The organism is Hydrogenophaga sp. (assembly GCF_036675665.1).
Lineage (GTDB): Bacteria > Pseudomonadota > Gammaproteobacteria > Burkholderiales > Burkholderiaceae_C > Hydrogenophaga.
On the sequence record NZ_JAKFEO010000044.1, the window covers coordinates 1 to 55695 of the forward strand.

The following is a 55695-nucleotide window of genomic DNA, read 5'->3' on the forward strand; positions in this document are numbered from 1 at the left end:
GATGGCCTGGGCCAGCACGGTCGCGGTGGTGGTGCCGTCACCGGCGTTGTCGGAGGTCTTGGAAGCGACTTCCTTGACCATCTGGGCGCCCATGTTCTGAAGCTTGTCCTTCAGTTCGATTTCCTTGGCCACGGACACACCGTCCTTGGTCACGGTGGGGGCACCGAACGAGCGCTCGAGCACCACGTTGCGGCCTTTGGGGCCCAGGGTGACTTTGACGGCGTTGGCCAGGATGTTCACACCCTCGACCATGCGTGCGCGGGCTTCGCCGCCGAAAATGACGTCTTTTGCTGCCATGTTGATTTCTCCAGAATTCAGTTAAAAGAAATGAAAAGAGAAGAATTACTTCTCAACAACCGCAAACAGGTCGTCTTCTTTCATCACCAGCAATTCGTTGCCATCGACCTTGACGGTCTGGCCGCTGTACTTGCCGAACAGAACGCGGTCACCGACCTTGACGTTCATGGCGGCGAGTTCGCCTTTGTCGTTTTTCTTGCCAGGACCGACCGCCAGGATCTCGCCTTGGTCAGGCTTCTCTGCGGCTGCGTCGGGGATGACGATGCCGGAAGCGGTTTTGGTTTCGCTGTCAATGCGCTTGACGATCACGCGATCGCCGAGAGGACGAAGGTTCATTGCATCTCCTGGATATGGAACGGATGGGAAGGGGGCTCAGGTCGGCGGTGCCGACTTGAAGCCGGGCGGATGCCGCCGATCACTTGGGGAAAGTTTGTTAGCACTCAACCCCAGCGAGTGCTAATGATAAGGGCGACGGCAACCCATTTCAAGGCCGGCGTGCTTTATTTCTGGTGCAGGCGGGGCACGTGGCCGCCCTTTCTCTGAACGGATCGCGCGAACATTTACGATTCCGGGATGGATCGATTCACCTCATCACCCGATCCGACCACTTGTTTTGCTTTCCTGTTCCGCCGCCTGGCGGGATTGGCCGTGCTGTCGTGCGGTCTCTGGTTGGCTCTGTGGCCGGACCTCGCTCGCGCTTCGACGGGCGAAACCGACATCACCTTGCAGGCGCGTCACTGGATCGACATTTCCGGCAACCAGACCATCGAGGAGGTGGTTCGTCGGCCAGCCGGAGATTTCGAGCCCATGGAGGGCCACCGCAGCTTCCAGCTCGACGGCGCCGCGCTGTGGCTGCGTATGGAGTTGCCGCAGCGCGACGCCGGGCGCCGGTGGTACCTGATGCTCAGCGCCGCGGCCTTCACGGATCGGGCCACGCTGTACACCGCGAGCCCGTCGGGCGCCTGGACGGCCCAGCAGGCCGGTGACCACCTGCCGGTCTCGCACTGGACTCACCCGGACCAGACGCCGGTGTTTGCACTCGACCCCCAGGCCACCGGCCCCGTCTGGCTGCGGCTGGAGAACCGGCCTGCACCGCTGAGTCCACGACTGAGCCTGCTGGATGAGCGGCAACTGCAGGAGAAGCGTCAATGGACCTTTCTCATGGTGGGCGGCTACCTGGGCTTCGGTCTGCTGGTGCTGTTCATCGGCTGGGTGCATGCACGCCTCTACGCCGATCGGGCGTTCATCGCCTACTGTTGCTACGTGGCCTGCATGCTGGGCTTTCAGGCCGCTTTCACCGGCATCGGCGGCTTGTTTTTCTGGCCAGACCATGCCGCATGGAACGATGCGGCACCGGCCGTGTTCATGCTGTGGTTGACGGCTTCCGGCATCTGGTTCGTGCGCGAGGTCTGTGTGGTCTCGCGCCACCACCGTGGGGTCGACCGCCTGGTGCTGGCCTGGTCGGTGTTCGGCCTGTTGTTCCCCGCGGCCTACCTGATCCTGCTGAACCAGCCCGCCTTCATCGTGCTCAACCTGTATGGCCTGCTGTCGGTCGTGCTGAGCTTCTGGCTGTGCATCTGGACCTGGCGCAGGGGCGAGACCTACGCAGGCTGGATGGCGTTGGGCTTTCTGCCGGTGCATCTGGGTTATCCCTTTCCCGCCCTGCGCAGCGCTGGCGTGCTGCCGGACAGCTGGGCAACGCAGTACGCCGTGCTGATCGGCTCCGCGATCGAGATTCCACTGTTGCTTTACATCCTGCATCGGCGCGCCAAGGATTTCAGCGAGAACCGCGCCCGCCTGCGTGCGATCGAAAGCACCGATCCCCTGACTGGCCTGACCATTGCGCCGGTGCTCCTGCTGCGCCTGCGCGATGCGCTGCGCCGTTCTCGTCGCTACGGCCACCGCTGCGGTCTGGTGCTGGTGGAGCTCTCCAACCACACCGCCATCATCGAGCGCGAAGGACGCGAGGCTGGCGACAGAGCATTGGTGGTGGCCGCCTCGCGCCTGTCGGCGGTGGTGCGCGATGTGGACACGGTCAGCCGCGTGGCCGAAACACGCTTCGCGATGCTGGTCGAGGGGCCCGAGGATCTCAAGCTGCTGGGTCAGCACATCGTGGCCAAGGGACTGGAGCGGGTGCCTTTGCTGCCAGCAGACCTGCCACTGCGTTTTCGTCTGGTCTCGGCAGCGCTGCCCGACGAAGACGACGAGTCTCTCGACGACACGCGACTGATGGCCCGCCTGCATCGCGCGCTGGATCAATTCGCCGAAGATCCGCGCAGGGTCGTGCTGCACCTGACGCAAACCGCGTAGGGCCGGTCGGCGCTGGAATCAGAAATGGGCCAGGTAACCGCCGTCGACCGCCAGCGTATGACCGGTCATGTAGCTGGCTGCGGGCGAAGCCAGAAACACGGCGGCGCCCGCGATCTCGTCCGGTTGGCCCCAACGGCCGAGTGAACTGCGCTGCTGCAGCCAGGCCAGTGCCTGGGCGTCTTCGACCATGTCTGTGTTGGCTTCGGTGGCAAAGAAGCCCGGGGCGATGGCGTTGACGTTGATGCCGTGCGGGCCGAGCTCGGCCGCCAGGGCGCGGGTCAGGGCTGCGAGCGCGCCTTTGCTGGTGGTGTAGGCCGCGTCGCCGGCGCGGGCGATCGGCCCGGCGATGGAGGTCACGTTGATGATGCGGCCGAATCCCTGGGCACGCATGGGACGCGCTGCTTCCCGGCACAGGTGCCAGGCCGACACGAGATTGGCCTCCAGTACCTCGCGCAAGGCCTGGGCGGGCAGCTTGTCCAGCGGCTGGCGGCGGCGCTGGCCCACGTTGTTGATCAGGATGTCCAGGCGACCGCTTTCAGCCAGCACACGGGTGATGGCGGCGGTGGCAGCGACTTCGTCAGTCACGTCGAACGGCAGTGCGTGGGCGAAACCACCACCCGCTTGTCCGGCGGCGCGGGCTTCCTCCACGGCCATGTTGAGGCTGTCAGCGTCGCGGCCATTGAGCCAGACCTCGGCCCCGTGAGCGGCGAGCGCACGGGCCATGGCCAGGCCCAGGCCACGGCTGGCACCGGTGACCAGGGCCACGCGGCCTTGCAAGGAGAAGAGGGAGGTTGAGATCACGCGCGAATTATCGATGGGCATCACGCCCACCGAGCGACGCGCCTCAAGCCGTGAGTTCGACCATCGACGATTCCGGGAAGGCCAACTCGGGCTCGATGTTCTCCAGCGGCAGCGTGAAGTAGAAGGTGCAGCCGGCGCCTGGAGCGGTTTCGGACCAGATGCGGCCGCCGTGCCGATCGATGATGCGTTGCGCCAGGGCCAGACCCGTGCCGGTGCCCTCGAAGTCCATCGAGTGGTGCTGGCGCTGGAACATCACGAACAGGTTGTGCGCTTTCTCCAGGTCGAAGCCGGCGCCGTTGTCGCTCACGTAGAAGGTGCGCCCGCCCATGGGGTTGACTTTCCAGCCCACCTTGATGACGGCATCCATGCGCTTGCCGGTGTACTTCACCGCGTTGTCGAGCAGGTTGCCCCAGGCCTGGGCCAGCAGCATGGCATCGCCACGAACCACCGGCAGATCCGGATCGATCGACCATTCAATGGAGCGATTGGGGTGCTCTTGTTTGAGGTGGGCGACGACGCCGTGCAACAGCGGCGTGAGCGGCACAGGCTGGCCATCGATCGTCACGCGGCCCAGGCGCGCGTACTCCAGCAGGCCTTCAATCATCGAGCTCATGCGTTTGGCCGCCTTGGCGATCGAAGTCTGGTACTGGCGGGCCAGGTTGTCGGCGGATTCACCGGTCTGCTCCTGCAGCAGGCTCACGAAGCTGGCGATGTGGCGCAGCGGTGCGCGCAGATCGTGAGAGACCATGTGCGAGAACACGTCCAGATCCTTGTTGGCCGCGACCAGTTGCTGCGTGCGTTCGGCCACGCGTTTTTCCAACTCGCGGTTGAGGTCGTTCATGACGTCCTCCAGGCTCTTGGCCGCGGTCATGTCGCGCGTGATGCTCGACAAAGCCTGCAGTTCGCCGGCCTCGTTGCGCAGCGCGGTGAGCACGGTGTGCGCCCAGAAGCGCGAACCGTCCTCGCGCAGGCGCCAGCCGCGCGACTCCCATTGGCCGTGGTCCTTGGCCAGGCGCAGCACCTGGCTGGGGTCCACTTCGTCTTCGCCCGCGTTGTCGGTGCACATCAGCGTCTCGTACGACTGGCCGACGATCTGCGAGCGCTGGTGGCCGTGCAGGCGCTGGGCGCTCTCGGTCCACTCGGTCACGGCGCCGGTTTCGTCCACGAAATAGATGCAGTAATCCTGGATGGCGTCGACCATCAGGCGGTAGCGTTGTTCGCTGGCAAACAGCTCTTCGGAGCGTTCGCGCACCCGCTCTTCCAGATCCTGGTTGGCGTGCAACACGAACTCTTCGGTGCGGCGACGCTCGGTGATGTCGTGCAGTTCGATGAACAGGCCCTCGACCGAACCATTCTGCAGGTCGGGGATGTAGTGGATATCGAAGTAGTTCAGCTCGCCGTCGGCGCCCTTGCGTGCGGCTTCGAAATTCTGCGCCTGGCCGCTGAGCGTGGCCAGCACGCGCGGCATGATTTCAGGCAGCACCTCGGGGCGCACCACCTCGCTCAGGTGCGAGCCCACCATGTCTTCGGGTTCCTTGGCGTAGCGCTGGGCGTGCGCGTTGTTGGCAAAGCGGCAGATCAGGTTCTTGTCGTAGTAGGCCAGCCGCGCCGGGATGCGGTTGGTGATGCTGCGCAAGATCGTGTCCTTCGGTGCATCGATGACGTGGTTGACCGATACATTGCCCTGGTCCGCCACCATGGTGCTGGTGTGCAGGAACCGGCCTTCGGCGTCGTAGATGGCAGTCGAGGTGAGCCGGGCCTGCAGGAAGTCGCCGTTGGCGCGGCGCAGCGTCAGCGAGAGGGGCTCGGTGCGGCCGCTGATCAACAGTTGCTCCACATGCGTGGACGCCAGGCTGCGGCACTCCGGAGCGGCCAGATCCGCGAGCGTCATGAACATGACCACGTCTTCCCGGTCCATGCCGAGCCAGTCCAGCAGCGTCTGGTTGACGTTCACGCAGCGCAGGTCGGCGTCCAGCGCCAACAGGCCGCAGGGCGCGTTGTCGTACAAGGCGCGCGCGGCGTTCAGGGCCGCCATCAGTTCGTCGGTGATGGGTGCCAGCTGCTCAGGGGTCGGTGCAGAGGTGTCCATGGGAAGGGCTCCAGGTCGGTTCGGATCGGGGCAAGGAATTGCTTCGTACTTCCTTATCGGATGCTGGCGGCAAAAATTCAGGGTGTTCGATCACTGGAATGCAGGGTGAATCCCGCCCATTTCTGGCGAAAAAAAGCCCCGGGGCTTGTGCGCCGGGGCTTTTTTTGGTTTGTAAGTGGCTGCTTACATTCCGGCGGCCTTGCGCAGGGCGGCAGCACGGTCGGTGCGCTCCCAGGTGAATTCGGGTTCTTCGCGGCCGAAGTGGCCGTAGGCGGCGGTCTTGGTATAGATCGGACGCAGCAGGTCCAGCATCTGGATGATGCCTTTGGGGCGCAGGTCAAAGTGTTCATTCACCAGGGCGGCGATCTGCTCGTCGGGAATCACACCGGTGCCTTCTGTGTAGACGGTCACGTTCATCGGGCGGGCCACGCCGATGGCATAAGCCACCTGGATCTGGCACTGTTTGGCCAGACCGGCGGCCACGATGTTCTTGGCCACGTAACGAGCGGCATAGGCGGCCGAGCGGTCGACCTTGGACGGGTCTTTGCCGGAAAACGCACCACCGCCGTGCGGGCAGGCGCCGCCGTAGGTGTCCACGATGATCTTGCGACCGGTCAGGCCGCAGTCGCCCTGTGGGCCGCCGATGACGAAACGGCCGGTGGGGTTGATCAGGTACTTGGTGTCCTTGAGCCACTCCTTGGGCAGCACCGGTTTGATGATCTCTTCGATGATGGACTCAACGAACGAGGCCTTCATCTTGTGCGGCGTCTCGCTCTGGTCCGGGCTGTGCTGGGTCGAGAGCACCACCGTGTCGATGCTGTGGGGTTTGCCGTCGACGTAGCGCATCGTCACCTGGCTTTTTGCGTCGGGGCGCAGGAATGGCAGGCGGCCGTCCTTGCGCAGCTGGGCCTGGCGTTCCACGAGGCGGTGCGCATAGTAGATCGGCGCGGGCATCAGCTCGGGCGTCTCGTCGCAGGCGTAGCCGAACATCAGGCCCTGGTCGCCAGCGCCGATGTTCAGGTGGTCGTCGCTGGCATGGTCCACACCTTGGGCGATGTCGTTGGACTGCTTGTCGTAGGCGACCAGCACCGCACAACCCTTGTAGTCGATACCGTATTCGGTGTTGTCGTAGCCGATGCGTTTCAAGGTGTCGCGCGCGGTCTGGATGTAGTCGACGTGCGCGTTGGTCGTGATCTCGCCGGCCAGCACCACCAGACCGGTGTTGCAGAGCGTCTCGGCCGCCACGCGGCTGCGTGGGTCCTGCTCGAAGATTGCGTCAAGGATCGCGTCGGAAATCTGGTCGGCGACCTTGTCGGGGTGGCCTTCAGAGACGGATTCGGAGGTGAAAAGGAAATCGTTCGCCATGTATAAACTCCAAGTTGGTAGATCGGCGTTGCCGGTCTGTCAGAGTTCGGCGAACGCTTTAGCGGAATTTGTGAATCGCCCCGCAATTAGTTCAGTAACTCGGCGATGGGCGAATTCTAGACCAAGGTCCGTGCCCCGTCCCGTTCACCCACCACCGCCTTGGCCCCGCTGATCCAGTTCCTTTTTCGCACCTTGAGTCTGCTGCCGTTGCCGGCGCTGCACGCGCTGGGCTGGGTGCTGGGCTGGGCGAGCTTTCTGCTTTCGGGCCGCTACCGCCGCCGCCTGCTGGCCCATGCGAAGCAGGCGGGGTTTTCCTCAGGCGTTGTGCTGGCTTCCGTTGGGGAGGCGGGCAAGCTGGTGGCCGAGTTGCCACGCCTGTGGCTGGGCCGGCCGGTGCGCGTGGATTGGGACGGTGCCGAGCTCATCGAGCAGGCACAGGCGCGGGGCTCGGGTGTGCTGTTCCTGACGCCGCACCTGGGCTGCTTCGAGATCACCGCCCAAGCCTATGCGCAGCGCTTTGGCGCCCGGCATCCCATGACGGTGCTGTTCCGCCCGGCGCGCCAACCCTGGCTGCGCGATCTGGTGGCGGGCGCGCGCCAGCGCCCGGGTTTGCTGGCTGCACCCACCAACCTGGCCGGTGTGAAACAGCTCATCAAGGCGCTCAAGGGCGGCGATGTGGTGGGCCTGCTGCCCGATCAGGTGCCGCCCGATGGACAGGGCGTCTGGGCACCCTTTTTCGGGCGCGACGCCTACACCATGACGCTCTCGGCGCGCTTGGCGCAAAGTGGTGACACGCAGATGCTGGTCAGCTGGGGCGAGCGGCTGAGCTGGGGCCGGGGCTTTAGGGTGCACGTGCGGCCGTTTGGTCCCCTGGACCGCGACGCCACGGCCGCGGCGCGGCAGATCAACCAGGCCATGGAAGCGCTGGTGCGAGAATGCCCGGCCCAATACCTCTGGTCTTACGACCGTTACAAGAGCCCACCGCCCTTGCGCTGATGTCCGATCCCATTCCCGTCTCCGCCCACCAGTTGCCGCCCGGCGGCATCGCCAATCGGCTGGGGCTGGTTTTCATGCGCGTGTTGGCTGCTGTGCCCTTGTCGTGGGTGCGCGCGCTGGGTTGGGTGCTCGGTCAGGTACTGCATGCGGTCGCAGTGCGCCGCCGCCGCATTGCCCGCACCAACTGGGGTCTGTGTTTTCCGGAGCAAAGCGCCGCTGAGCGCAATCGCGCGGTGCGCCGACATTTCGTGTTTTTTGCCCAGGCCTGGATGGACCGCAGCTGGCTGTGGGAAGCCAGCGATGCGACCATCCGCCAGCGCCTGAAGCTCACGGGTGACCTGCAGGCGCTGGCGGGCAACGAACCCACGGTCCTGTTTGCACCGCACTTCGTGGGCATGGACGCTGGCTGGACTGCCCTGACCGCCCACGTGGAGCGCCGCTTTTGCGGCATCTACGCCGAACAGCTCAACGCCGACGTGGACCGCTGGATGTCCAAGGGCCGTCAGCGCTTTGGCGAGCCCCACATCGTGGCCATGCGCCAGGGGCTCAAGCCGCTCGTGGCAGCGCTGCGCCAAGGCCTGCCGCTGTACCTGCTGCCCGACATGGACTACGGCACGCGCGATTCTGTCTTCGTGCCCTTCTTCGGCGTGCAGACCGCCACCATCACCTCACTCTCGCGGTTTGCACGCATGGCCAGGGCACGGGTGGTGCCGGTGGTCAGCCGCCTGACCAAGGAGGGGTACGAGGTGACGGTGCATGCCCCCTGGCCGAACTACCCCACAGGCGACGTGGAGGCCGACACGGCCATGATGAATACCCACCTTGAGAGCTTCATCCGCGCCACGCCCGAGCAGTACTACTGGGTGCACAAACGCTTCAAGACGCGGCCTGACGGCGAACCTTCGTTCTACGCCAACCTCTGAGCATGCTCGCTCAGGCCCTCAGGAAAGCCCCGATCAGCGCCGTCACCTGCTGCGGCTGCTCGTGCACGATCCAGTGCGTGGCGCGCGGCACGCGCTCGATGCGCAGATCGCCCACATAGCCGTCGAGCCCGTCCAGCAAAGCCTCCGGCAAGGCGGTGTCACCCAGTCCCCAGATCACCAGCGTGGGCACGTTGACAGCGACGCGCTCGCGCGGCAATTGCACGGCCGTCGCGCCGGGATCGCTGGTGGTCGGTGGGCGCAGCGGCGAGGCCGCGTAGTAGCTGCAGGGACCATGCAGGCCCAGGCTCCAGACTTCGCGGTAGCGCTCGCGCGTGGCGCCGTCGAGCCAGGCCATCGGGCCGCTGTCGGCGGCCATGTTGGTGAAGAAGGGCCACAGCCGCGCGAAATCGTTCTCTGCCAGCAGCGCGGGTGCGTCGGGACGCGCAAGGAAGTTCATGTACGCACTCGATGCCTGCTGTGCCGGTGAGTTCGCCAGTTCGCGCTGGAAGGTGGCGGGGTGGGGCGCATTCACGATGGCGAGCTGACGCATGGCCGCCGGCATCTGCGCGGCCACGCTCCAGGCCAGCGCTCCACCCCAGTCGTGCGCCACCAGACACGCGAGTTGTCCTGGCGTGGGGCTGTCCTGTGTGATGACCTCGATCAGCGCGGCAAGGTCCTGCACCAGCGGCTTGGCGCGGTAGGCCGCCACCTCCTTGGGCGCGCTGGAGTGTTCGTAGCCCCGCAGGTTGGGCGCCACGCAGCGATAACCGCCGTGTCGGGGCTGGGCGAAATGTGCCAGCAGCTCGTCCCAAACGAATGCGGCTTCGGGAAAACCGTGGAGAAACAGGAGGACCGGTCGACCCGCCTCGCCCGCAGCCCGGCAGCTCAGCGTGATGCCGTGCGGCAGGGCCTGTAGAAATGTTTCGATCATCGCGGGCGGTCTCCTGGGGCCCGCGCAAGGTCAATCGAGGGCGGGCGGTTCGTCTTCGGGCGTGTGTTGAGGCTGGGCGGCAGGTGCGGCCACGGCCGGACCGTCTTCATGCGTCCAGCGCCAGAGCATCTGCGCCACCTCGTCCAGGCCCTTTTTCTTCAGAGCGGAGAAGAGTCTGGCTTCGCCGCCGCCAGATTGCAGTCGCGCAATCGACAGCGCTTTTTGCGCTTCGGCGTGGTTGAGCTTGTCGGACTTGGTGAGCAGCACCAGGAACTTCAGGCCTTCCTCGACCCGCGGGCGGATCACTTCGAGCAGGATCTCGTCGAGCTCGGTCAGGCCCAGACGTGGGTCGATCAGCAGCACCACGCCTTTGAGGTTCTCGCGCGTGAGCAGGTAGTTGCCCATGACGCGTTGCCACCGAAGCTTGGCTTCACGCGGCACGGCTGCGTAGCCGTAGCCGGGCAAGTCGGCCAGCACGGCATCGGTGACGCCCTGTTTGCCCAGCGAGAACAGGTTGATGCTTTGCGTGCGCCCCGGTGTCTTGGAGGCGAACGCCAGACGCTTCTGCTGCGTCAGGGTGTTGATGCAGGTGGACTTGCCGGCGTTGGAGCGGCCCACGAAGGCCACTTCGGGCACGTCCAGCGCGGGCAGGTGCTCAAGCTGGGGGGCGGTGGTGAGGAAACGGGCGGTGTGCAACCAGCCGTGGGCGATCTTGAGATCGGGGTTCAGCGAATCGGGCGATTTTCCAGCGTTGGGTTTGCGGGCTTGGGGGTTCTTGGCGTCCGCAGACGGAGAAGCAGGGGTGTTGGCTGGAGTGTGGTTCTGGGTCATTGGGGGTGTTTCCCGAGAGGGCATTGTAAAATCGATTGGCTGTAACCAGACATCCCGCGAAATTCTTCAACCTGAACACGTCGCACGCGACGCCCGTCCCGTCATGAAATTGCCTGTTTCCCTTCTTTGCGCCGCCGCTGCCGCGGCTTTGTCGTTCAGTGTCCAGGCGCAGTCGGTCAAACCCGATCTGGCCAAGGGCGCGGCGGTGTTCGGTCAGGTTTGTGTGGCCTGCCACGCGGCAGACGGCAACTCCACCACGCCGGCCAATCCCAAACTCGCTCAGCAGCACCCGGAATACCTGGTGAAGCAACTGCAGGAATACAAGTCGGGCAAGCGTGACAACGCCATCATGAAGGGTATGGCCGCTGGCTTGTCTGAGGTCGACATGCGCAACATCGGCTTCTGGCTGGCGGCTCAGAAGGCCACGCCAGGCGCTGCCACCGACAAAGATCTGGTGACCCTGGGCGAGCGCATCTACCGCGGCGGCATCCCGGACCGCCAGATCGCCGCGTGCGCTGGCTGCCACAGCCCCAACGGTGCCGGCATTCCCTCCCAGTACCCCCGCCTGTCCGGCCAGCACGCCGACTACACCGAAACCCAGCTCAAGCATTTCCGCGACGGCACCCGTGCCAACAACCTCCAGATGACGGGTGTGGCCGCGAAGATGAACGACCGCGAAATCAAGGCGGTGTCCGACTACATCGCGGGTCTGCGCTGAGATTCATCCGGGCTCTTGCCCTTGGTCGGCTGCTGGGATATAAGCAAACGTTAATATTTGCCGGCACAATGCGATAAAGCCTCCCGGCGGTGAACCGCCAGCGAAAAACAACATCACAACAGGGCGCGTTCCGGGATCACTGGAAGCGCCCTTTTTGTTGAACCGTTTTCCCCACTTCTCCATGACCGTTTCCACCCAAGGCCTGCACATCCGCACCGGCTCGCGCATCGTCAGCGAGACGGTGGAGTTGTTGTCGTCGATGCGGTTCTCGATCTCGCTGCTCACGGTCATCTGCATCGCGTCGGTGATCGGCACCGTGGTCAAGCAACACGAGCCGGTCAACAACTACGTCAACCAGTTCGGCCCGTTCTGGGCCGATGTGTTTGCCAGCGCCAACCTCTTTTCGGTGTACAGCGCGTGGTGGTTCCTGCTGATCCTGGCGTTTCTGGTGACCAGCACGAGCTTGTGCATCGCCCGCAACACGCCCAAGATCTTTGCCGACTTCAAGGCCTACAAGGAAAACATCCGTGAGCAAAGCCTGAAAGCGTTCCCGCACCGCGCCGAGAGCACGCTGGGAGAAACGCCGCTGGCCGCGGCCAATCGCATCGGCCAGACACTGCTGGGCTCCGGGTGGAAGGTCAAGCTGCAGTCGCGCGACACCCCGGCGGGACAAGGCTGGATGGTGGCGGCCAAGACCGGTGCGACCAACAAGATCGGCTACCTGGCGGCCCACAGCGCCATCGTGCTGGTGTGCATTGGTGGCTTGCTCGACGGCGACCTGATGGTGCGTGCCCAGACCTGGTTCAACGGCAAGTCGGCGTTCACCGGTGGTGGTCTCATCGCCGATGTGCCAGCCCAGCATCGTCTCTCGTCCAGCAACCCGACCTTTCGCGCCAACCTCCTGGTGACCGAGGGCACAACCGCCAGCACGGCCATCCTGGCCCAGCCCGACGGCGTGTTGCTGCAAGACCTGCCGTTCTCGGTCGAGCTGAAAAAGTTCATCGTCGAGTACTACGACACCGGCATGCCCAAGCTGTTCGCCAGCGACATCGTGATCACCGACTTCGAGACCGGTGAGAAGAAGGAAGCGCGCGTGGAGGTGAACCATCCGGCCAGCCACCGCGGCATCAACATCTACCAGTCGAGTTTTGACGACGGTGGTTCGCGCGTGAAGTTGCAGGCCGTGCCGTTGAACCGACCCACTCGGCCGTTCGAGATCGAAGGCACCATCGGCAGTTCGAGTGCCTTGAGCAACGGCGACGACAAGCTGGTGCTGGAATACACCGGCCTGCGCACGATCAATGTCGAGAACTTCGCCGACGTGAACCCGGCCGCCGGCGTGGACGTGCGCAAGGTCGACCTGCGCAGCTCGATCGAGAGCCGCCTGGGCAGCGGCCACAAGACCACCACCGAGAAGACCCTGCGCAATGTGGGTCCGAGCATCACCTACAAGCTGCGCGATGCGGCGGGCCAGGCGGTGGAGTACCACAACTACATGCTGCCCATGGACATTGAAGGCGCGCGCATGTACCTGCTGGGTCTGCGTGAAACGCCCTCCGAGCCGTTCCGCTACCTGCGCATTCCGGTGGACGAGAACGACAGCATGGAGGGCTTCGTGCGGTTGCGTGCCGCGCTCGATGATCCGCAGATGCGCGAACTCGCGGTGCGTCGCTACGCTGTCTCGGCGGTCGAAGACGGGCGCCCGGAGCTGGCCGAAGCCCTGGTGGCCTCGGCCACGCGCGCACTGGCCTTGTTTGCCGGCGCGGAACCCGCGGCCCAGATCACGCCGGTGGCTGAGGTGAACGGTGTGGCGACCACCAAGCCACGGGGGCAAGGCGGTTTGCAGGCCGTGTCGAATTTTCTGGAAACCAATGTGCCGCAAGCCGAGCGCGAGCGTGCCAGCGAAGTGCTGGTGCGCATCCTGAACGGCACCTTGTTCGAGCTGTTGCAGGTCAGCCGCGAACGTGCCGGATTGCCGCCGCTGGAGCGCAACGACGCCACACAGCAGTTCATGACGCAGGCGGTGATCAGCCTGAGCGACACCTTTTTCTACCCTGCGCCCATGACGTTCCAGCTCAAGGACTTCACGCACGTGCAGGCCAGTGTGTTTCAGGTCGCGCGTGCGCCGGGCCAGAACATCGTTTACCTTGGCTGCCTGTTGCTGATCGTGGGTGTGTTTGCCATGCTCTATGTGCGCGAACGGCGCCTCTGGGTGTGGCTCTCGCCCTCGGGCGAGCAGGCTTCCCAGGCCAGCATGGCGCTGTCGTCGAACCGCAAGACGATGGAAGCCGACCGCGAATTCGAACTTTTGAAGACCCAGTTGTTGAAGGTGCCAGCATGAATACCGCCACTGCGAACCAGACCATCGAACTGAAGAAGGACCGCGGCGGTCAAGGCCTGGAGCCGAGCTACTTTGCTCGCCGCAATGTGTGGGACTGGCTCTTCGCCGCGCTGGTCGTGGCGGGCACCGCCATCGCGTTTGCGCTCTATGGCGCGGCCATGGATGGCTATGAGAAGGCCATCCTCGTGGGTGTGGCGCCCTCCTTGATCTGGCTCGGCTGGTTCTGGCGGCCGCTGCGTGCGCTGGTCGTGGCCGTGGCGGCATTTGCACTGTTGGCGATCTGGCTCTACCAGACGCCTGCGGGCACCGCCGATCTGGCGCGTGCCGATCAGATGTTCATGCTGAAGTACTTCATCTCCAGCCAGTCGGCCATCCTGTGGATGAGCATGCTGTTCTTCATGAGCACCGCGTTCTACTGGACGGGCATGTTCACCCGCGCTGGCGATACTTTCGAGTTGCTCGGCTCGCGCCTGGCCTGGGTGGCCGTGACCCTGGCGCTCATCGGCACCATGGTGCGCTGGTACGAAAGCCACCAGATCGGCCCCGACATCGGCCATATCCCTGTGAGCAACCTGTACGAGGTATTCGTGTTGTTCTGCTGGATGACGGCGGCCTTCTACCTGTACTACGAAGACCAGTACAAGACCCGCCGCATGGGTGCGTTCGTGATGCTGGTGGTGAGTGCCGCAGTGGGCTTTTTGCTCTGGTACACGGTGATCCGCGAAGCGCATGCGATCCAGCCGCTGGTGCCTGCATTGCAGAGCTGGTGGATGAAGCTGCATGTGCCGGCCAACTTCATCGGCTACGGCACCTTTGCCATCGCGGCCATGCTGGCCTTTGCCTACCTGATCAAACAAAGCGCGAGCGAAACCCGCTGGTACAAGCTTGCCCCGCTGTGGGTCCTGGGACTGGTGCTGTGCCTGGAGCCGATCGTGTTCCGTCAGTCGGCGACCGAGAAGGGTGGCAGCTACTGGTTCGTCTACTTCGGTGTGTCCGCCCTGATCGTGGCCACCATCATGTTCGGACGCAAGCGCATTGCCGAGCGCCTGCCCAGCTTCGAGGTGCTGGATGACGTGATGTACAAGGCCATTGCGGTGGGTTTCGCCTTCTTCACCATTGCCACCGTGCTCGGTGCTCTGTGGGCGGCCGAGGCCTGGGGTGGTTACTGGAGTTGGGACCCGAAGGAAACCTGGGCGCTGATCGTCTGGCTGAACTACGCGGCCTGGCTGCACATGCGCCTCATGAAGGGCCTGCGTGGCACCGTGGCCGCTTGGTGGGCGCTGGTGGGTCTGGCCGTCACGACCTTCGCCTTCCTGGGGGTCAACATGTTCCTGTCGGGCCTGCACAGCTACGGCGAACTCTGATCGCTGCGGTGGGTCAAGCGGGCAGGCCGGGCGGTCTGCCTTGGAACTTTGTAAGAATCGCAGCTGTCCGACGACTCACGGCAAGTCCTGCGCGGCATCCTCTGCGCGGGGCGTTGCATCAGTCAGGACCGCCCCATGATCATCCGCACCACCCAAGACGGCTTCAACCATCCCTTCCCGAGCGAAATCACCTCCAAGGCGGCCTATCAGAACCGTCGGCAGTGGCTGCAGCGAGGCGCGCTCACGGCCGCTGCCCTGGGCGGCGTGGCCTCGTTGGCGACACAAGATGCCTGGTCGCAGGCGACCGGCCCCACACCCCGGCCGGGCAAGCTGCTGCCATTGCCGGGCAAGGCCTCCAGCGTGCCCGGCGCCACCACGGTCGAGAAGCTGACCTCGTACGACGACGCCAGCACCTACAACAACTACTACGAGTTCAGCACCGACAAGGCCGACCCGGCGGTCTACGCCAAGTCGCTCAAGCCCCGTCCCTGGACGGTGGCGGTGGAAGGCCTGGTGAACAAGCCGGGCACGTTCGACCTGGACGCGCTGCTCAAGCTCAGTCCCATGGAAGAGCGCATCTACCGCCTGCGTTGCGTTGAAGGTTGGTCGATGGTGGTGCCTTGGGTGGGCTATTCCATGACAGAGCTCATCAAGCAGGTGCAGCCGCAGGGCAGCGCGAAGTTCGTGGAGTTCGTGACGCTGGCCGACAACAAACAGATGCCGGGCTTGAACTCGAACGTGCTGGAGTGGCCGTATGTGGAGGGCCTGCGGCTCGATGAGGCCATGCACCCGCTCACGCTGCTGGCCTTTGGCATGTACGGCGAGGTGCTGCCCAACCAGAACGGCGCACCAGTGCGCTTGGTTGTGCCATGGAAATACGGTTTCAAGAGCGGCAAATCGATCGTGAAGATCCGCTTCACCGACAAGGAGCCGCGCACCGCATGGAACCGCGCGGCACCGCAGGAATACGGCTTCTATTCGAACGTGAACCCGCAGGTGTCCCACCCGCGCTGGAGCCAGGCGACCGAGCGCCGCATCGGCGAAGAGGGAGGTCTGTTTGCCAAGCGCCGCCAGACGCAGATGTTCAATGGCTACGAGCCGCAGGTTGGCCAGCTGTACGCGGGCATGGACCTTCGCAAGTTCTTCTGACCCGTGGTCCGCTAAGCCATGGGCACTTCCACCGTCTCCCCGACCATCGCAAGGGCGGCAGGCCGTCCCACCGGCTCCCCCATCAACCGCTGGCTTGGTCACCGCGCGGCCAAGCCGATCGGTTTCGTGCTGGCCCTGTTGCCGTTCGCCTGGCTGGTCTGGGCGGCGGTTGCCAACCAACTCGGCGCCAACCCGGCTGAAGCGCTGATCCGTTCGCTCGGCGACTGGACCATCCGTTTCCTGGTGCTGGTGCTGGCCATCACGCCGCTGCGCACGGTGACGGGCTGGGTGGCGCTGGCGCGCCTGCGCCGCATGGTGGGTTTGTTCGTGTTCTTCTACGCCTGCATGCACCTGCTGGCCTACGCCTGGTTCGACATGGAATTCAGCGTGCCGGGCATCGTGGACGACGTCATCAAGCGGCCGTTCATTCTGGTGGGTTTCCTGAGCTGGCTGCTTTTGCTCGCACTGGCAGCCACGTCGTTCAACCGCGCCATCCGGGCGATGGGAGCCCAACGCTGGCAGTTGCTGCACCGCACGGTGTATGCCATCGCCGGCTTGGCCGTGCTGCATTTTTTCTGGATGCGCAGCGGCAAAAACGACTTTGCAGAGGTCGCGGTCTATGCCACCCTCTTTGCGGCGCTGCTCGGCTGGCGCCTCTGGCGGCGGCTCTCCAAGCCGCGCACCGCCTGAGATGCGGCTCAGGCTTGCGGCAGCAAAGTTTCGAGCCGCAACTGATCGGCAGCCGACTCGCGCGCCCTGATCAGTGTGGCGGTGTTTCCATCCACCAGCACCTCGGCGGCCCGTCCGCGCGTGTTGTAGTTGCTCGCCATGCTCATGCAGTACGCACCTGCCGAAAGCACCGCCAGCAGATCACCCGCCTGTGCGGCCAGCGCGCGATCGCGGCCCAGCCAGTCGCCGCTCTCGCACACCGGGCCCACCACATCCCAGGTGACGGGTGCTTCATCGCGGGGAGAGACCTCCACGATGCGGTGAAAAGCCTGGTACATGGCCGGGCGCGGCAGGTCGTTCATGGCCGCGTCCACGATGAGGAAGTTCTTCTGCTCGCCAGGCTTCTGGTAGAGGACCTCGGTGAGGCACACGCCCGCGTTGCCCACCAGCGAGCGCCCGGGCTCGATGAAAATCTTGCGGTCGCCAAAACCGCGTTCGTCCAGGCGCTGCAACAGCTGCTGCCAGAGTGCATCGGCCTGTGGCGGGGCGTCGCCGTGGTAGTCGATACCCAGGCCGCCGCCGAAGTCGATGTGTTCAACAGGCACGCCCGCGGCTTCGATGCTTTCCACGAGGTCGATCACCCTGTCCATGGCGTCAAGGTATGGCCCGGTCTGCGTGATCTGCGAGCCGATGTGGCAGTCGATACCCACCACGCGCAAACCAGCGCAGCCGGCCGCATGCCGGTAAGTGGCCACCACGTCTTCATGCGCGATGCCGAACTTGTTGCCCTTGAGGCCGGTGGAAATGTAGGGGTGGGTCTGGGCATCCACGTTTGGGTTGACTCGCACGCTCACCGGCGCGCGTTGTCCCATGCTGCGCGCCACCCCGTCGAGCACGTCCAGCTCGGCGCGGCTCTCCACGTTGAAGCACCCGATGCCGACTTCCAGTGCGCGGCGCATTTCGGCGCGCGTCTTGCCCACGCCGGAGAAGATCACCTTGCCCGGCTCGACGCCAGCAGCCAGCGCGCGTTCGAGTTCTCCGCCCGAGACGATGTCCAGTCCGCAACCTGCGCGCACCAGTGTCTGCAGGATGCCCAGCGTGGAATTGGCCTTCATGGCGTAGCAGATCTGGTGTGAGCGTCCTGCCAAGCCGCGCTGGTAGGCAGCCAGCGCGTTCAGTATGGCGGCGCGGCTGTACACGAACAGGGGGGTCCCGTGCGCAATGGCCAATTGTTTGAGCGGCACGCCCTCCATCACAAGATCACCCGCCTGGTACGAGATGAAGGGAGGCAGGTTCATGGGTGGCGGGCCGGGCAGGGTGGTCATGCTGGGAGGGAGAGGTGCGGATGGATCTGATGAGCATGCCGGCGGAGGACCCGCTCGGCATTTCAGCGCGGGGCTGTTGTGCTGCCTGGTGTTGCCGGGGTGGCCTGCGTGGGGGTTGCAGAGGCCGGTATTGGTGCTGGATTGGGCAGGTACAGGGGGCCTTTTTGACCGCAAGCCGTCAGCAACAAGAGGCTCAACACCATCCCCACACCCCGAGTGAGTGAAGGGGTGCGGCCTAGAATGCGTGACGTTCTCAACATGCACCCATTGTAATGACCGACACCGAGTACCAAGACCTGGCGGAATCGCTGCTGCGGTCGATCGAGCTGGCCTGCGACCGCATCAACGATCAAACCGATGCCGATGTCGACAACCAGCGAGTGGGCGGCATGATCACCATGACGTTTGCCAACGGCAGCCAGATCATCATCAACCTGCAAAAGCCGTTGCAGGAAGTCTGGCTGGCGGCCCGCGCGGGGGGCTTCCACTACCGCCACGACGGGGTGGCGTGGATGGATACCAAAGGCCAGGGCGAGCTGTTGGCCCACCTCTCCCGCTTCGCCTCCGAACAGTCCGGACAGGCGCTGGACTTCAGTTCCTGAACAGATCCAGGATGCCGCGCCGGTCCTCCACCTGGGGCGGGGGCGCAACTGGTGGGATTGCCGGGTCCGGGACCGGTGGAGCGGCGCCTGGCCACGGATCCTGCAGTCCCAGGCCATGCACTCCGTTGCCGGGACCAAACTCTTCAAAATACCACTCACCGCCCACATTGATGACCCCCGGAGGGGGCGTGTACGCTGCGACCGGCACATCCTTGAGCGCCTGTGACATGAACGAGATCCAGATCGGCAGGCTCAAGCCGCCACCTGTTTCCCGGCTGCCCAGATTTCGCGGCGCGTCGTAGCCTACCCAGGCGGCTGCCACCACCGTGGGCTGGTAGCCCACGAACCAGGCGTCGACCGAATCGTTGGTGGTGCCGGTCTTTCCGAAAAGATCGGTCCGCTTCAAGGTGGCCTGCGCACGCGCAGCCGTGCCGGAGCGTGTGATCTCCTGCAGCAGGCTGTTCATGATGAAGGCGTTGCGCGGCTCGATGGCCCGTTGGGCATCGGTGAGCGTGGGCTCAGTCGCTTCGTAGATCACTTTGCCTTTGTGATCGGCAACCCGGGTGATCAGCGTCGGGGCGACGCGGTAACCACCGTTGGCGAACACGCCGTAGCCCACTGCCATCTGCATCGGCGTGACCGAACCCGCGCCCAGAGCCATCGTGAGGTAGGGCGGATGCTTGCCGACATCAAAGCCAAAACGCCCCACCCACTGTTGCGCGCTCTGGGTGCCCACCAACTGGAGCACGCGGATCGACACCATGTTCTTGGACTTGGCCAGTGCGCGACGCACCGACATCGGCCCCTCGAACTGCCCGTCGTAGTTCTTGGGCTCCCACGGCTTGCCTCCGGTCGCGTCGGCGCTGTAGAACAGTGGCGCGTCGTTGACCACGGTCATCGGTGTCAGCCCTTTTTCAAGTGCAGCGGAATAGATGAAGGGCTTGAAGCTTGAGCCCGGCTGGCGCCAGGCCTGAGTCACATGGTTGAACTTGCTCTTCTGAAAATCGAAGCCGCCCACCAGTGCAAGGACTTTGCCGGTGCGAGGATCCATGGCCACAAAGGCCGACTCCACGTCAGGCAACTGCGTGATCCGCCATGCGTTGTTGGTGGTTTGCACCACCCTGACCACCGCACCAGGCCGGATCTTGATGTTGGGCCCGGCCTTCTCCGACAGGCCGGATTGAACCGGCTTGAGGCCATCACCCGTGATTTCAAAGGGTTCTCCGTCCTGCCGCACCGCGAGCACACGTTTGGGTCCTGCCTCGAGCACCACAGCAGACAGCAGGTCGTCGTTGTCTGGCCTTTCCGTCAGGGCGTCGTCCACTGCTTCATCGAGGGCCGCCTTGTCGGTGGGTAGATCGATGAACAGCTCGGGCCCCCGGTAGATCTGACGCCGTTCGTAGTCCAGCACCCCCTGACGCACGGCTCGGTAAGCCGCCAGCTGCTCCGTCTGTTTGAGGGATGTCGTGACCACCAACCCCCGGGTATAGGCCTCCTCACCGTACTGAGTGACGATGGCTTGCCGAACCATCTCTGCCACGAACTCCGCATGTACCTGGGGGACACTTCCCACTGAACGCAGCCTCAGATCCTCGGATTTGGCCTGCTCAGCCTGTTCGGCCGTGATGAACCCGTTTTCCACCATGCGGTCGATGATGTGCAATTGGCGAGCGCGGGCCCGCCGCGGGTTCCTGACCGGGTTGTAGGCTGAAGGCGCCTGAGGCAGGCCCGCCAGCATGGCGGCCTCCGCGATCGTCACGTCCTTGAGCGCCTTGCCGAAATAGACCTGGGCTGCCGACGAGAACCCATAGGCTCGCTGACCCAGGAAGATCTGGTTCATGTAGATCTCGAGAATCTGCTCCTTCGTGAGCATGTGCTCCAGCTTGAAGGTCAGCAGGACCTCGTAGATCTTGCGCGTGTAGCTCTTCTCGGCAGACAGGTACACGTTGCGTGCAACCTGCATGGTGATCGTCGAGGCGCCCTGGCTCTTGGCCTGACGCAGGTTTGCCAGGGCGGCGCGGATCATGCCCCGGTAGTCGACGCCGCTGTGCTCGAAAAAGCGGGCGTCCTCAATGGCCAGCACCGCGTTCTTCATCACCTCGGGAATTTCGTTGATCGTGAGCAGGTTGCGGCGCTCTTCGCCGAACTCGCCGATCAGCTGTCCTTCCGCGGTCAGCACGCGCAATGGCAGCTTGGGTCGGTAGTCGGCGAGTCCCGTCACGTCGGGAAGATTCGGGTAGGCAACAGCCAACGCGATACCCACGGCCATCAGCACGCTTACAACACCTGCCGCCGCCAGTCCGGCCACAGCCACCACCAAGCGTCCCACCCAGATGAGTGCCGTGTGCCCCGCAGATACTGGCTTGGAAGATTCGGAAGGGGTGGGGGTATCTTGGGTGGGCATGCAGTCGATCAAGGCCTCAAACCCTGATTATAAAAATGGCGCGAAGCGGCCTGAGCCAGCGTTGTCGGCATATTGTGAGTTGTTGTGTATTTCGCTGACCAAAGGTTCATGACAGGGTTGGCGGCCCAGCTTCAATACGTAGGATTTTGACAACGTTTCGATTTGTCGCAAAAGCAAAATTTCTTTGCTGGACAAAGGGCTTGCTGCTAGCATTCAAGTGAAGTCTTAAGTCTGACGCCCTCTGGCGTCATCATATCTGGGGGTCACCTTGATCTCATTGGGGTCGTTATTCAGCCGGGAACCGGCGCCCATGTTGGGCATTGACGTGAGCTCGTCGAGCGTCAAACTGGTTGAACTGTCCCGCAACCGATCTGGCGATCTGGTGCTGGAGCGTTGTGCCATGGAGCCGCTCGAACGTGGCTGGATCACCGACGGCAACATCGAAAAGTTTGACGAGGTGGCCGAAGCCGTTCGGCGAGTGGTCCGCAAGAGTGGCAGCAAGACGAAAAACGTGGCCTTGGCGCTGCCTGCATCCGCGGTGATCACCAAAAAGATCATCCTGCCCGGAGGGTTGTCCGACAAGGAGCTTGAGGCGCAGGTTGAATCTGAAGCCAATCAGTACATTCCCTTTTCACTCGACGAAGTGAGCCTGGACTTTTGTGTCATTGGTCCCAGCGCCAATTCGGTGGGCGACGTCGAGGTCCTGATTGCTGCGTCGCGCAAGGAAAAAGTATCGGACCGTCAGGGTCTGGCCGAAGCGGCCGGCCTCAAGCCGGTGGTGATGGACGTCGAGTCCTACGCCTCCCGCATGGCCGCAGGAAGGGTCATCGAGACGTTGCCCAACCAAGGCATAGATTCTTTGGTGGCGCTGTTTGAAGTGGGCGCCCTGACGACCAGCATGCAGGTCATGCGCAACGACGATGTTTTGTATGAGCGGGATCAGGCCTTTGGTGGTGCACAGCTGACGCAGTTGATTGTTCGCCAGTACGGTTTCTCCGCTGACGAGGCTGAGGCCAAGAAGCGTTCCGGTGACTTGCCGGATGATTACCGTGCGGCTGTCCTGGATCCTTTCATTGAAAGCATGGCGCAAGAGGTCGGCCGGGCACTGCAGTTCTTCTTCACCAGCACGCCCTACAACAAGGTGGACCACATCCTGCTGGCGGGCGGCAGTGCAGCGTTGCCGGGGCTGACGGAGGCGGTGACGCACCAGACTTCGTTTGCCTGCATGGTCATCAATCCCTTCGATGCCATGGAAATGGCGCCCTCCATACAGGCTCGCAAGATCTCGCGCGAAGCGCCTTCGTACTTGACGTCAACCGGGTTGGCCTTGCGGAGGTTCTACCAATGATCTTGATCAACCTGCTGCCCCATCGAGAGGCGGCGCGCAAGCGGCAAAAGGATCAATTTTTTACGCAGCTGGGTCTGTCAGCTTTGTTGGGCGGCATCGTTTGTGGCGCTGTGTTCACCTGGTATCAAGGGCAGATCGCCGCGCAGCAGGATCGCAACGCGTTCCTGCAGGCCGAAATAACCCGCCTGGATACCGAAATCAAGGACATCGCGAGCCTGCAAAAGGAAATTGCATCCCTGCGGGCCAGGCAAACCGCGGTTGAGGACCTGCAGGGCGACCGCAACACACCGGTGCATCTGCTGGACGAGTTGGTAACCCAGTTGCCTGACGGCGTTTACCTCAAATCCATGAAGCATGAGAACCAAAGTGTCTTGCTCAATGGCGTGGCCCAGTCCCAGGAGCGGGTGTCCGACCTGCTGCGCAATCTGGCCAACAACAGCCAATGGCTGGTGCGCCCCGAGTTGATCGAGATTGTGTCTTCCAGCGTTGCTTTGGCTGCACAACAGAGGCGGGTATTCAACTTCTCCATCCGCGCTTCACTCAAACGCCCCTCTGCCGAAGCAGGGACCGCTCCCGCCGGCGCACCTGCCGCCCCGGGCAAGGTCTGACACAGGCAACGCATCATGGCCAAATCGCCCAGCATCAACGTGGACTTCAAAGGAGTCCAGGAAAAACTCAAGAGCCAGTTCACCGGGCTCGATCCCAACGATCCTTCGCAGTGGCCCGGCCTGCCGCGCAATCTGTTGTTTGTGGCGGTGTGTGTGGCGGTCATTGCCGGCTTGTGGTTTGCCTGGTTGAAAGACTCCGACGAGGAGTTGATCGCCGAGAAGGCCCGCGAGCAGCAGCTTCGCGAAGACTACAAGAAGAAGGCCGTGCAAGCGGTCAACCTGGATGCATTGCGCAAGCAACTGGAACAGGTGCAGCAGTACGTCACGCAGCTTGAAAAGCAACTGCCCAGCAAGGCCGAGATGGACGCCCTGTTGTCAGATATCAACCAGGCGGGCCTGGGTCGCAGCTTGCAGTTTGAGCTGTTCCGCCCAGGCGCTGTCAGCGTGAAGGAGTACTACGCTGAATTGCCGATCTCGGTGCGTGTGACGGGTACTTACCACGACATCGGACTGTTCGCTGCCGACATCGCGAACCTTTCCCGCATCGTGACGCTGAACAATCTGTCGCTGACGCCGGTGGCCAATCGCGAAGGCGTTCTGACGATGGACTGCGTCGCCAAGACCTTCCGGTACCTGGATCAGGACGAAATTGCTCTCCAACAAAAAGCACAGGGAGCCAAGAAGTGACTTCCTCGACTTATTTGAATCGCCTTGCCGTGCTTGCAGTTGCGCTGGTGATGTCAGCCTGCACCTCTTCTGGACAAGACGAATTGCAGGCTTGGATGCAGAGTGAGCGCAACAGCATCAGGCCATCGGTCAAACCCATACCCGCGCCCACAAAGTTTGAACCGCAAGCCTATGCAGGGGAACGGTTGACTCCGCCTTTCAGCGTTGAAAAGCTCACCAGTGTGCTGCGCGGAAGCCAATCCACCCCGGTGGTCAACGCGGCCTTGATCGAACCCGAACTCAACCGGCGCAAGCAGCCGCTTGAAGCCTATCCACTGGACACGATGTCCATGGTCGGCAGCTTGAATCGAGATGGGCAACTGGTTGCGCTCGTCAAGGTGGACAACCTGCTGTACCAAGTGCGTCCAGGCAACTACCTTGGTCAAAACTATGGACGCGTGACCCGGATCTCGGAGACAGAGGTGGTCATGCGCGAGGTTGTGCAGGATTCCGGCGGCGAATGGACGGAGCGCCCCGCAGCGCTGCAGTTACAAGAGGAAGCTTCTAAATGAACAAGCCAAACAAGGCTCCCGTGGTCTCAGCCGTGCAATGGGGCGTGGTCAAGGGCGCAGTCTTTGCCTGCATGGCATTCACCTCCGTCTGGGCGCAGGCTCAAAACGCGATCCAGTCGTTGACGGGAGGCGTGCAGGGTGGGGTAGAGGTCATTCGCATCAACACCACCCAGCCGCTCACGGCGGTGCCAACCGGGTTCACCATTCAGTCTCCCGCCCGCATCGCGCTGGATTTTCCTGGTGTTGCCAACGCCATTGGTCGCAGCACCGTTGAAATCAACGAAGGCAATCTGCGCTCGGCGAATGTGGTGCAGGCCGGCGACCGGACCCGTGTGGTGATCAATCTGAAGCAGACGGCTTCTTACGAAACCAAGATTGAAGGCAACTCCCTTCTGGTCGTGCTGCAGCGCTCCGAGGCTGTGACGGCTGTGACGGCGCCCCCAACTTCTTTTGCAGAGAACCGCAATCGCGATGTTTCGTCGCTTCGCGACATCGACTTCCGGCGTGGCGTGGGCAACGCTGGGCGCGTGGTGGTGGAGTTGGCCAACAATCAGGTCGGTGTTGACATACGTCAGCAAGGGCAAAACCTGGTGGTGGAGTTTCTGAAGACCTCCTTGCCCGAGGGCTTGCGCCGTCGGCTCGATGTGAGTGACTTCGGCACCCCCGTGCAGAGCGTTACAACCTCGCAAACCGGTGACCGCGTGCGCATGGTGGTGACGCCCACTGGCAACTGGGAGCATTCAGCCTATCAGAGCGACAACCAGTTCGTCCTGGAAATTCGCGAGCAGAAGATCGATTCCAGCAAGCTGACGCAAGGTCCTGGCTACAACGGTGAGAAGCTCTCGTTGAACTTCCAGAACATTGAAGTTCGCTCGCTGCTGCAGGTGATCGCCGACTTCACCAACTTCAACGTGGTGACCTCGGATTCCGTGACCGGCTCGGTGACATTGCGGCTCAAGGACGTGCCGTGGGACCAAGCCTTGGACATCATTCTTCAAGCCAAAGGCTTGGGCATGCGCAAGTCGGGCAACGTGCTGTGGATTGCGCCGAAAGACGAGATTGCCGCGCGAGAGAAGCAGGACCTTGAAGCAAGGGCCTCGACGGAGAGTCTGGAGGCGTTGCGCACGCAGGGCTTCCAGATGAATTACGCCAAGGCGGCCGACATTGCCACGCAACTGACCGCAACCGGCAGTGGTGGTGGCGCAGCAGGCGGCAGCAACGCTCGCATTCTGTCCGAGCGCGGCAGTGTCATTTCCGAGCCGCGGACCAACCAGCTGTTCGTCACTGACATTCCGTCCAAACTGCAGCAAGTTCAGGATCTGATCGCCAAGTTGGACATCCCGATTCGCCAGGTGATCATTGAGGCCCGCATCGTTGAGGCTGACGATACCTTCGGCAAATCGCTGGGCGTCAGGTTGGGCGGTGGTGTGCGCGGCTTCGGTGCGGGCTCAATCAACGGGAATCAAGTGCAGGGCAACTTTGGTTCTACCTATGGAGCCGTCTCAACGGGTCCAACTACAACGTCGCAGCCGTTTGTGAGTTTGCCGGCCAACCCGGGTACGGCCTTGGCAGCTTCCTATGCGCTGTCGCTCTTCAGTCCCAACGCATCGCGCTTCTTGAGTCTTGAGATCTCTGCGCTGGAATCGGATTCCAAGGGCCGCATTGTGGCCAGTCCACGAGTCGTGACCGCTGATGGCGTCAAGGCCCTGATCGAGCAAGGCACGGAGTTCCCGTATCAGACGGCGACGTCCAGTGGTGCGACGGCCATCGCGTTTCGCAAGGCCAATCTGAAGCTTGAGGTGACGCCTCAAATCACGCCCGAGGGCAACATCATTCTGGATCTGGACATCAACAAGGACAGCAGGGGTGTGGACACACCCGACGGTGTGGCCATCAACACCAAGCACGTGCAGACCCAGGTGCTGGTCGAAAATGGCGGAACTGTCGTGATCGGTGGCATCTTCGAGCAAACGCAACGCGACACCGTGAACAAGGTCCCACTTCTGGGGGATCTGCCTGGCGTGGGCAATTTGTTCAAGTCGCGTGAACGGACCAACAACAAATCGGAGTTGCTCATCTTCATCACCCCACGCGTGCTGGGTCGATCTGCCATCAATTGAGTGCCACTTCCTGTTTCCTGATCGGCTTGCCTGGTTCGGGCAAGTCGACGGTGGGCCGGCAGTTGGCTCGCCGCGTCTCGCTCCCTTTCTTTGACTCGGATCATGTGATCGAACAACGATTGGGTTGTTCGATTCGAGAGTTCTTCGAGCGTGAGGGCGAGGAGCGCTTTCGAGATCTTGAAGCGTCCGTGATCGATGAACTGACTGCTGGGCCCGCCTGTGTGGTGTCCACTGGCGGTGGTTCTGTGCTGCGTTCCGAAAACCGGGAGCGGCTGCATCAGCGCGGTTCCGTGGTGTACCTGCGCTCCACACCCGAAGAAGTGTTTCGCCGCCTGAGGCATGACCGCAATCGACCTTTGTTGCAAGTGGCCGACCCTCAGCAGCGACTGAAGGATCTGTATGCCGCGCGCGACCCGCTGTACCGCCAGACCGCCCACTTCGTGATAGAGACCGGACGGCCTTCTGTGGCCATGCTGGTGAACATGATCCTGATGCAACTGGAACTTGGCGGAGTGGTATCGCCCGACTCTCCCGGCTCTGGCGATGCCGCCGGGCGTTCTCCAGCTCGCTAGCGAGTCGACCCGGGGCTCGTCCCGGTCAGGGCATAAACTTGGGGCCATGACGCTTCAAGCCACCTCTTCCCTCCATCAACAGGTCGAGATCGATCTCGGCGACCGCAGCTACGCCATCGACATCGGCGCTGGTTTGCTGGATGCGCAGGAAAGCTACCGCTCGCTGCCGGCAGCGCACAGCGCAATGATCATCACCAATGAAACGGTGGCGCCGATCTACGGAAAGCGCCTGGAGCGCGCGCTCTCATCGCGGTATGCGCAAGTCCACACGGTGAGCCTGCCCGACGGCGAGTCCTACAAGACCTGGGAATCGCTGAACCTGATCTTTGATGCCCTGTTGTCCCATGGCTGCGACCGCAAGACGGTTCTCTTTGCCTTGGGCGGTGGTGTGGTGGGCGACATGACCGGCTTCGCCGCCGCAAGCTACATGCGTGGTGTGCCTTTCGTGCAGGTGCCTACCACTTTGCTGGCACAGGTGGATTCGTCGGTCGGTGGCAAGACGGCCATCAACCATCCGTTGGGCAAGAACATGATCGGGGCCTTCTATCAGCCGCAGCGCGTGGTGTGCGACCTCGAGACGCTCGATACCTTGCCCGCGCGTGAGCTCAGCGCCGGGCTGGCCGAGGTCATCAAGTACGGCCCCATCGCCGACATGGCGTTTCTCGACTGGATCGAGGAACACATCGACCAGCTCATGGCACGTGACCGCGAAGCGCTCACCTATGCGGTCAAACGCAGTTGTGAGATCAAGGCGTGGGTGGTGGGCCAGGACGAGCGCGAGGCGGGCCTGCGTGCCATTCTCAACTTCGGTCACACCTTTGGCCATGCCATCGAAGCTGGCATGGGCTATGGTGCCTGGCTGCACGGCGAGGCCGTGGGCTGCGGAATGGTGATGGCGGCGCGCCTTTCGCAGGCATTGGGTGGGGTGGATGCGGCGTTTGTCGAACGCCTCACGCGTTTGGTGCAGGCGGCGGGTCTGCCCACAGTGGCGCCCGTGATCGATGCGCATGACAACGTCGGCCGCTACCTCGCCCTGATGCGGGTGGACAAGAAATCGGAGGCGGGTGAGATCAAGTTCGTGGTGATCGATCGTCCGGGCAATGCCGTGGTCCGAACCGCACCCGATGCGCTCGTGGCCCAGGTGATCCAGGCGGGTGTGCGGGCCTGATGGAGCGAGTGCCGGAACGAACCGTCCAGACGCTGGCGCCGTATGCCAGCGACCCGGCGCAGAGCCGTGGTCGCAGATACCCCGAGGCGGAAGCACCCACACGCACGGCCTTTCAGCGCGACCGGGATCGTGTGATCCACTCCACCGCGTTTCGCCGCTTGGTCTACAAGACCCAGGTGTTTCTGAACCACGAAGGTGATCTGTTCCGCACGCGCCTGACGCACTCGCTCGAAGTGGCCCAGCTCGGGCGCAGCATCGCCAGATCGTTGCAACTCAACGAGGATCTGGTGGAGGCCATTGCCTTGGCCCACGACCTGGGCCATACGCCGTTCGGCCACGCGGGCCAGGACGCGTTGAATGCCTGCATGCAGTCGCTCACCCCCACTGAAGATGCCGTGGATGGCTGGGGCTTCGAGCACAACCTGCAGAGCTTGCGTGTGGTTGACGAACTGGAGGAGCGCTACCCGGCCTTTGACGGTTTGAACCTGTGCTTCGAGACCCGCGAAGGCATCCTCAAACATTGTTCACGGAACAACGCGAGGCGGCTGGAGCAGCAGGAGCCGCAAGGCGTGGCCGCGCGCTTCCTCAAGGGTGGTTCGCCCAGCCTGGAGGCGCAGCTGTGCAACCTGGCCGACGAGATCGCCTACAACGCGCACGACATCGATGACGGCGTGCGCTCGGGCCTGTTGACCCTGGAACAACTGGATGAGGTGCCCTTGTTCGAGCACTACCGCCAACAAGCGCTGCACGCCCATCCCACATTGGCTGGCCGGCGCCTCTTGTTCGAATCGATTCGGCTGATGCTCAGCGATCAGGTGTACGACGTGATTGACCACACCCGCCTGCGCATCGCCGAACACGCGCTGGACAACGCCGATGCGGCGCGACGTTTGCCGCCGCTGGTGGCGTTTTCCCCGGCCATGCTCGATCGTTCGCAGGTACTCAAGGCCTTTTTGCTGCGCAACCTCTACCGCCACCCCCAGGTGATGGACACCACCAACCGCGCGCGCCGTGTGGTGAGCGACCTGTTCGAGCGCTACATGAACGCTCCACAGGAACTCCCCGAGGCGCACGGCCGCAGCCAGCATCACGCGCGCGCCGTGGCCGACTACATCGCCGGCATGACCGACCGTTTCGCCATTCGAGAGCACGAGCGTCTGTTCGGCACGGTGGCGTTCCCTTGAGTTGATCCGGGCCGAGCGCCAACATGACTTCCAGAGACGATCCCGCCTCCCGGCGAACTGCCGCGATCGTGTTCGCCGTGGGCGTCACTTGCGCGCTGCACGTGGGCAAGCTGCCTGTCGCCATACCCGTGTTGCGAGAGGCTTTGGGCTTGTCACTGGTGGAGGCGGGCTTCCTGCTGTCGTTGGTGCAACTGGCCGGCATGACGCTGGGGTTGGCCGTGGGCTTGACGGCGGATCGGTTGGGCCCACGGCGCGTGATGTTGGCTGGGCTGGTGTTGCTGGCGCTGGGCAGTGCGCTGGGTTCGGTGGCACCGGGAACGGGAGTGCTGTTGCTCTCCCGCGTGGTGGAGGGCATGGGCTTCCTGCTCGCCGTGCTTCCTGCGCCGGGTCTGTTGCGCCAACGCGTGCTCCATGCGCCCACCCTGTCACGCGCCCTGGGTTGGTGGGGTGCTTACATGCCACTGGGCACGGCGCTGGCCCTGTTTTTCGGCGCAGCACTCATGGGGGCGATGGGCTGGCGGTGGGCCTGGGCCTTGCTGGCGCTGTTGTCGTTGTGTGCGGCTGTGGTGCTCGCGCGCTGCGTTGCGGCCGACGTGCAATCCAATGGGCAGGACACAGTCCCGCGCCCTGCGGCATGGGGTCCTCGGCTCAAGAGAACCCTCACGGCGCATGGCCCGTGGTGGGTTGCGTTGGCGTTTTTCCTTTACTCGGGCCAATGGCTCGCTGTGGTCGGCTTTCTGCCCACCATCTATGCGCAAGCCGGATACGGCGCGGTGGCGGTGGGTGCCTTGAGCGCACTGGCCGCCGGCATCAACATGACCGGCAACATCGGCGCCGGGCGGTTGCTGGCGCAGGGGGTGCGTCCCGGCGTACTGCTCGCCGCAGGCTTTTGTGCCATGGGGCTGGGCTCCATCATCACGTTCACAGCGGTGGGATACCCCATCTGGCAATACGTCGCCGTGCTGGCCTTTTCGGGCGTGGGTGGCTTGATTCCTGGCACCTTGTTCGGTCTGGCTGTGGTGCTGGCGCCTGGCGAGGACACGGTGTCCACCACCGTGGGCTGGATGCAGCAGTTCTCGGCGTTGGGACAGTTCATTGGCCCACCACTGGTGGCCTGGGTGGCCACCCAGGCCGGTGGGTGGCAGTCCACTTGGTGGGTCACCGGCACCTCGTCGGTGCTGGGTTTGCTGCTGGCGGGTCGGCTTCAGGCCAGCTGGCGCCATCGGGTCGAATAATCAGATAATCGGGGTCGGATTCCGATTTCGCAGCCTCACGCTGCCCTCCACGCGCTCAACCACCATGGCCCGTCTGCCCCGCCTCACCGTTGCCGGCTATCCCCATCATGTGATCCAGCGCGGCAACAACCGACAAGCGATCGTCAAAACCGATGCTGACCGCGAAGTGTTGCTCGAATTGCTGGGCGAGAACGCCAAAAAACACCAGGTAGCGATCAATGCATACGTGTTGATGGACAACCATTTCCACTTGCTGCTCACGCCCGAAACAGGGGAGGGTGTGCCGTTGATGATGCAGGCGGTGGGGAGACGCTACGTGCGCTATTTCAACGACTTGCACCAGCGCACCGGCACGCTCTGGGAAGGACGCTACAAGTCCACGCTGATTCAGTCCGATCGTTACCTGCTGGCCTGCATGGCCTATCTGGACCTCAATCCGGTGCGTGCGGGCCTCGTTGGCGACCCGAGGCAATACGTCTGGTCCAGCCACCACCACTTTGTCGGTCAGACCAACGACCGGCGCGTCACACCCCATTCCCTGTACTGGAGTTTGGGGAACACGCCCTTTGCCAGGGAGGCCGCTTACACCGAATTGGTGCACGCCGGCCTGGCTGCCGATGAACAACATGCCATCTCACTCGCCACGCTGCACGGTTGGGCACTGGGCGATGCCGGTTTTGTGGAGACCCTTCAAAAGCAGACGCCGCGTCGGATCAGCAAAGCGCGTGCCGGCAGGCCGCCCTCTAAAAAGTAAGTGGTCGCCCAACTGCCTCAAGCCCAATTGTGCGCAACGGTAATATGTCCCCAATTAATAGAAAGCTGAAGATCGGTGTAGATAATTAGAATCTGACCCTATTTAATCTGCTTGGCATTGTTGTTGCAATGCAATATGCTCCGCAGTCCCACGTTTTGAATCAACGCCCCCGAACCGAGAAGGAAGCGCCATGACCACGGCAGCCGAAAAACAGCACCTCCAGCAACACGGTCTGTACGACCCGGCCCATGAGCACGACGCCTGTGGCGTGGGCTTCGTGGCGCACATCAAGGGCGAAAAGAGCCACGGCATCGTGCAGCAGGGCCTGAAGATCCTGGAAAACCTGGACCATCGGGGTGCGGTCGGCGCCGACAAACTCATGGGCGACGGCGCGGGGCTTTTGATTCAGTTGCCCGATGCGCTGTACCGGGAAGAAATGGCCGCGCAGGGCGTGACTCTGCCGCCGGCGGGCGAATACGGCGTCGGCATGATCTTCATGCCCAAGGAACACGCCAGCCGCCTTGCTTGCGAGCAGGAAATGGAGCGCGCCATCGCTGCCGAAGGCCAGGTCCTTCTGGGTTGGCGCGACGTGCCGGTGAACCGCGACATGCCCATGTCGCCCACCGTGCGCAAGAAGGAACCCATCATCCGACAGGTCTTCATCGGCCGGGGCAACGACGTGATCGTGCAGGATGCACTGGAGCGCAAGCTGTACGTGATCCGCAAGACGGCCAGTGGCGCCATTCAGCGCCTCAAGCTCACGCACAGCAAAGAGTATTACGTGGTGAGCATGAGCAGCCGCACCGTGGTCTACAAGGGCCTGCTGCTGGCCGACCAGGTGGGCACCTACTTCCGCGATCTGCAGGACGAGCGTTGTGTCTCGGCGCTCGGCCTGGTGCACCAGCGCTTCTCGACCAACACCTTCCCCGAGTGGCCACTGGCCCACCCCTACCGCTACGTGGCCCACAACGGCGAGATCAACACCGTCAAGGGCAACTACAACTGGATGAAGGCGCGCGAGGGCGTGATGTCCTCGCCCGTGCTGGGTGCCGACCTGCAGAAGCTCTACCCGATCAGCTTTGCGAGCCAGTCCGACACCGCCACCTTCGACAACTGCCTGGAGCTGCTCACGATGGCGGGCTATCCGCTGGCGCAGGCCGTGATGATGATGATTCCCGAGCCATGGGAGCAGCACACCACCATGGATGAACGGCGCAAGGCCTTTTACGAATACCACGCCGCCATGATGGAGCCGTGGGACGGCCCGGCCTCCATCGTGTTCACCGACGGTCGCCAGATCGGCGCCACGCTGGACCGCAACGGACTGCGTCCTTCGCGCTACTGCATCACCGACGACGATTTCGTGATCATGGCTTCCGAGTCGGGCGTGTTGCCCGTGCCGGAAAACAAGATCGTGCGCAAGTGGCGCCTGCAGCCCGGCAAGATGTTCCTGATCGATCTGGAGCAGGGCCGCATGATCGACGACGAGGAGCTCAAGGCCAACCTCGCCAACAACAAGCCCTACAAGCAGTGGATCGACAACCTGCGCATCCGCCTGGACGACGTGGACACGCCGGTGGCCGGTGAATCCGCGCTGGAGCAGGGCATCGGCGCGACCGAACCGCAGACCGGCGGCATGGGGAGCGTCACGCCCGAGCTGCTGGACCGCCAGCAGGCGTTTGGCTACACGCAGGAAGACATCAAGTTCCTGATGAGCCCGATGGCCGCCAACGGCGAAGAGGGCATCGGCTCCATGGGCAACGACAGCCCGCTGGCTGTGCTCTCCGACAAGAACAAGCCGCTCTACAACTACTTCAAGCAGTTGTTCGCGCAGGTGACCAACCCGCCGATCGACCCGATCCGCGAGGCGATCGTGATGTCGCTGGTGTCCTTCATCGGTCCCAAGCCGAACCTGCTCGACATCAACCAGGTCAACCCGCCCATGCGGCTGGAAGTGAGCCAGCCCGTGCTCGACTTCGCCGACATGGCCAAGCTGCGCGACATCGAATCGGCCACGCAGGGCAAGTTCCGCAGCCACACGCTGGACATCACCTACCCCGCCGACTGGGGTCGCGCCGGCGTGGAAGCCAAGCTGGCCTCCCTGTGCGCCAGCGCGGTCGATGCGATCAAGGGTGGCAAGAACATCCTGATCATCAGCGACCGCGCCATCAGCGCCACGCAGATCGCCATTCCCGCGCTGCTCGCGCTCTCGGCCATCCACCAGCACCTGGTGCGCGAGGGCCTGCGCACCACCGCCGGACTGGTGGTCGAAACTGGCACCGCGCGCGAAGTGCACCACTTCGCCGTGCTCGCGGGATACGGCGCCGAAGCCGTGCATCCCTACCTCGCCATGGAAACGCTCACCGCGATCCACCAGGGCCTGCCGGGCGACCTGAGCGCTGACAAGGCGATCTACCAGTACGTCAAGGCCATCGGCAAGGGCCTGTCCAAGATCATGTCCAAGATGGGCGTGTCGACCTACATGTCGTATTGCGGCGCCCAGCTGTTTGAAGCCATCGGCCTCAACACCGAGACCGTCAACAAATACTTCACCGGCACAGCCAGCCGCGTGGGCGGCATCGGCGTGTTCGAGATTGCCGAAGAGGGCATCCGCATGCACAAGGCGGCCTTCGGCGACGACCCGGTGCTTGCCACCATGCTCGACACCGGTGGTGAATACGCCTGGCGCGTCCGTGGCGAAGAGCACATGTGGACGCCCGACGCCATCGCCAAGCTGCAGCACAGCACGCGCGCCAACAACTGGAACACCTACAAGGAATACGCGCAGCTCATCAACGACCAGAGCCGTCGCCACATGACCCTGCGCGGCCTGTTCGAGTTCAAGATCGATCCGGCGAAAGCGATTCCGATCGACGAGGTCGAGTCGGCCAAGGAGATCGTCAAGCGCTTCGCCACCGGCGCCATGTCGCTGGGTTCCATTTCCACCGAGGCGCACGCGACGCTGGCCGTGGCCATGAACCGCATCGGCGGCAAGAGCAACACGGGCGAGGGCGGTGAAGACGCGCTGCGTTACCGCAACGAACTCAAGGGCATCCCGATCAAGCAGGGCCAGACGATGTCCGACCTGCTGGGCAAGGACACCTTTGAAGTCGACTACGAGCTGCAGGCGGGTGACTCCATGCGCTCCAGGATCAAGCAGGTGGCCTCGGGCCGCTTCGGTGTCACCGCCGAATACCTCAACAGCGCCGATCAGATTCAAATCAAGATGGCGCAGGGCGCCAAGCCTGGCGAGGGCGGCCAGCTGCCCGGTGGCAAGGTGAGCGACTACATCGGCAAGCTGCGCCACAGCGTGCCGGGCGTGGGCCTGATCAGCCCACCGCCGCACCACGACATCTACTCCATTGAAGATCTGGCACAGCTCATTCACGATCTGAAGAACGTGGCGCCGCACTCGAGCATCAGCGTGAAGCTGGTGTCCGAAATCGGCGTGGGCACCATCGCAGCGGGCGTGGCCAAGTGCAAGGCCGACCACGTGGTGATCGCTGGCCACGACGGTGGCACGGGCGCTTCGCCCTGGTCTTCCATCAAGCACGCGGGCAGCCCCTGGGAAATCGGCCTGGCCGAAACGCAGCAGACCCTGGTGCTCAACCGCCTGCGCAGCCGTATCCGGGTGCAGGCCGATGGTCAGATGAAAACGGGTCGCGACGTGGCCATTGGCGCCTTGCTGGGCGCGGACGAGTTCGGCTTCGCCACCGCACCGCTGGTGGTCGAGGGCTGCATCATGATGCGCAAGTGCCACCTCAACACCTGCCCGGTGGGTGTGGCCACGCAGGATCCGGCGCTGCGCAAGAAATTCAGCGGCAAGCCCGAGCACGTGGTGAACTACTTCTTCTTCATCGCCGAAGAAGTCCGCCAGATCATGGCCCAACTGGGCATCCGCAAGTTCGACGACCTGATCGGCCGCGCCGATCTGCTCGACATGAAGCAGGGCATCGAGCACTGGAAGGCGCGCGGCCTCGACTTTAGCCGCCTGCTGGCCTTGCCCAACGTGCCGGCCGACGTGCCGCGCCTGCACACGCAGGAGCAGGAACACGGTCTGGACAAGGCGCTGGACAACATCTTGATCGCCAAGTCGCGCGCGGCCATCGACAAGGGCGAACGTGTCCAGTTCATCGAGGTGGCGCGCAACGTCAACCGCTCGGTGGGTGCCATGCTCTCGGGTGCGGTGACCAAGGTGCATCCCGAGGGTCTGCCGGACGACTCCATCCGCATCCAGCTCGAAGGCACGGGCGGTCAGTCGTTCGGCGCTTTCCTGGCCAAGGGCATCACGCTGTATTTGATCGGTGACGCCAACGACTACACCGGCAAAGGCCTCTCGGGGGGCCGCGTGGTGGTGCGTCCCAGCATCGATTTCCGCGGTGAAGCCGCGCGCAACATCATCGTGGGCAACACCGTGATGTACGGCGCCACCACCGGTGAAGCCTTCTTCAGCGGCGTGGCCGGCGAACGCTTCGCGGTGCGCCTCTCGGGTGCCACGGCGGTGGTTGAGGGCACGGGAGACCACGGTTGCGAATACATGACCGGCGGCACCGTGGTGGTGCTGGGCAAGACCGGGCGCAACTTCGCCGCCGGCATGAGCGGTGGCGTGGCCTACGTGTACGACGAAGACGGCCAATTCGCCAAGCGCTGCAACATGGCCATGGTCAGCATGGAAAAAGTGCTGTCCGCCAAGGAGCAGGAGATCACCATGGACAAGGCCATCTGGCACCGCGGCCTGAGCGACGAAGCACAGCTGAAAAAGCTGCTCGAAGAGCACAACCGCTGGACCGGCAGCAAACGCGCGCGCGAACTGCTCGACACCTGGGCGCAGGCCCGCGAGAAGTTCGTGAAGGTCTTCCCGAACGAGTACAAGCGCGCGCTCGGTGAGATCCACGCCCGCAAGAACGCTGCTGAGGCGACCACCAAGGCCCAGGCCACGGCGAAAAAAGCCACCGTCGCCGCCAAATAAGCCAACGCAATCGAAGGACACGCATCATGGGAAAAGTCACCGGCTTCATGGAATACGAGCGTCTGGAAGAGGGCTACAAGCCCGTGCCCGAGCGCCTGAAGCACTACAAGGAGTTCGTTGTTGCGCTGGATGACCAGCAATCCAAGGTGCAGGCTGCTCGCTGCATGGACTGCGGCACGCCGTTCTGCAACAGCGGTTGCCCGGTCAACAACATCATTCCGGATTTCAACGACCTCGTGTACCAGGGCGACTGGAAGAACGCGATCACTGTTCTGCACAGCACCAACAACTTCCCCGAGTTCACCGGCCGCATCTGCCCTGCGCCCTGCGAGGCCGCCTGCACGCTCAACGTGAACGACGACCCGGTGGGCATCAAGTCCATCGAACACGCCATCATCGACCGCGCCTGGGCCGAGGGCTGGGTGCAGCCGCAGCCGCCGCGCCACAAGACCGGCAAGAAGGTGGCCGTGGTCGGTTCCGGCCCGGCCGGCATGGCCGCGGCCCAGCAGCTCGCGCGCGCTGGTCACGACGTGACGCTGTTCGAGAAAAACGACCGCGTGGGCGGCCTGCTGCGCTACGGCATCCCCGACTTCAAGATGGAGAAGACCCACATCGACCGCCGCGTGGCGCAGATGGAGGCTGAAGGCGTGGTGTTCCGCACCGGCGTGATGGTCGGCACGCTGCCCAAGGACAGCAAGGTCACCAACTGGGCCAAGGAAACCATCGCCCCCGAACAGCTGCAAAAGGACTTTGACGCCGTGCTGCTCACCGGTGGCTCCGAGCAAAGCCGCGACCTGCCGGTGCCTGGCCGCGACCTCGACGGCATCCATTTCGCGATGGAGTTCCTGCCGCAGCAGAACAAGGTGAATGCGGGCGACAAGGTCAAGGGCCAGCTGCGCGCCGATGGGAAGCACGTGATCGTGATCGGCGGCGGCGACACCGGCTCCGACTGCGTGGGCACCAGCAACCGCCATGGCGCCGTCAGCGTCACCCAGTTCGAGGTGATGCCCCAGCCACCCGAAGAGGAAAACAAGCCTCTGGTGTGGCCGTACTGGCCGCTCAAGTTGCGCACCAGTTCCAGCCATGAAGAAGGCTGCACCCGCGAGTTCGCCATCTCCACCAAGGCCTTCGTGGGCGAAAAGGGCAAGGTCACCGGCCTGACCACCGTGCACGTCGACATGAAAGACGGCAAGCTGGTCGAGATTCCAGGTACCGAAAAGGAATACAAGGCCGACCTGGTGCTCCTGGCCATGGGTTTCGTGAACCCGGTCGCCAGCATCCTGGACGGCTTCGGCGTGGACAAGGATGGCCGCGGCAACGCCAAGGCCAGCACCGAATTCACCGGCGGCTACGCCACCAACGTGCCCAAGGTGTTCGCGGCCGGCGATATGCGCCGCGGCCAGAGCCTGGTGGTCTGGGCGATCCGCGAGGGCCGCCAGGCCGCTCGAGCGGTTGACGAATTCCTCATGGGCTTCTCCGACCTGCCGCGCTGAAAGCCGGTGCTGCCCCACCGGACTCGGGTTTACCCCGAATCCCTTATCATTCAACGACCGGGCATCCACTGCCCGGTTTTTGTTTGATGTCCACTGAAAACGCCTCTCCCCTGGTCGAACTGCGCAACCTCACCTTCGGGTACGGCGAGCGCGCCATCCTCGACAACATCACGCTGACCGTGCCTCGCGGCAAGGTCACGGCGCTCATGGGCGCGTCTGGCGGTGGCAAGACCACCGTGTTGCGCCTCATCGGGGGGCAACTGCGCGCACAGAAGGGCCAGACCCTGTTCGACGGCCAGGACGTGACCGTCATGCGGGCCGAAGCCCTGTACGCCGCGCGCCGGCGCATGGGCATGCTGTTCCAGTTCGGCGCGCTGTTCACCGACATGAGCGTGTTGGACAACGTGGCCTTCCCCTTGCGCGAGCACACGAATCTGCCCGAGGCCCTGGTGCGTGACATCGTGCTGATGAAGCTCAACGCGGTGGGCCTGCGCGGTGCGCGCGACCTCATGCCCAGTGAACTTTCGGGCGGCATGGCCCGGCGCGTGGCGCTGGCCCGCGCCATCGCGCTCGACCCCGAACTCGTGATGTACGACGAGCCCTTTGCCGGCCTCGACCCGATCTCGCTGGGTACCGCCGCCCGGCTGATCCGCCAGCTCAACGACGCCATGGGTTTGACCAGCATCGTGGTCTCGCACGACCTGGATGAAACCTTCCACATCGCCGACCGGGTGATCGTGCTGGCCAACGGCAAAATTGCCGCGCAGGGCACGCCCGACGAGGTGCGCCACAGCGAAGACCCGCTGGTCAAACAGTTCGTCAACGCCTTGCCCGACGGCCCGGTGCGCTTTCACCACCCCGGCCCCAGCCTGGAAGAAGATTTCGGCAACGGCGACCCGGCTGGCCACAAGGAGCGGGCATGACAACGGCGTGGATCGCCCGCCTGGGCTTCTCGGTGCGCAGCCAGATCACCGACATCGGTACCGGCACGCGCCTGATGGCGCGCCTGCTGTGGCTGCTGGGCGCGGCACTGCGCCGCCCGGCGCTGCTGCGCGACCAGATCCACTTCCTGGGCAACCACTCGCTGGCCATCATCGGCGTCTCTGGCCTGTTTGTCGGCTTCGTGCTCGGCCTGCAGGGCTACTACACGTTGCGCATCTATGGCGCCACCGAAGCGCTGGGGCTGCTGGTCACGCTCTCGCTGGTGCGCGAACTCGGCCCGGTGATCACGGCGCTCTTGTTTGCCGGGCGCGCCGGCACGTCGCTCACGGCCGAGATCGGCCTCATGAAAGCCGGTGAACAACTCAGTGCCATGGAAATGATGGCGGTGGACCCGGTGCGCCGCGTGTTGGCCCCACGTTTCTGGGCCGGCGTGATCGCCATGCCTTTGCTCGCCGGCATCTTCAGCGCGGTGGGCGTGATCGGCGGCTGGGTGGTGGGTGTGCTCATGCTCGGCCTGGACGGTGGCGCGTTCTGGAGCCAGATGCAGGCCGGTGTGGACGTCTGGGCCGATGTCGGCAACGGCGTCGTCAAGAGCGTGGTGTTCGGCTTCGCCGTGACCTTCATCGCCTTGCTCCAGGGCTACAGCGCACACCCCACGCCCGAAGGCGTGTCGCGCGCCACCACCCGCACCGTGGTGATGGCATCGCTGACCGTGCTGGCGCTGGACTTCATCCTCACCGCCACGATGTTCAGCATCTGAGGCCACAACCCTTCAGCGGAGATCAACATGCAAACTTCCAAAAACGACATCTGGGTCGGCCTGTTCGTGCTGATCGGTGCGGCAGCCATCCTGTTCCTGGCCCTGCAGTCGGCCAACCTGCTCAGTCTGAACTTCGAGAAGACCTACCAGGTGGTCGGGCGCTTCGACAATGCCGGTGGCGTCAAACCCAAGGCCGCCGTGCGCAGCGCGGGCGTGGTGGTCGGGAGGGTGGAGTCCATCACCTTTGACGACAAGACCTTCCAGGCCAACATCACGCTGGCACTCGAATCGCGCTACGCCTTTCCCAAGGACAGCTCACTCAAGATCCTCACCAGCGGCCTGCTGGGCGAGCAGTACATCGGCATCGAGCCGGGCGGCGACCCAGAGAACATCGTTGCCGGTGCCGTGATCACCCAGACCCAATCGGCGGTGATCCTGGAGAACCTGATCAGCCAGTTCCTGTTCAGCAAGGCCGCCGACAGCGGCGATGCCAAGCCCGCCGAGTAAGCCCAACAGGGCTTTTGGCGGAGCGTTCAGACAAGACACTGCAACCTGACAAGAATGCAGGTTGCTCAAGCAACAACGATTCGGGCATTGCGCCCAGGGGGTTCCAAGATGAAAGACAGATTCGCCAAGATCAGTCGGTCCGCAGGACTGCTGGCGGGCGGCATTGCGTTGGCCGTGCTCACCGGCTGCGCCACCGGCCCCGACGCCAATCCGCGCGATCCGCTGGAGCCGTTCAATCGTGGTGTCTACCGCTTCAACGACGCCGTGGACACGGCGGTGCTCAAGCCGGTGGCCACCGTTTACAAAGACGTCACGCCCAGTCCGGTCCAAACCGGCGTGAACAACTTCTTCAGCAACATTGGCGACCTGTGGTCGTCGGCCAATGCGGCGTTCCAGCTCCGTCCCCGCGAAGCCACGGAAAACCTGATGCGTTTCAGCGTCAACACGGTGTTGGGTCTGGCGGGCTTGCTCGACATCGCCACCGAAGCCGGTATTCCCCGCACCCGCCTGGACTTCGGCCAGACGATGGGCTTCTGGGGCGCGCCGTCCGGTGCTTACCTGGTGCTGCCGATCTTCGGTCCCTCGTCGGTGCGTGACGGCACCGGCTTGGTGGTGGACATGAGCGTGGACCCGGTTTCCGGTCTGAACGATGTGCCGGCCCGCAATTCGCTCACCGCGTTGCGCGTGGTCGACACCCGCGCCGGCTTGCTGCGTGCGTCATCGCTGCTGGAAGACGCTGCGCTCGATAAATACAGCTTCACCCGCGATCTGTACCTCAACCGCCGCCAAAGCCAGATCGACGACATGATCGACAAAGGGATCGGTCTGGGCGGCGACCAGTGACGCGCTGATACGTATCGCAACGAATGAGGTGGAACTGCTTCATATTTGTACCGTTCTGATGAATTACGCTGCATTGTCTGCAGCAGGGCCTCTGGCCGCGAAAGGAAACAACCTCATGATGAAACGCCGCTCCTGGCTCACCGCCCTCGTGATCACCGCCGCTGGCGTGATGTCCGTGCCTGCCATGGCGCAAGACGAAGCCCCCGATGCCCTGATCAAGCGCCTTTCCAGCGACGTGCTTGCCTCCGTGAAGGCCGATCCCGCCATCCAGGCCGGTGATGTGAACCGCATCGTGGCGTTGGTGGACACCAAGATCCTGCCCAGCGTCAACTTCACCCGCATGACCTCCTCGGCGGTCGGCCGCTTCTGGCGTCAGGCCACACCCGCGCAGCAGAAGCAGTTGCAGGACGAGTTCAAGATCCTGCTGGTGCGCACCTACTCCGGCGCGCTCGGCGAGGTGAAGGACCAGACCGTGACCTTCAAGCCCATGCGCTCCAAGCCCGAAGACACCGAGGTGGTGGTGCGCTCCGAAGTGCGCGGCAAGGGCGATCCGATCCAGCTCGACTACCGCATGGAAAAGACCGCCAGCGGCTGGAAGATCTACGACATCAACGTGCTGGGCGTCTGGCTGGTGGAAACCTACCGCACCCAGTTCGCGCAGGAAATCAACGCCAAGGGCATTGATGGCCTGATCGCGTCGCTGGTGCAGCGCAACAAGTCCAACGTGGCCAAGACCAGCTGACCCCGTGACGACTGTCATGTCCCCGGCCGCGGTGTCCGCGGCCCTGCCAGCGCAGGTCACTCTGGCGGAAGCCGGCAAGACCTTGATGGAGTTGAAGCAAGCTCTTGCTCAGCAATCCGGCCCGGTGGTGATGCTCGATGCCGCTTCGCTGCGCGTGTTCGACTCGTCGGCGGTGGCCATTCTGCTGGAGCTGCGCCGTCAACTCCGGGCGGAAGGCAAGACCCTGCAGGTGAGCAACTGGCCGCGACGGCTGGAGGACCTCATGGGTCTGTACGGGGTGGGCGACCTGCTTGCCCCCTGACGGCTCGCCATCGCATCTGGCGCCGGGCACTTGTCCCGTGCACAGTGCGGGCAACCCACCGGGCATAAAATACGCGGTTCCCCAACCGCTGCCAGATGTCCTGTGCGCGGCCAATGACCTCAGTGGTTTTCCCCGCGCATGCCCGCAGTTTCCTTTCAAGACGTCTCCAAAAGCTACCCGTCCTCGCGCGGTGCCGTACAGGCCCTGCAGTCGGTGTCGTTTGACATCGAGGCCGGTGAATTCTTCGGCCTGCTCGGGCCCAACGGCGCTGGCAAGACCACCCTGATCAGCATCCTGGCCGGACTGGCCCGCGCCACCTCAGGCCGCGTGCTGGTGCACGGCAGTGACGTGCAGGGCGATTACCAGACGGCGCGTCGCCAGCTCGGCGTGGTGCCCCAAGAGCTGGTGTTCGACCCCTTTTTCAACGTGCGCGAGGCCCTGCGCATCCAGTCCGGCTATTTCGGCATCCAGCGCAACGACGCCTGGATCGACGAGCTGCTGGAAGGTCTGGGTCTCACCGACAAGGCCAACGCCAACATGCGCCAGCTTTCCGGTGGCATGAAACGCCGCGTGCTCATCGCGCAGGCATTGGTGCACAAGCCACCGGTGATCGTGCTGGACGAACCCACCGCGGGCGTGGACGTGGAATTGCGCCAGACCCTGTGGCATTTCATTTCCGATCTGAACAAACGCCTGGGCAGCACCGTGCTGCTCACCACGCACTACCTGGAAGAGGCCGAAGCGCTGTGCGGGCGCATCGCCATGCTCAAGCAGGGCAGGGTGGTGGCGCTCGAATCGACCTCGGCGCTGCTGTCGCGCGCCGCGTCCAACGTGCTGCGTTTCAAGACCGATGCAACTTTGCCCCCCGAGCTGGTGGTACAGGCGCGCATCACCGGTCGTGTGGTGCAGTTGCCGGCCAACGATGCGCTCGCGGTCGAGCACATTCTGGCAAGGCTGCGCGAGACAGGCGTCGTGCCCGAAGACATCGAGATCCGCAAGGCCGATCTTGAAGACGTATTTCTGGATTTGACGGGTGCACAACCTCGCACCGCCAGCCAGGTGAAGGTGCCAGCATGACCGGTTGGCAAACCCTTTTTTACAAGGAAGTGCTGCGCTTCTGGAAGGTCGGCTTCCAGACCGTGGCCGCACCCGTGATCACCGCCATCCTGTACCTGATGATCTTCGGCCACGTGCTCGAAGACCGGGTCCAGGTCTACGACTCGGTGAGCTACACCGCCTTCCTGCTGCCTGGCCTGGTGATGATGAGCGTGTTGCAGAACGCGTTTGCGAACAGCTCGTCTTCGCTGGTCCAGAGCAAGATCATGGGCAATCTGGTGTTCCTGCTGCTCACACCGCTCTCGCACCGTGCCTGGTTCGTCGCCTACGTCGGCTCGTCCATCGTGCGGGGCATGGCTGTTGGCCTGGGCGTGATGGTGGTGACCTGGTGGTTTGCCCAGCCGTCGATGGTGGCGCCGCTGTGGATCCTGGCGTTCGGCTTCATGGGCGCGGCCCTGTTGGGCGCGTTGGGGTTGATCGCCGGTCTGTGGGCCGAGAAGTTCGACCAGATGGCCGCGTTCCAGAACTTCATCATCGTGCCCATGACCTTCCTCTCGGGCGTGTTCTACTCGATCCACTCCCTGCCCGAGTTCTGGCAGAAGGTGAGCCACCTCAATCCGTTCTTCTACATGATCGATGGCTTTCGCTATGGCTTTTTTGGTGTGAGCGATGTGTCGCCCTGGATCAGTCTGGCCCTGGTGGGTGGGGCACTCGCCATCGTGAGTGCGATCGCGCTGCACCTGCTCAAGACCGGCTACAAAATTCGCCACTAGACATGACCGCTGAACAACTGCAAACCCTCATCGCTGCCGGCCTGCCGTGCGAGCACATCGAAGTCACAGGCGATGGCCGACATTGGGCCGCCGTGATCGTCTCGCCCGCGTTCGAGGGCCTGCGCCTGATCAAGCGCCACCAGGCTGTGTACGGCACGCTGGGCGAGCGCATCCAGAGCGACGAGGTGCATGCCCTGTCGATGAAGACCTACACCCCCGCCGAATGGGCGGCCCAACCCTGAACCGATAGCCAGGCATGGACAAACTCCGAATCACGGGTGGCCGAACCCTCCATGGCGAGGTGACCATTTCCGGTGCCAAGAACGCCGCACTGCCCGAGTTGTGTGCTGCACTGCTCACCTCGGACCCGGTGACCCTGAACAACGTGCCACGCCTGCGCGACGTGGCCACCATGCGCCAGCTGCTCGACAACATGGGCGTGCAGACGCAGACCCATGGTGATCGTGGTGGCATCACGCTGCAGGCGGCCGACCCCATACAGGCCGAAGCGCCGTATGAGCTGGTCAAGACCATGCGCGCGTCGGTGCTCGTGCTCGGGCCGCTGCTCGCGCGCTTCGGCCACGCCCGCGTGTCTTTGCCGGGTGGTTGCGCCATCGGCTCGCGCCCGGTCGACCAGCACATCAAAGGCATGCAGGCCATGGGCGCCGAGATCGTGGTGGAGCACGGCTACATGGTTGCCAAGTTGCCAGCGGGCAAGACGCGCCTGCACGGCGCGCGCATTGCCACCGACATGGTGACCGTGACCGGTACCGAAAACTTCCTCATGGCCGCCGCGCTGGCCGAGGGCGAGACGCTGCTGGAAAACGCCGCGCAGGAGCCCGAGATCGGTGACCTGGCCGAGATGCTGATTGCCATGGGCGCGAAGATCGAAGGCCACGGCACCAGCCGCATCCACATCCAGGGCGTGGAGCGCCTGCATGGCTGCACGCATCAGGTGGTGGCCGACCGCATCGAGACCGGCACCTTCCTGTGCGCGGTGGCCGCCACCGGGGGTGACGTGGTGTTGCGTCATGGCCGCGCCGACCACCTCGACGCGGTGATCGACAAGCTGCACGACGCCGGGGCGGAGATCGAAGCCGGCAAGGACGCGGGCGGCGATTTCATTCGTGTGCGCGTCACCGGCCGCATGAAGGCGCAGAGCTTTCGCACCACCGAATACCCGGGCTTTCCCACCGACATGCAGGCCCAGTTCATGTTGCTCAATTGCATTGCCGAAGGCAGCAGCAAGGTCACCGAAACCATCTTCGAAAACCGCTTCATGCACGTCAACGAACTGGTGCGCCTGGGCGCGCGCATCCAGACCGATGGCAAGGTGGCGGTGGTCGAGGGCATCTCGCGTCTGTCGGGCGCCGCCGTCATGGCCACCGACCTGCGGGCGTCGGCCAGCCTGGTGATCGCCGGTCTGGTGGCCGAGGGTGAAACCATCGTGGACCGCATCTACCACCTGGACCGTGGCTACGACCAGATGGAGGAAAAGCTTCGCGGCATCGGTGCTGATATCGAAAGGGTCAAATGATCACGTTGGCATTGTCCAAAGGCCGCATCTTCGACGAGACCTTGCCGCTGCTCAAGGCCGCCGGCATCGAGGTGCTCGAAGACCCCGAGAAGTCGCGCAAGTTGATCCTCGCCACCAGCAACCCGCAGGTGCGCGTGGTGCTGGTGCGCGCCAGCGATGTGCCGACCTATGTGGAACACGGTGGCGCCGATCTGGGCGTGACCGGCAAGGACACGCTGATCGAGCACGGTGGCCAGGGCCTGTACCAGCCGCTGGACCTCAACATCTCGCGCTGCCGCGTGAGCGTGGCGGTGCGTGCGGACTTCGACTACGCCTCGGCCGTGCGCCAGGGCTCGCGCCTGAAGGTGGCCACCAAGTACACCCACATCGCGCGCGAATTCTTTGCGTCCAAGGGGGTGCACGTGGATCTGATCAAGCTCTACGGCAGCATGGAACTGGCCCCGCTGACGGGTCTGGCCGACGCCATCGTCGATCTCGTCTCCACCGGCAACACGCTCAAGGCCAACCACCTGGTCGAGGTCGAACGCATCATGGACATCAGCGCCCGGCTGGTCGTCAACCAGGCTTCGCTCAAGCTCAAGCAGACGGCCATCCGCCCCCTCATCAACGCTTTTGCGCAAGCCATCGAGCAAGGCTCCCTCGCATGACATTCACCGCTCGTCCCGCCCGCCTGTCCACCACCCATGCCGATTTTGAGGCGCAGTTCGCGGCCCGACTGCATTGGTCGGCCGAGACCGACGGCGCGATCGAGCAGCGCGTGGCCGACATCCTGGCCGATGTGCGCAAGCGCGGAGACGCGGCGGTGCTCGAGTACACGGCGCGCTTCGACGGTCTGGCCGCCGCCGGCATGGCCGATCTCGAACTCACCCAGGCCGATTTCAAGGCCGCGTTCGATGGTCTGCCGGCCGCCCAGCGCGAGGCGCTGCAGGCTGCCACGCGCCGCGTGCGCAGCTACCACGAGGCGCAGAAGAAGGCCGGTGGCGAGAGCTGGAGCTACCGCGACGAAGACGGCACCTTGCTGGGCCAGAAGGTCACGCCGCTGGACCGCGTGGGCATCTACGTGCCCGGCGGCAAGGCGGCCTATCCGTCGAGCCTGATCATGAACGCCGTGCCCGCGCACGTGGCCGGCGTGCAGGAAATCATCATGGTGGTGCCCACGCCGGTGCGCGGCAGCGTGGCCACCGGCGGCAGCGGTGCGAGCACCTCGGCGCGCGGCGAGCGCAACGACCTGGTGCTGGCGGCCGCCTACGTGGCCGGTGTCACGCGCGCCTTCACCATCGGTGGCGCGCAGGCCGTGGCTGCCTTGGCCTACGGCACGGCCACCGTGCCCAAGGTCGACAAGATCACCGGTCCCGGCAACGCCTTTGTTGCCAGCGCCAAGAAGCGCGTGTTCGGCACCGTGGGCATCGACATGATTGCCGGCCCCAGCGAAATCCTGGTGCTCGCTGACGGCAGCACGCCGGCCGAGTGGGTGGCGATGGACCTGTTCAGCCAGGCCGAACACGACGAACTCGCGCAGAGCATCCTGCTGTGCCCCGATGCCGCCTACATCGACGCGGTGCAGCGCGAAATCGACCGCCTGCTGCCGACGATGCCGCGCGCGGCCATCATCGCCAAGAGCCTGAACGACCGCGGCGCGCTGATACACACCCGCAGCATGGAAGAGGCTTGCGCCATCAGCAACCGCATCGCGCCCGAGCACCTCGAGGTGTCCAGCAGCGAACCGCACCGCTGGGAGCCGCTGCTCAAACACGCCGGCGCCATCTTCCTCGGCGCCTACACCAGCGAAAGTCTGGGCGACTACTGCGCCGGCCCCAACCACGTGCTGCCCACCAGCGGCACCGCGCGTTTCAGTTCCCCGCTGGGCGTGTACGACTTCCAGAAGCGCAGCAGTCTGATCGAGGTGAGCCGCGCCGGCGCCCAGAGCCTGGGGCTCATCGCTGCCGAGCTGGCTTATGGCGAAGGTCTGCAGGCCCACGCGCGCGCCGCCGAACTGCGGTTGGACGAAGTGCCGGCAATGCGGGGTTCCCAATGAGCCGAAATCCCCTGGACGTGATCCGCCAGGACGTGCAGTCCATGCACGCCTACGCCGTGCAGGACGCCACCGGCATGGTCAAGCTCGACGCGATGGAGAACCCGTTCGCGCTGCCGCCCGATCTGCAGGCTGCGCTCGGCGCCCGACTGGGCGCCGTGGCCGTGAACCGCTACCCCGGCGCGCGCATCGACGATCTCAAGGCCGCCCTGTCCCGCTACGTGGACCTGCCTGCCGGCTGCAGCCTGATGCTGGGCAATGGCTCGGACGAACTCATCTCGCTGTTGACCCTGGCCTGCGACCTGCCGGGTGCGGCTGTTCTGGCCCCTTTGCCGGGGTTCGTGATGTACGCCATGAGCGCGCAGCTGCAGGGCCTGAAGTTCGTCGGCGTGCCGCTCACGGTGGACTTTGAACTCGACGAAGCCGCCATGCTGGCCGCGATGCGCGAACATCAGCCCGCCATCACCTACATCGCCTACCCCAACAACCCCACCGCCAACCTCTGGAGCGCCGACACCATCCGCCGCCTGATCGCCGAGGCCGCGGGCTTCGGTGGCCTGGTGGTGATGGACGAGGCGTACCAGCCGTTTTCCAGCCTGAGCTGGCTCGACGAGATCCGCGCCCACCCCGTGGCCAACGCCCACGTGCTGCTCATGCGCACGCTCTCCAAGTTCGGCCTGGCCGGCGTGCGGCTGGGCTACATGCTTGGAGCCCAGGCGCTGGTGCACGAAGTCGACAAGCTGCGCCCGCCGTACAACGTGAGCGTGCTCAACGCCGAATGCGCGCTGTTTGCGCTGGAGCACGCCGATGTGTTTGCGCAGCAGGCGGTGCAGATCTGCGAACAACGCGCCGTGTTGATCGACGCCCTGCGCCAGATGCCGGGCTTCCAGCCGTTCCCCAGCGAAGCCAACATGGTGCTGGTGCGTGTGCCCGATGCGCAACGTTGTTTTGACAGCCTCAAGGCCCAGGGCATTCTGGTGAAGAATGTTTCTAAAATGCACCCACTGCTGACGCACTGTCTGCGGCTGACGGTGGGCACACCGTCGGAAAATGCCTCGCTGATCCGCGCCCTTCAGACCCCTCTATGACTTCCACGCCTTCCGCATCCGCTCCCGCCGGTACCAACGACCGCGTGGCGTTCGTGCAGCGCAACACCTCGGAAACGCAGATCGGCGTGCGCGTCAACCTCGACGGCACGGGAGCCGCCACGCTGTCCACCGGCATCGGCTTCTTCGATCACATGCTCGACCAGATCGCCCGCCACGGGCTGGTCGACCTCGACATCCAGGCCAAAGGCGACTTGCACATCGACGGCCACCACACGGTGGAAGACGTGGGTATCACGCTGGGCCAGGCCTTCGCGCAGGCCGTGGGCGAAAAAAAAGGCATTCGCCGCTACGGCCACGCCTACGTGCCCCTGGACGAAGCGCTCTCGCGCGTCGTCATCGACTTTTCGGGCCGCCCGGGGTTGCACATGCGTGTGCCATTCAAGAGCGGCATGGTCGGCGGTTTCGACACCCAGCTCGCCTTCGAGTTCTTCCAGGGTTTCGTCAACCACGCCGGTGTCACTCTGCACATCGACAACCTCCACGGTGAAAACGCCCATCACCAGGCCGAAACCGTGTTCAAGGCGTTTGCCCGCGCCGTGCGCATGGCGCTGGAGCGCGACCCGCGCATGGGCGACGTGATTCCCTCGACCAAAGGTTCGCTGTAACCCCTTCCCGGCCATGAAACGCAAGACAGTCGCCGTGGTGGACTACGGCAGCGGCAACCTGCGCTCCGTGTCGCAGGCCGTACAGCACGTGGCGCGCACCGAAGACGTGGAGGTGCTGGTCACCTCGCGCGCGCAAGACGTGTTCGACGCCGACCGCGTGGTGTTGCCCGGCCAGGGCCACATGACCGACTGCATGAACGAGCTCGCCGCCTCCGGACTGAAAGACGCCGTGCTGCACGCGGCAGCCAACAAGCCGCTGTTCGGCGTGTGCGTGGGCATGCAGATGCTGCTCGACCGCAGTGAGGAAGGCCCGACCGACGGGCTGGGCCTGATTCCCGGTGAGGTGGTTCGCTTCCGGTTGGAAGGCCGGCTGCAGGCCGATGGCAGCCGTTTCAAGGTGCCGCAGATGGGCTGGAACCCGGTGTTCCACGAATTGGGGCGCCCGGTGCACCCGTTGTGGGCCGGAATCGGGGATGGCTCCTATTTTTATTTCGTGCACAGCTACTATGCTCGCCCCGCCCAGGCCTTGCACTGTGTGGGCGAAGCCGACTATGGTGGTCGCTTCGCCGCGGCCATCGCCCGCGACAACATCTTTGCCACCCAGTTTCACCCCGAGAAAAGCGCCGACCAGGGGCTGGCGCTTTACCGCAACTTCCTCTCCTGGAAACCCTAGGCCTTTCACCACACCATCATGCTGCTGATTCCTGCCATTGATCTGAAAGACGGCCAGTGCGTTCGCCTCAAACAGGGCGACATGGACCAATCCACCGTGTTCGGCGAAGACCCGGCCGCCATCGCCCGCAGTTGGGTCGACAAGGGCGCGCGCCGCGTGCACCTGGTGGACCTCAATGGAGCCTTTGCTGGCAAGCCGAAGAACGAGCAGGCGATCCGTGCCATCCTGAAAGAGGTGGGCTCCGAAGTGGACGTGCAGCTCGGTGGTGGTATCCGCGACCTCGACACCATCGAGCGCTACCTCGACGCCGGCTTGCGCTACGTGATCATCGGCACCGCCGCGGTCAAGAACCCCGGCTTCCTCCAGGACGCCTGCACCGCGTTCGGTGGCCACATCATCGTGGGCCTGGACGCCAAGGACGGCAAAGTCGCCACCGACGGCTGGAGCAAGCTCACAGGCCACGAGGTGGTGGACCTGGGCAAAAAGTTCGAGGACTACGGCGTCGAAGGCATCATCTACACCGACATCGGCCGCGACGGCATGCTCTCGGGCATCAACATCGACGCCACGGTGAAGCTGGCGCAGGCGCTGTCGATTCCCGTCATCGCCTCGGGAGGCCTCTCCAATCTGGAGGACATCCGCGCGTTGTGCGCGGTGGAAGAAGAGGGCGTCGAGGGCGTGATCTGCGGACGCTCGATCTACAGCGGTGACCTCGACTTCGAGGCCGCGCAGCAGCTGGCCGACGAACTCAACGGCTGATATGAATCGCCCCCACGCTCATCACTTCGTGCATTCGCTGCCCCCCAACGGGGCGCGGCCTTGCTTGGGGCGGCCCTGCGCTGCGGCCTGACATGCTCGCCAAACGCATCATTCCCTGCCTGGACGTGACCGGCGGTCGCGTCGTCAAGGGTGTCAACTTCGTGGAATTGCGCGACGCGGGCGACCCGGTGGAGATCGCGGCGCGCTACAACGAACAGGGCGCCGACGAACTCACCTTCCTCGACATCACGGCCACCTCCGACGGACGCGACCTGATCCTGCACATCATCGAAGCCGTGGCCTCGCAGGTCTTCATTCCGCTCACCGTGGGTGGTGGCGTGCGCACCGTGGAAGACGTGCGCCGTCTGCTCAACGCCGGGGCCGACAAGACCAGTTTCAACTCGGCAGCCATCGCCAACCCCCAGGTGATCCGCGATGCCTCGGCCAAATACGGCGCGCAGTGCATCGTGGTGGCCATCGACGCCAAGCGCCGACACGGTGACGATCTGGCGCTGCGTGGAGAAGGCTGGGACGTGTACAGCCACGGCGGGCGCAAGAACACCGGCCTGGACGCTGTGGCCTGGGCTCGCCAGATGGCCGAACACGGCGCTGGCGAGATCCTCCTCACCAGCATGGACCGCGACGGTACCAAGTCGGGCTTCGATCTGGCGCTTACCCGTGCGGTGGCTGATGCGGTGGACGTGCCGGTGATCGCCTCCGGCGGTGTGGGCACCCTCGACCACCTGGCCGATGGCGTGCAACAGGGTGGTGCCGACGCCGTGCTGGCCGCCAGCATCTTTCACTACGGTGAGTTCACCGTGGCCCAGGCCAAGGCCCGCATGGCCGAACGCGGGATCCCGGTACGGCTCTGAGCTCTTGCGCTCAGATGCGATCGCCGCGCGGCTGAAACTGCCGCTCAAGGCGGTCTTCCAGCTCACCCAGGCTCGCGCTCAGGCCGTTGCCATTCTGTTCGATCACCTCGGTCATGGCCGCCTGCAGGCGGTCCACCTTCTGGTGCAGTTTTTCGGCCAGATCGATTTCACGCGCCGCCGTGGCTTGCATCTCGGCTTGCAGGAAGGTGCGCAGTTCGGTGAAACGCGAGGCCTCGGCCTTGTCGGCCAGGGTGCGTTGCTCCGAGGCTTCGCGGGTGATGCGGCGCACTTCCATCATGTGTGTCGTCTGCTGGAAGACGAGCGCAGCGAGAAACACCACCAGCACGAGTGCCAGCATGCCCAGCAGCACCAGACCCAGTGGCGCCTGCACCTCGGTGAAACCGAAATTCAACGCGGTGGGTTGCAGGATCTGGGCGAAGTTGAGCGCCACGAATCCAGCGATCAGCAGGATGAAGACAACGAGGAGCAGGGTGCGGAGTTTCATGAGGGTTCCTTTGCGCGGGCGCGGTGGCAAGAGATCGGGGTGGCATCGGTCTTGTCAGAACCGGCTTCATCGTAGCGGCTTTGCCCGCGTTCCCCCGCGGTCCGGCAAATGCCCATGGTAGATTCCCCGGATGAACTGGTTGGACGATGTGAAATGGGACGCGCAAGGCCTGGTGCCCGTGATCGCGCAGGAAGCGGCCACGGGCGATGTGCTCATGTTTGCCTGGATGAACCGCGAGGCGCTGCAGAAGACCGCCGAACTCGGTCGCGCGGTGTATTTCAGCCGCTCGCGCAACAAGCTGTGGTTCAAGGGTGAAGAGTCGGGCCATGTGCAGACAGTGCACGACATCCGGATCGACTGCGACAGCGATGTGGTGCTGCTCAAGGTCACTCAGCTTGGCCACGAGCCCGGCATTGCGTGCCACACCGGCCGCCACAGCTGCTTTTTCCAGCGCCTGGACAACGATCAGTGGCAGGCCGTCGAGCCCGTGCTCAAAGACCCCGAATCGATCTACAAGTGAGCCAACGATGAACCCCACCGATGACCTGGCGCGTCTGGCCGCCGTGATCGAAAGCCGCAAGCCGGCCAACGGCGGTGATCCCGAGAAAAGCTATGTCGCCCGGCTGCTGCACAAGGGTCCCGACGGCTTCCTCAAAAAAATCGGTGAAGAAGCCACCGAAGCGGTGATGGCCGCCAAGGACCTGGACCACGGTGGGGATCCGCAGAAGCTGGTGAACGAAACGGCCGACCTCTGGTTCCACTGCATGATCGCGCTGGCCCACTACAACCTCGGCCCGGCCGATGTGGTGGCCGAGCTGGTGCGCCGTGAAGGTCTCAGCGGCCTGGAAGAGAAGGCCATGCGCAAGGTGCTCGCGCGCGAAGCGGCGCCCGGACCCGAAGCCAACTGAAAGGAGGTTGCCATGAGCGACATCATCGACGTCGAGCCGGTCGACAGCGAACGCGCCCAGTCCCTCAAGACCATCGGTTGGGTCAGCTACATCCTGCACCTCATCGTGGCCGTGGGTGCGGTGTTGCCCGGCACCCAGCCTGGGGTGGCCTTGCTGATCGTGGCACTGATCATCGACCTGGTGAAAAAGAGCGATGCGGAGGGCACCTGGCAAGCCAGTCATTTCTCCTGGCGCATCCGCACGGTGATCTGGGCCGCCGTGCTCTACCTGGTCACATTGCCGCTGTGGCTGCTCTTCTTCGTCCCCGGCTGGATCGCCTGGGGCCTCATCTCCATCTGGTTCCTCTACCGCATCGTCAAGGGCATGGTGCGCATGAATGCCAGCCAGCCCATGCCCGATTGAACTGACCCCCTCGCATTCGACATGACCGCACACGACCCCAACTGCATCTTCTGCAAGATCATTGCAGGCCAGATTCCATCAAAGAAGGTCTACGAGGACGAAGACCTCTTCGTTTTTCACGACATCCACCCCTGGGCGCCCGTGCATTTCCTGCTGGTGCCCAAGGTGCACCTTGCGTCCATGGCACAGTTGGGGCCCGAACACGAAAGGCTCATGGGCCGCCTGATGGTGCTGGCGCCCAAACTGGCCATGGAACTGGGGTGCAATCCGTATCCCGAGGGGGGCTTTCGCATGGTGTGCAACACCGGCACCGAGGGCGGGCAGGAAGTGCATCACCTCCATGTTCACGTGATGGGTGGCCCCAGGCCCTGGTTGCGAGGCTGATCGTCCCGCACCCGGTGGGCGTCCCATTGCGCTGGTGCTGGAATTGCTTGCTCACAGGGCTTGAACTACTGCACGGGCTTAGAATCCCACCCACAGCGCACTGCGCGACACCTCAATATCTGGAGTAAACCATGGGTTCGTTTTCTATCTGGCATTGGCTCATCGTGCTGCTCATCGTGGTGATGGTCTTCGGCACCAAGAAGCTCAAGAACATTGGATCCGACCTGGGTGGCGCCGTCAAAGGCTTCAAGGATGGCATCAAGGAAGGCGGTCAGAACCCCGCTGACGCGAATGCGGCGCCTGCAAGCCAGGTGACCCAGGAAACCCGGGCTGACAAAAACGCCATCGACGTCGAAGCCAAGCAAAAAAGCTGATTTCTTCCGTGCGCTGCGGTGACCACCATCGCTGCCCGAGCGCCGACCTCCAGGCTCTTCCAGAGCTCGTACTCGCCCGCAGGATGGCCGACACATGATTGATTTGGGCATTTCCAAACTCGCCCTCATCGGGGCCGTGGCGCTGATCGTCATTGGCCCCGAAAAGCTGCCGCGTGTGGCGCGCACCGTCGGGGCGCTGCTGGGCAAGGCACAGCGTTATGTGGCCGACGTGAAGTCCGAGGTCAGCCGCTCCATGGAGCTCGAAGAACTCAAGAAAATGAAGGACACGGTGACCAGCGCTGCGCGCGATGTCGAGCAGTCGGTCCAGAGCGGCACCAGCGATTTCGAGAAATCGTGGTCCGACGCCACCGCCGGTCTGGATGGCAGCAGCAGTTCGTCATACGGTTCGAACGACATCCTCGGTTCACTCGAACCGCCTGTTTACAAACACCCCAAAAAGAACTGGCGGCTCAAGCAGAAAGCCATGCCCCAGTGGTACAAGGCCCGCACCGGGGTGCGCACACGCACCCAATCCGGCGCGGCCCGCGTGGCCCGTTTCCGGCCCCGCTCCTCTTCTGCTCCCCGCTGATGTCCGACACCGATAAAACCACCGACGAACTCGCCGGTTCAGAGCAACCGTTCGTGCAGCACCTCATGGAGCTGCGGGACAGGTTGCTTTATGGGGTGATCGGGCTTGCGATCTGCATGGCCCTGCTGGCCTTCTGGCCAGGCCCCAGCGGTTTGATCGATCTGATCGCCGTGCCGATCCGCGCGCACATGCCGCCGGACGCGAAGCTGATTGCGGTGGGCGTGTTCTCTCCTTTCTTCGTGCCGATCAAGGTGCTGGCCATGGCCGCGCTGCTGCTGTCGTTGCCGTGGTGGATGTACCAGGTGTGGGCCTTTGTGGCACCGGGCCTCTACAGCCATGAAAAGCGTTTTGCCATCCCGCTGATCGTGTTGGGCAGCTTGCTGGCTTACGTGGGCATTGCCTTCGTGCAGTTCTTCGTGCTGGACAAGATGTTCGGCTTCATCCAGCAGTTCACACCCGCCAGTGTGGCCGCCACGCCCGACATCGCCTCGTATGTAGAGGCCATCCTTTCGCTCTACCTCGCTTTTGGCCTGGCCTTCCAGGTGCCCATCGTGGTGGTGTTGCTGGTCAAGATGAACATGGTGACGGTGGACAAGCTCAAGGAGTTCCGCGGCTATTTCATCGTGGTGGCCTTCGTCATCGCGGCGGTGGTCACGCCTCCCGACGTGATTTCCCAACTGGCGCTGGCCGTGCCCATGTGCGTGCTCTACGAACTGGGCATATGGGGCGCGCAATGGTTCATCAAGGCCTCAGCACCCACCGAGGCCGAGGCGGCTGAAAAGGAATCGGCTTCCTGAGTCGGTTCAGCGCGCCGCCGCCTGGCGCGCAATGTTGCGCCGGCCGGGCGTCACCTGAAGCTGAATCTTGCCGTCGCGCCGGGTCACATCCAGAGGAGATGCCGTGCCAGGCTGGAGTGCCGCCACGGCGGACAGGAGTTGGGGCACGTTGGTCACGGCTTTGCCCCCCACCGCGGTGATGACGTCGCCGGGCCGTATGCCGGCCTGAGCGGCGGGCCCGTTTTGCAGCACCCCCGTGATGACCACCCCGGTGCCGGGTTGCAAGCCAAAGCTCTCGGCCAGTTCGACCGTGAGGTCCTGCGGCTCCACCCCGATCCAGCCGCGCGTCACTTGCCCGTCGCGCACGATCGCGTCCAACACGCTGCGCGCGGTGGAGGTGGGAATGGCAAAGCCGATGCCCATGGATCCACCCGAGCGCGAA

The 55695-nt window shown here is 63.8% G+C and carries 57 protein-coding genes (1 of these 57 only partly in view); 45 read left to right on the forward strand and 12 right to left on the reverse strand.

The window, feature by feature from the left end; all coding sequences use genetic code 11:
* Together V6M63_RS16400 and groES are read right to left on the reverse strand one after the other, a co-directional pair.
* The coding region (locus tag V6M63_RS16400) for a TCP-1/cpn60 chaperonin family protein (protein ID WP_332743604.1) at positions 1 to 297 on the reverse strand (297 nt) is incomplete at its 3' end.
* 45 nt (positions 298 to 342) lie between these two features.
* Positions 343 to 633 carry a co-chaperone GroES gene (gene groES / locus V6M63_RS16405; protein ID WP_056268329.1) on the reverse strand — a complete coding sequence of 97 codons (291 nt, stop codon included), beginning with the start codon at positions 631 to 633 and terminating at the stop codon, positions 343 to 345.
* Between the two features lie 237 nt (positions 634 to 870).
* On the opposite strand from groES, the gene V6M63_RS16410 reads away from it, so the two are divergent.
* Entirely contained in the window at positions 871 to 2607 is a 1737-nt protein-coding gene (locus tag V6M63_RS16410) for a sensor domain-containing diguanylate cyclase (protein ID WP_332743607.1), read from the forward strand.
* 18 nt (positions 2608 to 2625) lie between these two features.
* Here the strand turns inward: V6M63_RS16410 and V6M63_RS16415 are convergent, their stop codons facing one another.
* The 3 genes from V6M63_RS16415 to metK form a co-directional block, all read right to left on the reverse strand.
* On the reverse strand, positions 2626 to 3408 hold the full coding sequence (locus tag V6M63_RS16415) for an SDR family oxidoreductase (RefSeq protein ID WP_332743608.1): 783 nt from the start codon (positions 3406 to 3408) through the stop codon (positions 2626 to 2628).
* A 43-nt stretch (positions 3409 to 3451) separates the two neighbouring features.
* Positions 3452 to 5497 (reverse strand): PAS domain-containing sensor histidine kinase, encoded by a 2046-nt coding sequence (locus tag V6M63_RS16420; RefSeq protein ID WP_332743609.1) that lies wholly within the window; start codon positions 5495 to 5497, stop codon positions 3452 to 3454.
* Between the two features lie 183 nt (positions 5498 to 5680).
* Positions 5681 to 6862: a methionine adenosyltransferase gene (gene metK / locus V6M63_RS16425; protein ID WP_332743610.1), complete on the reverse strand. Its 1182-nt coding sequence runs from the start codon at positions 6860 to 6862 to the stop codon at positions 5681 to 5683.
* A gap of 159 nt (positions 6863 to 7021) precedes the next feature.
* Here metK and V6M63_RS16430 point away from each other — a divergent pair, with 159 nt between their 5' ends.
* Positions 7022 to 7858, forward strand: a complete 837-nt coding sequence (locus tag V6M63_RS16430) for a lysophospholipid acyltransferase family protein (protein WP_332743611.1) — start codon at positions 7022 to 7024, stop codon at positions 7856 to 7858.
* Positions 7858 to 8781: a lysophospholipid acyltransferase family protein gene (locus V6M63_RS16435; RefSeq protein WP_332743613.1), complete on the forward strand. Its 924-nt coding sequence runs from the start codon at positions 7858 to 7860 to the stop codon at positions 8779 to 8781. The genes V6M63_RS16430 and V6M63_RS16435 overlap by 1 nt, the downstream gene beginning before the upstream one ends.
* Before the next feature lie 10 nt (positions 8782 to 8791).
* On the opposite strand, the gene V6M63_RS16440 is transcribed toward V6M63_RS16435, so the two are convergent.
* A complete protein-coding gene (locus V6M63_RS16440; RefSeq protein WP_332743615.1) occupies positions 8792 to 9712 on the reverse strand; it encodes an alpha/beta fold hydrolase in 921 nt (306 codons plus the stop codon).
* A 30-nt stretch (positions 9713 to 9742) separates the two neighbouring features.
* Positions 9743 to 10543 carry a ribosome biogenesis GTP-binding protein YihA/YsxC gene (gene yihA / locus V6M63_RS16445; protein WP_332743617.1) on the reverse strand — a complete coding sequence of 267 codons (801 nt, stop codon included), beginning with the start codon at positions 10541 to 10543 and terminating at the stop codon, positions 9743 to 9745.
* Positions 10544 to 10646: 103 nt separating this feature from the next.
* Between yihA and V6M63_RS16450 the strand changes: the two genes are divergently transcribed.
* The 5 genes from V6M63_RS16450 (at position 10647) to V6M63_RS16470 (ending at position 16805) form a co-directional block, all read left to right on the forward strand.
* Positions 10647 to 11261, forward strand: coding sequence for a c-type cytochrome (locus V6M63_RS16450; protein WP_332743618.1), 615 nt, complete (start codon positions 10647 to 10649; stop codon positions 11259 to 11261).
* A 181-nt stretch (positions 11262 to 11442) separates the two neighbouring features.
* Positions 11443 to 13602, forward strand: coding sequence for a cytochrome c biogenesis protein ResB (locus V6M63_RS16455; RefSeq protein WP_332743619.1), 2160 nt, complete (start codon positions 11443 to 11445; stop codon positions 13600 to 13602).
* Entirely contained in the window at positions 13599 to 14966 is a 1368-nt protein-coding gene (ccsB, locus tag V6M63_RS16460) for a c-type cytochrome biogenesis protein CcsB (RefSeq protein WP_332743620.1), read from the forward strand. Before V6M63_RS16455 ends, ccsB begins: the two co-directional genes overlap by 4 nt.
* A 135-nt stretch (positions 14967 to 15101) precedes the next feature.
* Positions 15102 to 16115: a protein-methionine-sulfoxide reductase catalytic subunit MsrP gene (gene msrP, locus V6M63_RS16465; protein WP_332743621.1), complete on the forward strand. Its 1014-nt coding sequence runs from the start codon at positions 15102 to 15104 to the stop codon at positions 16113 to 16115.
* A gap of 18 nt (positions 16116 to 16133) precedes the next feature.
* Complete coding sequence (locus tag V6M63_RS16470) at positions 16134 to 16805, forward strand: sulfite oxidase heme-binding subunit YedZ (RefSeq protein WP_332743622.1); 672 nt, start codon at positions 16134 to 16136, stop codon at positions 16803 to 16805.
* A gap of 8 nt (positions 16806 to 16813) precedes the next feature.
* On the opposite strand, the gene lysA is transcribed toward V6M63_RS16470, so the two are convergent.
* Both lysA and lptM read right to left on the reverse strand, forming a co-directional pair.
* Complete coding sequence (gene lysA / locus V6M63_RS16475; RefSeq protein WP_332743623.1) at positions 16814 to 18109, reverse strand: diaminopimelate decarboxylase; 1296 nt, start codon at positions 18107 to 18109, stop codon at positions 16814 to 16816.
* A 62-nt stretch (positions 18110 to 18171) separates the two neighbouring features.
* Positions 18172 to 18369, reverse strand: a complete 198-nt coding sequence (lptM, locus tag V6M63_RS24575; RefSeq protein ID WP_442909605.1) for an LPS translocon maturation chaperone LptM — start codon at positions 18367 to 18369, stop codon at positions 18172 to 18174.
* A 12-nt stretch (positions 18370 to 18381) separates the two neighbouring features.
* Between lptM and cyaY the strand changes: the two genes are divergently transcribed.
* Positions 18382 to 18711 carry an iron donor protein CyaY gene (cyaY, locus tag V6M63_RS16480; protein ID WP_332743624.1) on the forward strand — a complete coding sequence of 110 codons (330 nt, stop codon included), beginning with the start codon at positions 18382 to 18384 and terminating at the stop codon, positions 18709 to 18711.
* On the opposite strand, the gene V6M63_RS16485 is transcribed toward cyaY, so the two are convergent.
* Positions 18701 to 21115 (reverse strand): penicillin-binding protein 1A, encoded by a 2415-nt coding sequence (locus tag V6M63_RS16485; protein ID WP_332743625.1) that lies wholly within the window; start codon positions 21113 to 21115, stop codon positions 18701 to 18703. The genes cyaY and V6M63_RS16485 overlap by 11 nt on opposite strands.
* 268 nt (positions 21116 to 21383) lie before the next feature.
* Here V6M63_RS16485 and V6M63_RS16490 point away from each other — a divergent pair, with 268 nt between their 5' ends.
* The 29 genes from V6M63_RS16490 to hisF all read left to right on the forward strand — a co-directional run bounded on the left by V6M63_RS16490 (position 21384) and on the right by hisF (position 51315).
* The gene (locus tag V6M63_RS16490) at positions 21384 to 22463 is read left to right on the forward strand and encodes a pilus assembly protein PilM (protein WP_056273293.1); all 1080 of its coding nucleotides are present in this window, start codon (positions 21384 to 21386) and stop codon (positions 22461 to 22463) included.
* Entirely contained in the window at positions 22460 to 23071 is a 612-nt protein-coding gene (locus tag V6M63_RS16495; RefSeq protein WP_332743627.1) for a PilN domain-containing protein, read from the forward strand. Before V6M63_RS16490 ends, V6M63_RS16495 begins: the two co-directional genes overlap by 4 nt.
* 15 nt (positions 23072 to 23086) lie before the next feature.
* Positions 23087 to 23758, forward strand: coding sequence for a type 4a pilus biogenesis protein PilO (locus V6M63_RS16500; RefSeq protein WP_332743628.1), 672 nt, complete (start codon positions 23087 to 23089; stop codon positions 23756 to 23758).
* 50 nt (positions 23759 to 23808) lie between these two features.
* A complete protein-coding gene (locus V6M63_RS16505) occupies positions 23809 to 24309 on the forward strand; it encodes a pilus assembly protein PilP (protein WP_332743707.1) in 501 nt (166 codons plus the stop codon).
* A complete protein-coding gene (pilQ, locus tag V6M63_RS16510) occupies positions 24306 to 26429 on the forward strand; it encodes a type IV pilus secretin PilQ (RefSeq protein WP_332743629.1) in 2124 nt (707 codons plus the stop codon). The genes V6M63_RS16505 and pilQ overlap by 4 nt, the downstream gene beginning before the upstream one ends.
* Positions 26426 to 27001, forward strand: coding sequence for a shikimate kinase (locus tag V6M63_RS16515; RefSeq protein ID WP_332743630.1), 576 nt, complete (start codon positions 26426 to 26428; stop codon positions 26999 to 27001). The genes pilQ and V6M63_RS16515 overlap by 4 nt, the downstream gene beginning before the upstream one ends.
* A gap of 46 nt (positions 27002 to 27047) precedes the next feature.
* A complete protein-coding gene (aroB, locus tag V6M63_RS16520; protein WP_332743631.1) occupies positions 27048 to 28169 on the forward strand; it encodes a 3-dehydroquinate synthase in 1122 nt (373 codons plus the stop codon).
* The gene (locus tag V6M63_RS16525) at positions 28169 to 29353 is read left to right on the forward strand and encodes a deoxyguanosinetriphosphate triphosphohydrolase (RefSeq protein ID WP_442909606.1); all 1185 of its coding nucleotides are present in this window, start codon (positions 28169 to 28171) and stop codon (positions 29351 to 29353) included. Before aroB ends, V6M63_RS16525 begins: the two co-directional genes overlap by 1 nt.
* Before the next feature lie 23 nt (positions 29354 to 29376).
* Entirely contained in the window at positions 29377 to 30588 is a 1212-nt protein-coding gene (locus V6M63_RS16530; protein ID WP_332743635.1) for an MFS transporter, read from the forward strand.
* A gap of 64 nt (positions 30589 to 30652) precedes the next feature.
* A complete protein-coding gene (locus V6M63_RS16535) occupies positions 30653 to 31342 on the forward strand; it encodes a transposase (protein ID WP_332743637.1) in 690 nt (229 codons plus the stop codon).
* A 190-nt stretch (positions 31343 to 31532) separates the two neighbouring features.
* Positions 31533 to 36311: a glutamate synthase-related protein gene (locus V6M63_RS16540; protein ID WP_332743639.1), complete on the forward strand. Its 4779-nt coding sequence runs from the start codon at positions 31533 to 31535 to the stop codon at positions 36309 to 36311.
* A 26-nt stretch (positions 36312 to 36337) separates the two neighbouring features.
* A complete protein-coding gene (locus tag V6M63_RS16545; protein ID WP_332743641.1) occupies positions 36338 to 37804 on the forward strand; it encodes a glutamate synthase subunit beta in 1467 nt (488 codons plus the stop codon).
* 86 nt (positions 37805 to 37890) lie between these two features.
* Complete coding sequence (locus tag V6M63_RS16550; protein WP_332743643.1) at positions 37891 to 38727, forward strand: ABC transporter ATP-binding protein; 837 nt, start codon at positions 37891 to 37893, stop codon at positions 38725 to 38727.
* Positions 38724 to 39506: a lipid asymmetry maintenance ABC transporter permease subunit MlaE gene (gene mlaE, locus V6M63_RS16555; RefSeq protein ID WP_332743645.1), complete on the forward strand. Its 783-nt coding sequence runs from the start codon at positions 38724 to 38726 to the stop codon at positions 39504 to 39506. The genes V6M63_RS16550 and mlaE overlap by 4 nt, the downstream gene beginning before the upstream one ends.
* A 27-nt stretch (positions 39507 to 39533) precedes the next feature.
* Positions 39534 to 40013 (forward strand): outer membrane lipid asymmetry maintenance protein MlaD, encoded by a 480-nt coding sequence (gene mlaD / locus V6M63_RS16560; protein WP_332743647.1) that lies wholly within the window; start codon positions 39534 to 39536, stop codon positions 40011 to 40013.
* Positions 40014 to 40121: 108 nt separating this feature from the next.
* Complete coding sequence (locus tag V6M63_RS16565) at positions 40122 to 40856, forward strand: MlaA family lipoprotein (protein ID WP_332743649.1); 735 nt, start codon at positions 40122 to 40124, stop codon at positions 40854 to 40856.
* Positions 40857 to 40974: 118 nt separating this feature from the next.
* Positions 40975 to 41598 (forward strand): MlaC/ttg2D family ABC transporter substrate-binding protein, encoded by a 624-nt coding sequence (locus V6M63_RS16570; RefSeq protein WP_332743708.1) that lies wholly within the window; start codon positions 40975 to 40977, stop codon positions 41596 to 41598.
* A gap of 16 nt (positions 41599 to 41614) precedes the next feature.
* The gene (locus tag V6M63_RS16575; RefSeq protein ID WP_332743651.1) at positions 41615 to 41899 is read left to right on the forward strand and encodes an STAS domain-containing protein; all 285 of its coding nucleotides are present in this window, start codon (positions 41615 to 41617) and stop codon (positions 41897 to 41899) included.
* Positions 41900 to 42037: 138 nt separating this feature from the next.
* Complete coding sequence (locus tag V6M63_RS16580; protein WP_332743652.1) at positions 42038 to 42976, forward strand: ABC transporter ATP-binding protein; 939 nt, start codon at positions 42038 to 42040, stop codon at positions 42974 to 42976.
* Positions 42973 to 43728 carry an ABC transporter permease gene (locus V6M63_RS16585; protein WP_332743654.1) on the forward strand — a complete coding sequence of 252 codons (756 nt, stop codon included), beginning with the start codon at positions 42973 to 42975 and terminating at the stop codon, positions 43726 to 43728. Before V6M63_RS16580 ends, V6M63_RS16585 begins: the two co-directional genes overlap by 4 nt.
* 2 nt (positions 43729 to 43730) lie before the next feature.
* On the forward strand, positions 43731 to 43970 hold the full coding sequence (locus V6M63_RS16590; RefSeq protein ID WP_332743656.1) for a BolA family protein: 240 nt from the start codon (positions 43731 to 43733) through the stop codon (positions 43968 to 43970).
* A gap of 14 nt (positions 43971 to 43984) precedes the next feature.
* A complete protein-coding gene (murA, locus tag V6M63_RS16595; protein WP_332743658.1) occupies positions 43985 to 45265 on the forward strand; it encodes a UDP-N-acetylglucosamine 1-carboxyvinyltransferase in 1281 nt (426 codons plus the stop codon).
* Positions 45262 to 45912 carry an ATP phosphoribosyltransferase gene (gene hisG / locus V6M63_RS16600; protein WP_332743659.1) on the forward strand — a complete coding sequence of 217 codons (651 nt, stop codon included), beginning with the start codon at positions 45262 to 45264 and terminating at the stop codon, positions 45910 to 45912. Before murA ends, hisG begins: the two co-directional genes overlap by 4 nt.
* On the forward strand, positions 45909 to 47300 hold the full coding sequence (gene hisD / locus V6M63_RS16605) for a histidinol dehydrogenase (protein WP_332743660.1): 1392 nt from the start codon (positions 45909 to 45911) through the stop codon (positions 47298 to 47300). The genes hisG and hisD overlap by 4 nt, the downstream gene beginning before the upstream one ends.
* Complete coding sequence (gene hisC, locus V6M63_RS16610; RefSeq protein WP_332743661.1) at positions 47297 to 48385, forward strand: histidinol-phosphate transaminase; 1089 nt, start codon at positions 47297 to 47299, stop codon at positions 48383 to 48385. Before hisD ends, hisC begins: the two co-directional genes overlap by 4 nt.
* Positions 48382 to 49011, forward strand: a complete 630-nt coding sequence (gene hisB, locus V6M63_RS16615) for an imidazoleglycerol-phosphate dehydratase HisB (RefSeq protein WP_332743662.1) — start codon at positions 48382 to 48384, stop codon at positions 49009 to 49011. The genes hisC and hisB overlap by 4 nt, the downstream gene beginning before the upstream one ends.
* 13 nt (positions 49012 to 49024) lie before the next feature.
* Positions 49025 to 49684 carry an imidazole glycerol phosphate synthase subunit HisH gene (hisH, locus tag V6M63_RS16620; protein WP_332743664.1) on the forward strand — a complete coding sequence of 220 codons (660 nt, stop codon included), beginning with the start codon at positions 49025 to 49027 and terminating at the stop codon, positions 49682 to 49684.
* An 18-nt stretch (positions 49685 to 49702) separates the two neighbouring features.
* A complete protein-coding gene (hisA, locus tag V6M63_RS16625) occupies positions 49703 to 50443 on the forward strand; it encodes a 1-(5-phosphoribosyl)-5-[(5-phosphoribosylamino)methylideneamino]imidazole-4-carboxamide isomerase (protein ID WP_332743666.1) in 741 nt (246 codons plus the stop codon).
* Between the two features lie 92 nt (positions 50444 to 50535).
* Positions 50536 to 51315 (forward strand): imidazole glycerol phosphate synthase subunit HisF, encoded by a 780-nt coding sequence (gene hisF / locus V6M63_RS16630; RefSeq protein WP_332743667.1) that lies wholly within the window; start codon positions 50536 to 50538, stop codon positions 51313 to 51315.
* Positions 51316 to 51325: 10 nt separating this feature from the next.
* Here the strand turns inward: hisF and V6M63_RS16635 are convergent, their stop codons facing one another.
* On the reverse strand, positions 51326 to 51820 hold the full coding sequence (locus V6M63_RS16635; protein ID WP_332743668.1) for a LapA family protein: 495 nt from the start codon (positions 51818 to 51820) through the stop codon (positions 51326 to 51328).
* A gap of 121 nt (positions 51821 to 51941) precedes the next feature.
* On the opposite strand from V6M63_RS16635, the gene hisI reads away from it, so the two are divergent.
* The 7 genes from hisI (at position 51942) to tatC (ending at position 55274) form a co-directional block, all read left to right on the forward strand.
* Positions 51942 to 52340 carry a phosphoribosyl-AMP cyclohydrolase gene (gene hisI / locus V6M63_RS16640; RefSeq protein ID WP_332743710.1) on the forward strand — a complete coding sequence of 133 codons (399 nt, stop codon included), beginning with the start codon at positions 51942 to 51944 and terminating at the stop codon, positions 52338 to 52340.
* 7 nt (positions 52341 to 52347) lie between these two features.
* A complete protein-coding gene (locus tag V6M63_RS16645) occupies positions 52348 to 52728 on the forward strand; it encodes a phosphoribosyl-ATP diphosphatase (RefSeq protein WP_332743670.1) in 381 nt (126 codons plus the stop codon).
* Between the two features lie 12 nt (positions 52729 to 52740).
* Positions 52741 to 53130 carry a DUF4870 family protein gene (locus tag V6M63_RS16650; RefSeq protein WP_332743671.1) on the forward strand — a complete coding sequence of 130 codons (390 nt, stop codon included), beginning with the start codon at positions 52741 to 52743 and terminating at the stop codon, positions 53128 to 53130.
* Positions 53131 to 53151: 21 nt separating this feature from the next.
* Positions 53152 to 53514 carry a histidine triad nucleotide-binding protein gene (locus tag V6M63_RS16655; RefSeq protein ID WP_056273196.1) on the forward strand — a complete coding sequence of 121 codons (363 nt, stop codon included), beginning with the start codon at positions 53152 to 53154 and terminating at the stop codon, positions 53512 to 53514.
* 131 nt (positions 53515 to 53645) lie between these two features.
* Positions 53646 to 53888, forward strand: a complete 243-nt coding sequence (gene tatA / locus V6M63_RS16660; RefSeq protein ID WP_056273193.1) for a Sec-independent protein translocase subunit TatA — start codon at positions 53646 to 53648, stop codon at positions 53886 to 53888.
* A 94-nt stretch (positions 53889 to 53982) separates the two neighbouring features.
* Positions 53983 to 54477, forward strand: a complete 495-nt coding sequence (tatB, locus tag V6M63_RS16665) for a Sec-independent protein translocase protein TatB (protein WP_332743673.1) — start codon at positions 53983 to 53985, stop codon at positions 54475 to 54477.
* The gene (gene tatC, locus V6M63_RS16670) at positions 54477 to 55274 is read left to right on the forward strand and encodes a twin-arginine translocase subunit TatC (RefSeq protein ID WP_332743674.1); all 798 of its coding nucleotides are present in this window, start codon (positions 54477 to 54479) and stop codon (positions 55272 to 55274) included. The genes tatB and tatC overlap by 1 nt, the downstream gene beginning before the upstream one ends.
* Positions 55275 to 55280: 6 nt before the next feature.
* Here tatC and V6M63_RS16675 read toward each other — a convergent pair whose 3' ends face one another.
* A protein-coding gene (locus V6M63_RS16675; RefSeq protein ID WP_332743675.1) for a trypsin-like peptidase domain-containing protein crosses the window boundary here: on the reverse strand, positions 55281 to 55695 show its final stretch. 743 nt of this gene lie beyond the right edge of the window; 415 of the gene's 1158 nt are visible here — the last part of the coding sequence; the start codon falls outside the window, past its right edge; it ends in the stop codon at positions 55281 to 55283.

What these genes read in the sequence shown, in the direction of transcription:
- V6M63_RS16500 (WP_332743628.1), top strand. Translation starts at nt 23,087, where the DNA reads ATGGCCAAATCGCCCAGCATCAACGTGGACTTCAAAGGAGTCCAGGAA.
- V6M63_RS16450 (WP_332743618.1), top strand. Translation starts at nt 10,647, where the DNA reads ATGAAATTGCCTGTTTCCCTTCTTTGCGCCGCCGCTGCCGCGGCTTTG.
- V6M63_RS16590 (WP_332743656.1), top strand. Translation starts at nt 43,731, where the DNA reads ATGACCGCTGAACAACTGCAAACCCTCATCGCTGCCGGCCTGCCGTGC.
- ccsB (WP_332743620.1), top strand. Translation starts at nt 13,599, where the DNA reads ATGAATACCGCCACTGCGAACCAGACCATCGAACTGAAGAAGGACCGC.
- hisC (WP_332743661.1), top strand. Translation starts at nt 47,297, where the DNA reads ATGAGCCGAAATCCCCTGGACGTGATCCGCCAGGACGTGCAGTCCATG.
- lptM (WP_442909605.1), bottom strand. Translation starts at nt 18,369, where the DNA reads ATGTTGAGAACGTCACGCATTCTAGGCCGCACCCCTTCACTCACTCGG.
- V6M63_RS16505 (WP_332743707.1), top strand. Translation starts at nt 23,809, where the DNA reads ATGTCAGCCTGCACCTCTTCTGGACAAGACGAATTGCAGGCTTGGATG.
- V6M63_RS16550 (WP_332743643.1), top strand. Translation starts at nt 37,891, where the DNA reads ATGTCCACTGAAAACGCCTCTCCCCTGGTCGAACTGCGCAACCTCACC.
- V6M63_RS16635 (WP_332743668.1), bottom strand. Translation starts at nt 51,820, where the DNA reads ATGAAACTCCGCACCCTGCTCCTCGTTGTCTTCATCCTGCTGATCGCT.
- V6M63_RS16530 (WP_332743635.1), top strand. Translation starts at nt 29,377, where the DNA reads ATGACTTCCAGAGACGATCCCGCCTCCCGGCGAACTGCCGCGATCGTG.
- V6M63_RS16420 (WP_332743609.1), bottom strand. Translation starts at nt 5,497, where the DNA reads ATGGACACCTCTGCACCGACCCCTGAGCAGCTGGCACCCATCACCGAC.
- V6M63_RS16575 (WP_332743651.1), top strand. Translation starts at nt 41,615, where the DNA reads ATGTCCCCGGCCGCGGTGTCCGCGGCCCTGCCAGCGCAGGTCACTCTG.
- V6M63_RS16455 (WP_332743619.1), top strand. Translation starts at nt 11,443, where the DNA reads ATGACCGTTTCCACCCAAGGCCTGCACATCCGCACCGGCTCGCGCATC.
- aroB (WP_332743631.1), top strand. Translation starts at nt 27,048, where the DNA reads ATGACGCTTCAAGCCACCTCTTCCCTCCATCAACAGGTCGAGATCGAT.
- V6M63_RS16470 (WP_332743622.1), top strand. Translation starts at nt 16,134, where the DNA reads ATGGGCACTTCCACCGTCTCCCCGACCATCGCAAGGGCGGCAGGCCGT.
- tatB (WP_332743673.1), top strand. Translation starts at nt 53,983, where the DNA reads ATGATTGATTTGGGCATTTCCAAACTCGCCCTCATCGGGGCCGTGGCG.
- pilQ (WP_332743629.1), top strand. Translation starts at nt 24,306, where the DNA reads ATGAACAAGCCAAACAAGGCTCCCGTGGTCTCAGCCGTGCAATGGGGC.
- V6M63_RS16435 (WP_332743613.1), top strand. Translation starts at nt 7,858, where the DNA reads ATGTCCGATCCCATTCCCGTCTCCGCCCACCAGTTGCCGCCCGGCGGC.
- V6M63_RS16645 (WP_332743670.1), top strand. Translation starts at nt 52,348, where the DNA reads ATGAACCCCACCGATGACCTGGCGCGTCTGGCCGCCGTGATCGAAAGC.
- tatA (WP_056273193.1), top strand. Translation starts at nt 53,646, where the DNA reads ATGGGTTCGTTTTCTATCTGGCATTGGCTCATCGTGCTGCTCATCGTG.
- V6M63_RS16570 (WP_332743708.1), top strand. Translation starts at nt 40,975, where the DNA reads ATGAAACGCCGCTCCTGGCTCACCGCCCTCGTGATCACCGCCGCTGGC.
- V6M63_RS16545 (WP_332743641.1), top strand. Translation starts at nt 36,338, where the DNA reads ATGGGAAAAGTCACCGGCTTCATGGAATACGAGCGTCTGGAAGAGGGC.
- mlaE (WP_332743645.1), top strand. Translation starts at nt 38,724, where the DNA reads ATGACAACGGCGTGGATCGCCCGCCTGGGCTTCTCGGTGCGCAGCCAG.
- groES (WP_056268329.1), bottom strand. Translation starts at nt 633, where the DNA reads ATGAACCTTCGTCCTCTCGGCGATCGCGTGATCGTCAAGCGCATTGAC.
- hisA (WP_332743666.1), top strand. Translation starts at nt 49,703, where the DNA reads ATGCTGCTGATTCCTGCCATTGATCTGAAAGACGGCCAGTGCGTTCGC.
- V6M63_RS16540 (WP_332743639.1), top strand. Translation starts at nt 31,533, where the DNA reads ATGACCACGGCAGCCGAAAAACAGCACCTCCAGCAACACGGTCTGTAC.
- cyaY (WP_332743624.1), top strand. Translation starts at nt 18,382, where the DNA reads ATGACCGACACCGAGTACCAAGACCTGGCGGAATCGCTGCTGCGGTCG.
- metK (WP_332743610.1), bottom strand. Translation starts at nt 6,862, where the DNA reads ATGGCGAACGATTTCCTTTTCACCTCCGAATCCGTCTCTGAAGGCCAC.
- hisF (WP_332743667.1), top strand. Translation starts at nt 50,536, where the DNA reads ATGCTCGCCAAACGCATCATTCCCTGCCTGGACGTGACCGGCGGTCGC.
- lysA (WP_332743623.1), bottom strand. Translation starts at nt 18,109, where the DNA reads ATGACCACCCTGCCCGGCCCGCCACCCATGAACCTGCCTCCCTTCATC.
- V6M63_RS16485 (WP_332743625.1), bottom strand. Translation starts at nt 21,115, where the DNA reads ATGCCCACCCAAGATACCCCCACCCCTTCCGAATCTTCCAAGCCAGTA.
- V6M63_RS16565 (WP_332743649.1), top strand. Translation starts at nt 40,122, where the DNA reads ATGAAAGACAGATTCGCCAAGATCAGTCGGTCCGCAGGACTGCTGGCG.
- mlaD (WP_332743647.1), top strand. Translation starts at nt 39,534, where the DNA reads ATGCAAACTTCCAAAAACGACATCTGGGTCGGCCTGTTCGTGCTGATC.
- V6M63_RS16410 (WP_332743607.1), top strand. Translation starts at nt 871, where the DNA reads ATGGATCGATTCACCTCATCACCCGATCCGACCACTTGTTTTGCTTTC.
- V6M63_RS16585 (WP_332743654.1), top strand. Translation starts at nt 42,973, where the DNA reads ATGACCGGTTGGCAAACCCTTTTTTACAAGGAAGTGCTGCGCTTCTGG.
- V6M63_RS16440 (WP_332743615.1), bottom strand. Translation starts at nt 9,712, where the DNA reads ATGATCGAAACATTTCTACAGGCCCTGCCGCACGGCATCACGCTGAGC.
- V6M63_RS16655 (WP_056273196.1), top strand. Translation starts at nt 53,152, where the DNA reads ATGACCGCACACGACCCCAACTGCATCTTCTGCAAGATCATTGCAGGC.
- hisD (WP_332743660.1), top strand. Translation starts at nt 45,909, where the DNA reads ATGACATTCACCGCTCGTCCCGCCCGCCTGTCCACCACCCATGCCGAT.
- V6M63_RS16495 (WP_332743627.1), top strand. Translation starts at nt 22,460, where the DNA reads ATGATCTTGATCAACCTGCTGCCCCATCGAGAGGCGGCGCGCAAGCGG.
- V6M63_RS16535 (WP_332743637.1), top strand. Translation starts at nt 30,653, where the DNA reads ATGGCCCGTCTGCCCCGCCTCACCGTTGCCGGCTATCCCCATCATGTG.
- V6M63_RS16525 (WP_442909606.1), top strand. Translation starts at nt 28,169, where the DNA reads ATGGAGCGAGTGCCGGAACGAACCGTCCAGACGCTGGCGCCGTATGCC.
- tatC (WP_332743674.1), top strand. Translation starts at nt 54,477, where the DNA reads ATGTCCGACACCGATAAAACCACCGACGAACTCGCCGGTTCAGAGCAA.
- hisB (WP_332743662.1), top strand. Translation starts at nt 48,382, where the DNA reads ATGACTTCCACGCCTTCCGCATCCGCTCCCGCCGGTACCAACGACCGC.
- murA (WP_332743658.1), top strand. Translation starts at nt 43,985, where the DNA reads ATGGACAAACTCCGAATCACGGGTGGCCGAACCCTCCATGGCGAGGTG.
- hisG (WP_332743659.1), top strand. Translation starts at nt 45,262, where the DNA reads ATGATCACGTTGGCATTGTCCAAAGGCCGCATCTTCGACGAGACCTTG.
- yihA (WP_332743617.1), bottom strand. Translation starts at nt 10,543, where the DNA reads ATGACCCAGAACCACACTCCAGCCAACACCCCTGCTTCTCCGTCTGCG.
- V6M63_RS16650 (WP_332743671.1), top strand. Translation starts at nt 52,741, where the DNA reads ATGAGCGACATCATCGACGTCGAGCCGGTCGACAGCGAACGCGCCCAG.
- V6M63_RS16580 (WP_332743652.1), top strand. Translation starts at nt 42,038, where the DNA reads ATGCCCGCAGTTTCCTTTCAAGACGTCTCCAAAAGCTACCCGTCCTCG.
- msrP (WP_332743621.1), top strand. Translation starts at nt 15,102, where the DNA reads ATGATCATCCGCACCACCCAAGACGGCTTCAACCATCCCTTCCCGAGC.
- hisH (WP_332743664.1), top strand. Translation starts at nt 49,025, where the DNA reads ATGAAACGCAAGACAGTCGCCGTGGTGGACTACGGCAGCGGCAACCTG.